Source organism: Butyricicoccus faecihominis (assembly GCF_024462775.1).
Classification (GTDB): domain Bacteria; phylum Bacillota; class Clostridia; order Oscillospirales; family Butyricicoccaceae; genus Agathobaculum; species Agathobaculum faecihominis_A.
This window is the reverse complement of record NZ_JANGCE010000004.1, coordinates 57,672-115,342: the sequence shown is the minus strand read 5'-3', so window position 1 is coordinate 115,342 and position 57,671 is coordinate 57,672. Positions and strand designations below refer to the sequence as shown.

General features: G+C 52.2%; 57 protein-coding genes (2 of these 57 cut by a window edge). 12 read left to right on the top strand and 45 right to left on the bottom strand.

Annotated elements, in window-relative coordinates; genetic code table 11:
* The 23 genes from NE562_RS04165 to NE562_RS04055 all read right to left on the bottom strand — a co-directional run.
* Positions 1-560, bottom strand: partial view of a fumarate hydratase gene (locus NE562_RS04165; RefSeq protein ID WP_280961175.1) — the 5' portion only. The gene continues 286 nt to the left of window position 1, outside the view; the window shows 560 of its 846 coding nt (coding positions 1-560); its start codon is at positions 558-560; its stop codon lies off the left edge, out of view.
* Positions 560-1,744 carry an amidohydrolase gene (locus NE562_RS04160; RefSeq protein ID WP_280961144.1) on the bottom strand — a complete coding sequence of 395 codons (1,185 nt, stop codon included), beginning with the start codon at positions 1,742-1,744 and terminating at the stop codon, positions 560-562. Before NE562_RS04160 ends, NE562_RS04165 begins: the two co-directional genes overlap by 1 nt.
* Before the next feature lie 245 nt (positions 1,745-1,989).
* Positions 1,990-2,439, bottom strand: a complete 450-nt coding sequence (locus NE562_RS04155) for a S1 RNA-binding domain-containing protein (RefSeq protein WP_280961143.1) — start codon at positions 2,437-2,439, stop codon at positions 1,990-1,992.
* 36 nt (positions 2,440-2,475) lie between these two features.
* Positions 2,476-2,736 carry an FtsB family cell division protein gene (locus NE562_RS04150; protein ID WP_280961142.1) on the bottom strand — a complete coding sequence of 87 codons (261 nt, stop codon included), beginning with the start codon at positions 2,734-2,736 and terminating at the stop codon, positions 2,476-2,478.
* A gap of 70 nt (positions 2,737-2,806) precedes the next feature.
* Positions 2,807-3,262, bottom strand: coding sequence for a spore cortex biosynthesis protein YabQ (gene yabQ / locus NE562_RS04145; protein WP_280961141.1), 456 nt, complete (start codon positions 3,260-3,262; stop codon positions 2,807-2,809).
* Positions 3,263-3,269: 7 nt separating this feature from the next.
* On the bottom strand, positions 3,270-3,554 hold the full coding sequence (gene yabP / locus NE562_RS04140) for a sporulation protein YabP (protein WP_280961140.1): 285 nt from the start codon (positions 3,552-3,554) through the stop codon (positions 3,270-3,272).
* Between the two features lie 120 nt (positions 3,555-3,674).
* On the bottom strand, positions 3,675-3,917 hold the full coding sequence (locus NE562_RS04135; RefSeq protein ID WP_280961139.1) for an RNA-binding S4 domain-containing protein: 243 nt from the start codon (positions 3,915-3,917) through the stop codon (positions 3,675-3,677).
* Complete coding sequence (locus NE562_RS04130; RefSeq protein ID WP_280961138.1) at positions 3,914-4,192, bottom strand: HU family DNA-binding protein; 279 nt, start codon at positions 4,190-4,192, stop codon at positions 3,914-3,916. Before NE562_RS04130 ends, NE562_RS04135 begins: the two co-directional genes overlap by 4 nt.
* A gap of 13 nt (positions 4,193-4,205) precedes the next feature.
* A complete protein-coding gene (gene mazG, locus NE562_RS04125) occupies positions 4,206-4,997 on the bottom strand; it encodes a nucleoside triphosphate pyrophosphohydrolase (RefSeq protein WP_280961137.1) in 792 nt (263 codons plus the stop codon).
* 25 nt (positions 4,998-5,022) lie between these two features.
* Positions 5,023-6,651: a putative polysaccharide biosynthesis protein gene (locus NE562_RS04120; RefSeq protein WP_280961136.1), complete on the bottom strand. Its 1,629-nt coding sequence runs from the start codon at positions 6,649-6,651 to the stop codon at positions 5,023-5,025.
* A gap of 68 nt (positions 6,652-6,719) precedes the next feature.
* The gene (locus tag NE562_RS04115) at positions 6,720-7,112 is read right to left on the bottom strand and encodes a hypothetical protein (protein ID WP_280961135.1); all 393 of its coding nucleotides are present in this window, start codon (positions 7,110-7,112) and stop codon (positions 6,720-6,722) included.
* A 225-nt stretch (positions 7,113-7,337) separates the two neighbouring features.
* Positions 7,338-8,261, bottom strand: coding sequence for a uridine kinase family protein (locus tag NE562_RS04110; RefSeq protein ID WP_280961134.1), 924 nt, complete (start codon positions 8,259-8,261; stop codon positions 7,338-7,340).
* Positions 8,262-8,282: 21 nt separating this feature from the next.
* Positions 8,283-9,749 carry a coproporphyrinogen dehydrogenase HemZ gene (gene hemZ / locus NE562_RS04105; protein WP_280961133.1) on the bottom strand — a complete coding sequence of 489 codons (1,467 nt, stop codon included), beginning with the start codon at positions 9,747-9,749 and terminating at the stop codon, positions 8,283-8,285.
* Positions 9,746-10,378, bottom strand: a complete 633-nt coding sequence (locus NE562_RS04100) for an MBL fold metallo-hydrolase (RefSeq protein ID WP_280961132.1) — start codon at positions 10,376-10,378, stop codon at positions 9,746-9,748. Before NE562_RS04100 ends, hemZ begins: the two co-directional genes overlap by 4 nt.
* A 95-nt stretch (positions 10,379-10,473) precedes the next feature.
* On the bottom strand, positions 10,474-10,932 hold the full coding sequence (gene dtd / locus NE562_RS04095; protein ID WP_280961131.1) for a D-aminoacyl-tRNA deacylase: 459 nt from the start codon (positions 10,930-10,932) through the stop codon (positions 10,474-10,476).
* 131 nt (positions 10,933-11,063) lie between these two features.
* Positions 11,064-13,250: a RelA/SpoT family protein gene (locus tag NE562_RS04090; RefSeq protein WP_280961130.1), complete on the bottom strand. Its 2,187-nt coding sequence runs from the start codon at positions 13,248-13,250 to the stop codon at positions 11,064-11,066.
* Positions 13,251-13,273: 23 nt separating this feature from the next.
* The gene (gene recJ / locus NE562_RS04085) at positions 13,274-15,346 is read right to left on the bottom strand and encodes a single-stranded-DNA-specific exonuclease RecJ (protein ID WP_280961129.1); all 2,073 of its coding nucleotides are present in this window, start codon (positions 15,344-15,346) and stop codon (positions 13,274-13,276) included.
* 167 nt (positions 15,347-15,513) lie between these two features.
* Positions 15,514-18,345: an excinuclease ABC subunit UvrA gene (uvrA, locus tag NE562_RS04080; protein ID WP_280961128.1), complete on the bottom strand. Its 2,832-nt coding sequence runs from the start codon at positions 18,343-18,345 to the stop codon at positions 15,514-15,516.
* 2 nt (positions 18,346-18,347) lie between these two features.
* Entirely contained in the window at positions 18,348-19,148 is an 801-nt protein-coding gene (locus NE562_RS04075) for a PhzF family phenazine biosynthesis protein (RefSeq protein ID WP_280961127.1), read from the bottom strand.
* Positions 19,148-19,873, bottom strand: coding sequence for a 4Fe-4S double cluster binding domain-containing protein (locus NE562_RS04070; protein WP_280961126.1), 726 nt, complete (start codon positions 19,871-19,873; stop codon positions 19,148-19,150). The genes NE562_RS04075 and NE562_RS04070 overlap by 1 nt, the downstream gene beginning before the upstream one ends.
* Positions 19,873-21,828 (bottom strand): excinuclease ABC subunit UvrB, encoded by a 1,956-nt coding sequence (gene uvrB, locus NE562_RS04065; protein WP_280961125.1) that lies wholly within the window; start codon positions 21,826-21,828, stop codon positions 19,873-19,875. The genes NE562_RS04070 and uvrB overlap by 1 nt, the downstream gene beginning before the upstream one ends.
* A 2-nt stretch (positions 21,829-21,830) precedes the next feature.
* On the bottom strand, positions 21,831-22,541 hold the full coding sequence (locus NE562_RS04060) for a JAB domain-containing protein (protein ID WP_280961124.1): 711 nt from the start codon (positions 22,539-22,541) through the stop codon (positions 21,831-21,833).
* 25 nt (positions 22,542-22,566) lie between these two features.
* Entirely contained in the window at positions 22,567-23,169 is a 603-nt protein-coding gene (locus tag NE562_RS04055) for a GNAT family N-acetyltransferase (RefSeq protein ID WP_280961123.1), read from the bottom strand.
* Between the two features lie 182 nt (positions 23,170-23,351).
* Here NE562_RS04055 and NE562_RS04050 point away from each other — a divergent pair, with 182 nt between their 5' ends.
* Genes NE562_RS04050 through NE562_RS04040 form a run of 3 tightly spaced genes read left to right on the top strand, consistent with a single transcriptional unit; the run spans position 23,352 to position 24,962 of the window.
* Entirely contained in the window at positions 23,352-23,903 is a 552-nt protein-coding gene (locus tag NE562_RS04050; RefSeq protein WP_280961122.1) for a DUF4364 family protein, read from the top strand.
* Positions 23,900-24,277, top strand: coding sequence for a CidA/LrgA family protein (locus tag NE562_RS04045; protein WP_280961121.1), 378 nt, complete (start codon positions 23,900-23,902; stop codon positions 24,275-24,277). Before NE562_RS04050 ends, NE562_RS04045 begins: the two co-directional genes overlap by 4 nt.
* Complete coding sequence (locus NE562_RS04040; RefSeq protein WP_280961120.1) at positions 24,270-24,962, top strand: LrgB family protein; 693 nt, start codon at positions 24,270-24,272, stop codon at positions 24,960-24,962. The genes NE562_RS04045 and NE562_RS04040 overlap by 8 nt, the downstream gene beginning before the upstream one ends.
* A 285-nt stretch (positions 24,963-25,247) precedes the next feature.
* On the opposite strand, the gene NE562_RS04035 is transcribed toward NE562_RS04040, so the two are convergent.
* The 9 genes from NE562_RS04035 to NE562_RS03995 form a co-directional block, all read right to left on the bottom strand.
* A complete protein-coding gene (locus NE562_RS04035) occupies positions 25,248-26,441 on the bottom strand; it encodes a tyrosine-type recombinase/integrase (RefSeq protein ID WP_280961119.1) in 1,194 nt (397 codons plus the stop codon).
* 256 nt (positions 26,442-26,697) lie between these two features.
* On the bottom strand, positions 26,698-27,282 hold the full coding sequence (locus tag NE562_RS04030) for a tyrosine-type recombinase/integrase (protein ID WP_280961118.1): 585 nt from the start codon (positions 27,280-27,282) through the stop codon (positions 26,698-26,700).
* 129 nt (positions 27,283-27,411) lie between these two features.
* Positions 27,412-27,852, bottom strand: coding sequence for a hypothetical protein (locus NE562_RS04025; protein ID WP_280961117.1), 441 nt, complete (start codon positions 27,850-27,852; stop codon positions 27,412-27,414).
* Between the two features lie 16 nt (positions 27,853-27,868).
* Positions 27,869-28,282: a helix-turn-helix domain-containing protein gene (locus NE562_RS17775; protein WP_280961116.1), complete on the bottom strand. Its 414-nt coding sequence runs from the start codon at positions 28,280-28,282 to the stop codon at positions 27,869-27,871.
* A gap of 482 nt (positions 28,283-28,764) precedes the next feature.
* Entirely contained in the window at positions 28,765-29,088 is a 324-nt protein-coding gene (locus NE562_RS04015) for a hypothetical protein (RefSeq protein ID WP_280961115.1), read from the bottom strand.
* Between the two features lie 312 nt (positions 29,089-29,400).
* A complete protein-coding gene (locus tag NE562_RS04010; RefSeq protein ID WP_280961114.1) occupies positions 29,401-32,274 on the bottom strand; it encodes a phage/plasmid primase, P4 family in 2,874 nt (957 codons plus the stop codon).
* A gap of 572 nt (positions 32,275-32,846) precedes the next feature.
* The gene (locus NE562_RS04005; RefSeq protein WP_280961113.1) at positions 32,847-33,464 is read right to left on the bottom strand and encodes a hypothetical protein; all 618 of its coding nucleotides are present in this window, start codon (positions 33,462-33,464) and stop codon (positions 32,847-32,849) included.
* A 20-nt stretch (positions 33,465-33,484) separates the two neighbouring features.
* Positions 33,485-33,745: a hypothetical protein gene (locus tag NE562_RS04000; protein ID WP_280961112.1), complete on the bottom strand. Its 261-nt coding sequence runs from the start codon at positions 33,743-33,745 to the stop codon at positions 33,485-33,487.
* 121 nt (positions 33,746-33,866) lie between these two features.
* On the bottom strand, positions 33,867-34,295 hold the full coding sequence (locus NE562_RS03995) for a hypothetical protein (RefSeq protein WP_280961111.1): 429 nt from the start codon (positions 34,293-34,295) through the stop codon (positions 33,867-33,869).
* A 470-nt stretch (positions 34,296-34,765) separates the two neighbouring features.
* On the opposite strand from NE562_RS03995, the gene NE562_RS03990 reads away from it, so the two are divergent.
* A complete protein-coding gene (locus tag NE562_RS03990; RefSeq protein ID WP_280961110.1) occupies positions 34,766-34,990 on the top strand; it encodes a hypothetical protein in 225 nt (74 codons plus the stop codon).
* Between the two features lie 255 nt (positions 34,991-35,245).
* Here NE562_RS03990 and NE562_RS03985 read toward each other — a convergent pair whose 3' ends face one another.
* The 4 genes from NE562_RS03985 to NE562_RS03970 form a co-directional block, all read right to left on the bottom strand.
* The gene (locus NE562_RS03985) at positions 35,246-36,937 is read right to left on the bottom strand and encodes a DNA cytosine methyltransferase (RefSeq protein WP_280961109.1); all 1,692 of its coding nucleotides are present in this window, start codon (positions 36,935-36,937) and stop codon (positions 35,246-35,248) included.
* A 357-nt stretch (positions 36,938-37,294) separates the two neighbouring features.
* A complete protein-coding gene (locus NE562_RS03980; protein WP_280961108.1) occupies positions 37,295-37,909 on the bottom strand; it encodes a SprT-like domain-containing protein in 615 nt (204 codons plus the stop codon).
* A gap of 125 nt (positions 37,910-38,034) precedes the next feature.
* Positions 38,035-38,988, bottom strand: coding sequence for a copper amine oxidase N-terminal domain-containing protein (locus tag NE562_RS03975; protein ID WP_280961107.1), 954 nt, complete (start codon positions 38,986-38,988; stop codon positions 38,035-38,037).
* 56 nt (positions 38,989-39,044) lie between these two features.
* Entirely contained in the window at positions 39,045-40,832 is a 1,788-nt protein-coding gene (locus tag NE562_RS03970; protein ID WP_280961106.1) for a leucine-rich repeat protein, read from the bottom strand.
* Between the two features lie 119 nt (positions 40,833-40,951).
* Between NE562_RS03970 and NE562_RS03965 the strand changes: the two genes are divergently transcribed.
* Complete coding sequence (locus tag NE562_RS03965) at positions 40,952-41,191, top strand: helix-turn-helix domain-containing protein (protein WP_280961105.1); 240 nt, start codon at positions 40,952-40,954, stop codon at positions 41,189-41,191.
* A 396-nt stretch (positions 41,192-41,587) separates the two neighbouring features.
* Here NE562_RS03965 and NE562_RS03960 read toward each other — a convergent pair whose 3' ends face one another.
* The 3 genes from NE562_RS03960 to NE562_RS03950 all read right to left on the bottom strand — a co-directional run bounded on the left by NE562_RS03960 (position 41,588) and on the right by NE562_RS03950 (position 43,659).
* Positions 41,588-42,130, bottom strand: coding sequence for an NADH peroxidase (locus NE562_RS03960; protein ID WP_280961104.1), 543 nt, complete (start codon positions 42,128-42,130; stop codon positions 41,588-41,590).
* 40 nt (positions 42,131-42,170) lie between these two features.
* Positions 42,171-42,581 (bottom strand): RrF2 family transcriptional regulator, encoded by a 411-nt coding sequence (locus NE562_RS03955; protein ID WP_280961103.1) that lies wholly within the window; start codon positions 42,579-42,581, stop codon positions 42,171-42,173.
* 241 nt (positions 42,582-42,822) lie between these two features.
* Positions 42,823-43,659, bottom strand: a complete 837-nt coding sequence (locus NE562_RS03950; protein WP_280961102.1) for a MerR family transcriptional regulator — start codon at positions 43,657-43,659, stop codon at positions 42,823-42,825.
* Positions 43,660-43,745: 86 nt separating this feature from the next.
* On the opposite strand from NE562_RS03950, the gene NE562_RS03945 reads away from it, so the two are divergent.
* Positions 43,746-45,095, top strand: coding sequence for an MATE family efflux transporter (locus tag NE562_RS03945; RefSeq protein ID WP_280961101.1), 1,350 nt, complete (start codon positions 43,746-43,748; stop codon positions 45,093-45,095).
* 66 nt (positions 45,096-45,161) lie between these two features.
* Here NE562_RS03945 and NE562_RS03940 read toward each other — a convergent pair whose 3' ends face one another.
* Positions 45,162-46,349, bottom strand: a complete 1,188-nt coding sequence (locus NE562_RS03940) for a phosphodiester glycosidase family protein (RefSeq protein ID WP_280961100.1) — start codon at positions 46,347-46,349, stop codon at positions 45,162-45,164.
* 69 nt (positions 46,350-46,418) lie between these two features.
* Positions 46,419-48,053 (bottom strand): DEAD/DEAH box helicase, encoded by a 1,635-nt coding sequence (locus NE562_RS03935; RefSeq protein WP_280961099.1) that lies wholly within the window; start codon positions 48,051-48,053, stop codon positions 46,419-46,421.
* A 136-nt stretch (positions 48,054-48,189) separates the two neighbouring features.
* Between NE562_RS03935 and NE562_RS03930 the strand changes: the two genes are divergently transcribed.
* Complete coding sequence (locus tag NE562_RS03930) at positions 48,190-49,026, top strand: putative manganese transporter (RefSeq protein ID WP_280961098.1); 837 nt, start codon at positions 48,190-48,192, stop codon at positions 49,024-49,026.
* A 97-nt stretch (positions 49,027-49,123) separates the two neighbouring features.
* Here the strand turns inward: NE562_RS03930 and NE562_RS03925 are convergent, their stop codons facing one another.
* The 3 genes from NE562_RS03925 to NE562_RS03915 all read right to left on the bottom strand — a co-directional run bounded on the left by NE562_RS03925 (position 49,124) and on the right by NE562_RS03915 (position 51,883).
* Positions 49,124-49,759: a CpXC domain-containing protein gene (locus NE562_RS03925; protein ID WP_280961097.1), complete on the bottom strand. Its 636-nt coding sequence runs from the start codon at positions 49,757-49,759 to the stop codon at positions 49,124-49,126.
* Between the two features lie 163 nt (positions 49,760-49,922).
* Positions 49,923-50,279: a DUF2752 domain-containing protein gene (locus NE562_RS03920; protein ID WP_280961096.1), complete on the bottom strand. Its 357-nt coding sequence runs from the start codon at positions 50,277-50,279 to the stop codon at positions 49,923-49,925.
* Positions 50,279-51,883 (bottom strand): ABC-F family ATP-binding cassette domain-containing protein, encoded by a 1,605-nt coding sequence (locus NE562_RS03915; protein WP_280961095.1) that lies wholly within the window; start codon positions 51,881-51,883, stop codon positions 50,279-50,281. The genes NE562_RS03920 and NE562_RS03915 overlap by 1 nt, the downstream gene beginning before the upstream one ends.
* A 239-nt stretch (positions 51,884-52,122) precedes the next feature.
* Between NE562_RS03915 and NE562_RS03910 the strand changes: the two genes are divergently transcribed.
* Positions 52,123-53,895, top strand: a complete 1,773-nt coding sequence (locus tag NE562_RS03910; protein ID WP_280961094.1) for an MSCRAMM family protein — start codon at positions 52,123-52,125, stop codon at positions 53,893-53,895.
* Positions 53,896-54,213: 318 nt separating this feature from the next.
* Here the strand turns inward: NE562_RS03910 and NE562_RS03905 are convergent, their stop codons facing one another.
* Positions 54,214-54,993 carry a 4Fe-4S dicluster domain-containing protein gene (locus tag NE562_RS03905; protein WP_280961093.1) on the bottom strand — a complete coding sequence of 260 codons (780 nt, stop codon included), beginning with the start codon at positions 54,991-54,993 and terminating at the stop codon, positions 54,214-54,216.
* A gap of 169 nt (positions 54,994-55,162) precedes the next feature.
* On the opposite strand from NE562_RS03905, the gene NE562_RS03900 reads away from it, so the two are divergent.
* The 4 genes in view from NE562_RS03900 to NE562_RS03885 are tightly spaced (at most 51 nt apart) and all read left to right on the top strand, a layout consistent with a single transcriptional unit that may run on beyond the window.
* Positions 55,163-55,591 carry a rhodanese-like domain-containing protein gene (locus tag NE562_RS03900; RefSeq protein ID WP_280961092.1) on the top strand — a complete coding sequence of 143 codons (429 nt, stop codon included), beginning with the start codon at positions 55,163-55,165 and terminating at the stop codon, positions 55,589-55,591.
* Positions 55,592-55,605: 14 nt separating this feature from the next.
* Positions 55,606-56,043: an RrF2 family transcriptional regulator gene (locus NE562_RS03895; RefSeq protein ID WP_280961091.1), complete on the top strand. Its 438-nt coding sequence runs from the start codon at positions 55,606-55,608 to the stop codon at positions 56,041-56,043.
* A gap of 13 nt (positions 56,044-56,056) precedes the next feature.
* Complete coding sequence (locus NE562_RS03890; RefSeq protein ID WP_280961090.1) at positions 56,057-57,427, top strand: FAD-dependent oxidoreductase; 1,371 nt, start codon at positions 56,057-56,059, stop codon at positions 57,425-57,427.
* 51 nt (positions 57,428-57,478) lie between these two features.
* Positions 57,479-57,671: the 5' end (the start) of a cytochrome c biogenesis protein/redoxin gene (locus tag NE562_RS03885; protein ID WP_280961089.1), read on the top strand. The gene runs 1,124 nt beyond the window's last position; the window shows 193 of its 1,317 coding nt (coding positions 1-193); the start codon lies at positions 57,479-57,481; its stop codon lies beyond the right edge, outside the window.

The following is a 57,671-nucleotide window of genomic DNA, read 5'->3' as shown; positions in this document are numbered from 1 at the left end:
ATCGGCGGGCAGGGATTGGAACCCGCGTTCACGCAGGCGTCCGTGACAAAGTCGATGATATCCTGCTTGGAGGCCGCCGGCGTGAACATTTTCATCGCGCTCATATTCTCGCTGCCGAAGCCCTTGGGCGCGACCGTGATCTTGATCTGGTCGCCCGGCACGAGCGAGGTGTACAAAATGCAGGGGGTGTTATCGTTCGTGTTCTCGCGGCGGAGCGGGTCGCCAACGACCGAAAGGCGCAGATAGCCGTCCGTGTAGCCCTGCCGCACGCCTTCGTTCACGGCGTCCTCCAGCGAGCCCTCGCCCGAAAGGTGCACATCCTGTCCGACCTCCGCGAATACCACAGCCATGCCGGTATCCTGACAGACCGGCATATCGTTTTCCCGCGCCAGATCGCAGTTAGCGATCATTTCCTCAAAAATCTGGCGGCCGAGGGGCGACTGCTCCTGCTCCTCCCCGCGCCGGAAAGCCTGCCGCAGATCATCCGGCAGATAATAGTTCGCTTCCATGCAAAGCCGCCGCACCAGTGCGGCGATCTCGCGCATCTCGATCGTTTTCATCATTCGTCCCTCCTGTATTGCTGTGCGCCGTCGATCCAGACGACGCTTACACGCGATTCAAAGCGCATGGGGTGTCCGTCCATCAGCACCGCGTCCGCGTCCATACCGGGCGCGAGCGAGCCGATACGCGCCCCCAGCCCCGCGATAAGCGCGGGCGCCGCCGTGACCGCGCGCAACGCCGCGTCTGCCGAAAGCCCCGCCTTTACCGCGATCTGCGCCGCCATCGGCAGCAGCCGCAGCGGCAGCTCCGGGTGATCTACCGTGATCGCGGTCTCGATGCCCGCCTGATGCAGCAGCAGAGGCGAGCGCTCGGTCAGCGCCCGCAACTCGGGTTTGGAGCGGTCGGTCAGATAGGGGCCGCTGATCACAGGCACGTTTTCCCCCGCCAGCAGGTCGGCGACAAGGTGGGCCTCCGTGCCGTGCACGATCACGGGCTTTAGCCCGAATTCCCGCGCAATACGCAGCGCGGTAAAGATGTCATCCGCCCGATGCGCGTGGAAATGCGCATCGATCTCGCCGCGCAGCAAAGGCACCAGCGCTTCGAGCTTGATGTCGAAATCGGGCGCGTCCTCATCCGGATCGCCCTCGGCGCGATCCTTGCGGGCCAGATATTCGCGCGCTTTATAAAGCTGCTCACGGATCAGCGCAGCGGTCGCCATGCGGGTAACCGGCGTTTCGTCCTTCTCATGATAAACCGATTTGGGGTTTTCGCCCAGCGCGAACTTGATCGCAAGCGGCGCGCGCAGCACCATATCGTCCAGCCGGCGGCCGGCGGTCTTGATCGCGGCAATCTGTCCGCCGATCGGGTTGGCGCTGCCCGGGCTGACCGCCACCGTGGTCACGCCCGCCTCGATCGTTTCGCGAAACGACCGATCCATCGGATTGACGCCGTCGATGGCGCGCAGGTGCGGCGTAACGGGATCGGTATCCTCGTTCCCGTCCGCGCCTTCAAAGCCAAGGCTGTCCTCGTAAAGGCCCAAATGGGAATGCACGTCGATCATGCCGGGCAGCAGATAGCCCTCCCGCCCGTCTATCACTTCGTCAAATTCCTTTTCCGCCGGTGTTTTTTCCGCTGGACCCAGCGTTTCTATTTTGCCGTCCGCAAACGCGGCGAAGCCGAAAAACTGCTCGTCCGTTTGGTTCACAGTCAGTACATGCACATTTTTAATCAGCGTTTTTTTCATGCGATTCCTCTTTTTTGAAAAATATAGTTGACATTATTTGTAATTCATGGTATATTAATGACGGTGGCAGGAATGCTGCCATGCACCGTTCATATCTTTATCCCCACAATCCTATTTTTTGGCGTTCGGCCGCATTTGCGGCTGAGCGCCCCTTTTTTTATTACATGAGGATAAAACGAAAACCGAGGCTTCCCCCGGTTTTTGTCATGCGGTAAATAAGCGCGATCGGCCAAAACGCCCGGCCTTTACTTCCGGCGGCGCGAACCGTTCTTGCGGTCGGTCGCGTGGCGCACATCGGCCTGACGGGTTTCGCTGTCGGTCATAAACGCTTTGAGCTTATCTTCAAAGGTCATGCTCGCGGGATCCTTTGGTGCGGCCGCGCGGCCGCGCGGCGCCGCAGCGCGCTGAAAACGCGGCTGCCGGGGCGCAAAATTGCCCGCGCCCGGTTGAGGGTTCTGCTGTGCCTGCGCCTTTTTAATGGACAGATTGATGCGGCCCGCTTGGTCGATGCCAATGATCTTGACCTGAACCTGCTGGCCTTCCTGCAAAAAATCCTTGATATCGTTGACGAAACTAGACGCGACCTCAGAAATGTGCACCATGCCCGATTTCCCTTCGGGCAGGGCGACAAACGCGCCGAACTTGGTAATTCCCGTTACTTTGCCGTCTACGATCGATCCCACTGCCAAATCCATATAAATTTTTTTGCCTCCGTTAACAATTTGCCCGGCTTATCTGCTTGATGTGTCTACAAAGACACGCTCGCCGGGTTCCGCATAGCCAAGCTCCGTGCGGGCGATCTCACTGATATCCTCGTCTGAAATGCCGCTTTTAAGGTCTTCCTTCATCGCTTCGTTGGAAGCCTCGTATTCCTCCACGCGCATGTTCAGAGAGTTCAGCTGATCTTTTTTTTCAGCAATCTGCGATTGCAGACCAACGATCTTGACCGCTGCATAAAGCAGGAAAATGAGCGCCGCGATTTTGACCAACATAGGGATCTGCCGTTTTGTCATTTCGCGCCGCCTTTCCTCTTTTCTGTGCACTGCTTGACTGATACGAGTTTTATTTTAAACCCTTTCCACGAAAAATGGAAGGGGTTTTGTTAAACTTTTTTGCGCATTCCTTTATTTTTTTGGAAAGACCAAACCGTTCGGCAAGTCCTTTTACAAGGCGCGCCGCCTGCACGGCCCTGTCCCTTACAAATGCAAACGATGAAAAGAACAAGTGTAAAAGTGCTAACACCGGACCGCTGATCAGCGAAAAATAGATTCCCGCGCCAATGCCCGCGCCCGCGAGCACAAAATACCGCCCCTGCCCCGCGGCCAGCGTGATGCCGTATTCAAACATGGCAAAGAGCACGCCCGCCCAGAACACGGCGTCCAGCAGCGCCGTGAGCCCCCGTCCGGCGCGGCACTGCCGCCGCAGCGCGCGCAGCACATCGTAAAACACACCGATGCCCGCGCCCAAAAGAATGCTCTGTATCAGGATCAGTCCCTGCGCTTCCATCGGAAAAAACATAGCGGCCTCACCTGCCGAACAGGCGCGACAGCATGCCGCCGCGCGGCTGGACGCTGTCATCGTATTCGATCGAGCCGATTTCCCCTAAAACGATCAGCTCGCCCGCCTCCAGCTGCAAACGCTCCACATGCAGCCCCTCGCCGCGCACGGCGAGCATGCCGCGCACGGTCTCCAATAATATCTGTTCCTCATCAAAGCTCTGCACATCCGTCACACCCGAAACGGAGAGTTTCTGTCTTCCCTCCAGAATAATTGTGTGCGGCATTTCCCGACCGCGTTCCTCGGCTGCCATGGTACCGCCCTCCCAGCAAACAAAAATAAAACATCCCGCTCATCATCATACGTGAGGGCGGGATGCTTTATACGAATTTCCGGTAAAAACACGGCATGTTTTTACCGAGGGATGGTATGATTACAAAAGCTCGCGGTAAAGCGCGGCGGCGTCCGCCTTAAGGGCGTGCTCGGCAATATCGAGCACCTCTACCTTCAGCGTACGCTGGCCGAAAGCGATCTCGATGATATCGCCCACTTTTACCTGATAGGAGGCTTTGGCCGGCTTATCGTTCACCGTGATGCGCGCGGCGTCGCAGGCGTCGTTCGCGACCGTGCGCCGTTTGATCAGACGGGATACCTTTAGGTATTTATCCAGTCTCACTGTTCGTTCAGCTTGTCCTTCAGAGCCTTGCCGGGCTTGAATACGGGCATGGTAGCAGCGGCAATCTCAATGGCTTCGCCGGTGCGGGGATTATGGCCCGTGCGCGCGGCGCGCTCCTTGGTTTCAAATGTGCCGAAGCCGCTGATCTGCAGCTTGTCGTTCTGCGCCAGTACGTCGCCCAGCGCGGCAAACACAACGTCTATCACCTTTTCAGTATCCTTCTTAGAAAGCTCGGCCTGCTCCGCTACCATCGTCACGAAATCGCTTTTTTTCATTTTGTTACCTCCGTTATACCTTTTCTTTCGATTTATTCCAAAGCGTGTCCAGCTCGTCCTCCGACAAATCAGACAGCACCTTGTCCTGATCAAACGCGGTCTGCTCCACTCGGGCAAACCGGGCGACAAACTTATCCGTCGCCTTTTCCAGCGCGCGTTCCGGGTCTACCTTTGCAAACCGCGCCACATTGACCGCCGCGAACAGCAGGTCGCCGATCTCCTCTTCCACATCGCCGCTGCCGGCAAACGCGTCGTTCACCTCGCGCAGCTCCTCGGTCACCTTATCGGCCGCGCCGGAAACATCCTTCCAGTCAAAACCGGCCTTAGAAGCTTTTTTCTGTACCTTTTCAGCGCGGATCAGCGCAGGCAGGCTGCGCGCCACGCTGGAAAGCGCGTCGGTCACGGTCTCCTGCTTTTTTTCCTTGCGCTTGAGATCGTCCCAGTTGTTTAGTATCTCAGCCGAGGAGGCGACCACGGTGTCGGCAAAAATGTGGGGATGGCGGTAAATCAGCTTCTTGCACACGCCGTCCGCCACGTCGCCGATATCGAAAACACCCTTTTCCCGCTCCATTTCGGTATGGAACACTACCTGCAACAGCACGTCGCCCAGTTCTTCTTTGAGATGCTCGGCGTCCTCTTCATCAATAGCCTCGCACACCTCGTACGTCTCCTCGATAAAGTTGCGGCGGATGCTGTGGTGATCCTGCTCCCGGTCCCACATGCAGCCGTCCGGCGCGCGCAGAATCTCGATAATACGAAGCAGGTCTTCAAATGTATATTGCTCTTTTTGCTTAAAATCTACCATACTTTTTTCTCTTTCTTGTTCGCGCCTATTTCAGGCGCAGCAAATTTGCTATTTTTTCGCCCTTTGGCAAAAGCAGCACGTCCTCGCGCTCGACCGCGTGCAAAAGCAGCAGCAGCACGCCGTATACCAACACGGCAACCATAATGGAAACGAGCGTGACCAGCTTGTCGACAACCGACCCCGGCGCGGCGGCCAGCGCACGCGACAACAGCGTGAAGCAGATCATGCTTGACGCGCCCATGCCGATTGTCGCGGCTATTGGCCGCACGACCGTTCTGCCGAATGGCGGCAGGCCGTGCGACAGGCGGCCGATCTGCACCAGATTGATCAGCGCGATCACCCAATAGCACAGCGTGGTGCTGACAGGCGCGCCCGCGATCTGCAGCCGCGGGTCGGCTACCATCACATAATCACCGCAAATTTTGATCAGCGCGCCGATAAACATGGAGATCAGCGGCAGATCGACCCGGCCAAACGCCTGCAGGATCGCGTTGGTGATGGCCACCAGCGCGACGGCCGGCACGGCAAAGCCGAGGATCTGCAGCAGCTGACCGCCCAGCACGGTGTCCTTGGAATAAACCAACCGCACGATCTGCTGACCGAACAGCAGAAAACCCGCGCCGGCAGGCAGGGTAATCAGCAGCGTCAGCCGAAATGCGGTGGACATGGTCTTGGATACCTTGGTAAAATTCTGCATCGCGCGCGCGCCCGCGATCACGGGCAGCACGCTCACCGAGATCGCGGTGATCAGCGTTTGCGGCAAATTAAAAAAGTTGACCGCATACCCCGTGTACACGCCGTAGATCGCCATCGCCTGATCCGAGGTCATCGCGATCGCGGGCGACTGCAGCCGCGCGGAGATGAGCGCCATATCGATCAAGTCGGTCAGGCTCATCACGGCCGAGGTGATGGTAATGGGAATGGACAGCGACAAGAGCTGCCCGCAAAGCTGGCTGAACGGACGCACGGCGTTGTTCAGGCCGTGGCTTAGGACAGAGGCTTTTTTTCTGGTCAGCGCCGCCCGGACCACCATATAGAACGCCGCGGCGACCTCGCCGATCGTGACGCCCAAAACCGCCATCGCCGCGACATGCGGCGCATCGTATCCCTGTCCGACCGCATAATAGGTCAGCCCAAGGCCGACGAACATTTTGCCGAGCGCCTCGATGACCTGCGAAACAGCGGTAGGCACCATATTGGCGCGTCCCTGATAGTAGCCGCGGAACACGGATAGGATGCACACCATCAAAACACTGGGCGCGATCGCCATAACGGCAAAGCGCGCGTCCGCGGATTTGATCAGGTCGGAAAAGACGCCCGCGCCCGCGTAAAGCGCCACCGAACAGACCGCGCCGAACGGAATAAAGATGACCGCCGCCACCTTGACAATGCGGCGCACCTCGTGTTCGCGGCCGCCCGCGGTGGCTTCGGCCACCATTTTGGAAAGCGCCGCGGGCAGGCCGACCGTGGATATGACCAGCATGGTCATATAAATGCGGTAGGCTGCCGTGAACAGGCCAAACGCCGGATTATCCTTGCCGCCGATCAGATTGACGAGCGGGATCTGGAAAACCGCGCCGATCACCTTGACGATCAGGCTTGCAACGACCAGAATCGCCGCGCCTTCGATAAAGTTCTGTTTTTTACGCTGCAAACGATACACGCCCTTTATGCAAATTCTTTTTCTTTAACCGTATGCCGGGCGTGACGGAATATGCGCTATTAAAGCGCCTTACCACAACCGGGACAAAAGGAATCCTCCCGGCTGCATTGCTTGCCGCAGCCGGGGCAGGTCACAAACGACCGCATGCCGGCCAGTTCCTCACGGAGCGCCGCGACCTTGGCCTGCTTTTCATCCAGCCGGTCGATGCGTTCGTCCATTTCTTCGCTCGCGGCCTCGATCCCGCGGTGCACATCGTACACCATCCGGCCAATCTCCTTGTAGAGGACCTCGCATTCGGTATTCAAATCGAAAATTTGCAGGTTGATCCTCGTTGCCGAAGCCAGCTCGCCGGCTTTTTTACCGGCGACGTCCGCCGCGCGGCCGGCAGCCTGCCCCGTCCTCGTGGCAACTACCCTGATTTTGTCCAGCAGCGTCTGCACTTTCGCATCCATTGCGATCCTCTCCTTCCGGCGGGCGGCGGGCCGCCCGGTATATTGGCGTTTTTCTGATGTGTTGAAAGCCGGGTATCGATCATTTAAAATGTTAAAAAATCGTCATTTTAAGTGATTGTGCGGCATTATTCCGCACAAATAAACCACTTTACGGTTTATTCAGTAGACATTATTATAAACCTACGATATCCAAAAAGCAAGATATAATGCGGTTTTGCTCATTTTTCAGCCGATAAATTCATGCAAAACCGAGTCCTCCGGGATAACTTTTTTATAGTCGATCGGCGCGATTCTGTCCAAAACCTTATAGATTGGGTACAGATCAGCCGCTTCAAGTTCGTTTTCCCGGTTTTTCAGCTCGTCGCTCAAATACTGCATGAAAATGCATAGTTCGTATGGCAAAAAGGTGTCGATGGTCAGATTGGCCTGACCCCGATAGGGGGCGATATAAAGCGTTTCGCCGCGCCGTACGGAGTTCCATTGGTGCAGCGTTTCCGCGACCGGCGAGGAGCGGAACAGGCTGTCCCGCATGGCGCGGCGCAGAAAGCGCAGCATATACGGTTCCAGCCTAGGACCTTCGCGCGGCACGACCGTGGACGCCACTGAGAGATACACGCTTGTCGCGGCATGCGCCAGATCGCCCATAATGACCGGATTAAACGAATGGATGCCCTCGATCAGCGCGACCTCGTCGGATGCGAGGCTTAGCGTGCGGTCGTTCGGGATCGAGGTGCGCGTCTCGAACTCAAACCGGGGAATGGAGATTTCCTCGCCCGCGATCAGCTGCGCCAAATGCTTGCTGAGCAGCGGCAGGTTCATGCACTCCGGCGATTCAAGATCGGGCACATTATTTTCCGTATCGCGCGGCACCTCATAGGTGCCGATCGTGCGGTAATAATCATCCATGGAAATGGTCTCCGCGTGGATGCCCAGCTTTAACAGCGCGCGGCCCAAGCGATCGTTGGTGGTCGTTTTGCCGCTGGAGGACGGGCCGTTGATTAAAACGATCGGCTTTTGCTTAATGTTTTTGGCGATCTCATTCGCCGCGCGTGAAACGCGCTCGCGGTAATAGGTCTCGCAGTCCATGACAAAATCCGCGGCGTCATACCGCGCGCGGTGGTTGATATAATTGACGGTGAATTCAGCCATTTGAGTGGCCTCCTCTCTGATTCAGACGCCGAGCCGCAGCAGTTTTCGCTTGCCGGCCGAAAGCCGGCCGGCCGCGCCGATATACTCCTGCGGATACTTTGGGTTATTCGTGCGTTCGATCCAGCCTGTGTCGCGCTCGACGCGCTTGGATACGCCGCCCGCGCCCAGAGACAAGATCGTTTGCAGCTCCTCCATCATCGCAACATTATAGAAGCACTCGGTTCCCGGCTTGCACCAGCCTACGTTTTCAAACCCTCCGGCCGAAAACTTCTGGCGGTACAGGTAGTATGGCCCGTATCCCGCCGCGCCAAGCGCCGTTTCCGCAAGATCGAGCATTTCCCCCACCTTACGCCGCTCGGCGGCGTTCGCCGCCTTATCGGACAGATCCGCGCCCCGCTTGATGGCCAGCGTATGCACCGTAATATTCTCCGGCGCAAGTCCGATGAGCGTATGAACAGACCGACCGAAGGATTCGGGCGTATCGCCGGCAAGACCGGCGATCAGATCCATATTAATCTCTCGGAACCCTGCCTGACGCGCCTCTTCATAAGCGCGCAGCACATCTGTTGCCGTGTGGCGCCGTCCGATCTGCCGCAGCACCTCGTCCTCCATGCTTTGCGGGTTGATGCTCACACGGGTGACGCCCGCGGTTTTCAGCGCCGCGAGCTTTTCCGGCGTGATCGTATCCGGCCGCCCGGCTTCTACAGTATATTCACGAAGGAACGAGAAATCGAACGCTTCTGCAAGCCGCGCGGTCAATCGCTTTAGCTGCTCCGCCGTGAGCGTGGTCGGCGTGCCGCCGCCGATATAAATACTCTGTACCCGCTTGCCCGCCTCGCGCACCATAGCGCCGGTCTCTTCGATCTCGCGGCACAGCGCGTCCAGATAGGGCTCGATCAAGTGGCCGGACTGCGCGGTCGCCGCCGAAACGAACGAGCAGTAATAGCAGCGGGACGGGCAGAACGGAATGCCGACATAGAGCGAAATATCATCCGGCCCGATCTCATTGCCAAAGAAGAGAGCGGTTTCCGCCGCGCGGATCGTGAGCGAAACACGCTTTTGAGAAACGAAAAAATGCCCGCGCAGGGCCTCGGCCGTCTCGGCGCGGCTTTTGCCGCGTTCGATCAGACCCCTCGCGAGCTTGGCCGGGCGCACGCCGGTAAGGCTCCCCCAAACGGGCGCCTCCGGCAGGCCGGGCGCGATGGCTTCGTATAAGGTGGTTTTGATCAGTTCGGTCACCGTGCGCTTGCGCGCCAGTTCGTCCATCCCGTCAATGGCCGCGTCGCGCTCGCACCGCAGACAACGCCCGTCCACCACGGCTTCCGCCAAGGCATACGCGCGGCCATCCTGCTCGCGCAGCATGGAGAGACAGCGGTCGCCCGTTTCCGGCAGTTTTTCCGCGCGGGTGAGCACAGCGGCCGGTAGCAGGTGCAGCAGCATTTCTTCGACCGCGTGCTTCATCTCATGTCCGATCAGAACGTAGGTCATTTCCCGATCGCCTGCTTCATATAGGGATTGCGCGCGCGCTCCTCCGCAAGGGTCGACAGGCCTTCGTGGCCGGGCAGCACCTGATAGTCGCCCTCCAGTTCATAAAGCCGCCGCAGCGACCGGAGCATCTGCGAAAAGTCGCCGCCCTCCAGATCGCAACGCCCGCACTCGTGACGAAACAGCGTATCGCCGGTAAACAGGCAATCCCCTATGCGGATCACGGATGAACCGGGCGTGTGGCCCGGCGTATTCATATATGCCGCCGTAAGCGAACCAAAGGTGACGGTCGTCCCCTCGGACGCGAGGATATCGGGTACGTCCTCGACATACGAGCGGACAAAGGGACGGAATTCTCCCATCGCTTCCTTTTTCAGCAACCACGTATCCGCTTCGGGCACGACATATTTTGCGCCGGTCTGCTGCAAAATCTCATGCGCCGCAAGGATATGATCAAAATGCGCATGCGTGAGCAGCACGTACCGAATGTGCAGACCTTCCTTATCCGCCGCAGCTAAAATAGACGGCGCGCTGTCGCCGGGATCGATCACCGCGGCGTCCAAGCTCTGTTCGTCATATACGATATAACAGTTCGTCGCGACCGGGCCGACACAAAACTGAAGAATTTTCATAAAAACAACCTTCCTTTTTTAATTAGTAATTAGTAATTAGGAGTTAGGAATTATTTTACTTCCGCTTTCCATTACTAATTACTAACTACTAATTTCTAATTATTATTGCGCATTTGCGCGGTATCCATGATGAGTGTGACGGGGCCGTCGTTTACAAGGCTTACCGCCATGTCCGCGCCAAACCTGCCGGTTGCGACCGGCAAGCCGGACGCGCGGCAGCGCGCGACGAACGCCTCATACAGCGGGATCGCTGTATCGGGCCGCGCCGCGCCGGTGAAGCTAGGCCGGTTGCCTTTTTTGCAGTCGCCGTAAAGCGTGAACTGCGAAACGATCAGCAAACCGCCGCCAATATCGGCCAGCGACAGATTCATCTTATCGTTTTCATCGGTGAACACACGTAGCTTTATCGTCTTATCCGCGAGATAGTGCGCGTCTTCCACCGTGTCCCCCTCGGTCACGCCCAGCAGGACCAAAAACCCCTGCCCGATCTTGCCGCAAACCGCCCCGCCGATCGAAACCGACGCTTTTTCAACCCTTTGAATCACAGCACGCATTTTCTTCATCCTTCATTGAGTTAGGAATTAGCAGTTGAATGTATCGGCCAAAGGCCGATATTTTGCATAACCGCGCTATGCGCGGCACCACAATTCCTAATTGCGAATTCCTAACTCCTAATTAACAAATGTTAGTTTGTGTCCACTGTTCTCGTCACATCCAGCACGCCCTTGATACTGCGCATGCGGCTGATCAGGTTGTCGAGCTGGTGCACGCCCGCAACGTCCACCATCGCGTTAATCACGCCAAAACCATCGTTTAGATCGCGGGCCGAAATTTCATGCACGTTGATCTTGCAGGCGGCGAGCACGGCCGTCACATCGCTCAGAACCCCAATGCGGCTGCGGGTCGATATTTGCAGACCGGTCGAAAAACGATTCTGCCGGTCCGCGACCGTGATATCCTCGTCCCACCAGGCCTTGACCCAGCGATCGGGCTCTTCCTCCTCGTGCACGTTGACACAGTCCCGCCGGTGAATGGAAACGCCATAGCCGCGCGTGACATAGCCCACGATCTCGTCGCCCGGGATCGGCGTGCAGCAGCGGGCGAACTTGACCAAACAGTTGGCGATCCCTTCCACCACAACGCCGCTTTTGCTGTGTGTGGCGCGGCGCTCGGGCTGGGTATTGTGCACCGGCTGTTCCGCCGCGCTCTCCGGCTCGTTTTGGCGGCGCAAACGGCCCACGTCGTCCTTGACCTTGTTGATGACCTTGGTCAGCGTGATGCCGCCGTAGCCGATTGCGGCGTACAGCTCGTCGAGCGAGCCGAACGAAAACTTGTTCAGCGTGTTCTTCTGGATCTCATCGTTGTCATAAAAGCCGTTATACAGCAGGTTGGCGCGCAGCTCGCGGTCCAGATCGTCACGGCCGCTAACAATGTTCTCTTCCCGGCATTCCTTTTTGAACCACTGCTTGATCTTGTTGCGGGCCTCGGTCGTTTTGACGATCTTGACCCAATCGCGGCTGGGGCCGCGCGCTTCCTTGGAAGTCAGTATTTCAACGATATCGCCGTTTTTGAGCAGGCTGTCGATCGGCGCGATTCGGCCGTTGAGCTTGCAGCCCGTCATGCGGTTGCCGACGGCGGAGTGGATCGCGTAAGCCAGATCGATCGGCGTTGCGCCCGCGGGCATATTGACCACATCGCCCTTGGGGGTGAACACGAACACCTCATCCGCAAACAGATCGACCTTGATGTTCTTAATGAAATCCTCGGCCTCGGTGTCCTGCTGCGCTTCGAGCAGCTGGCGGATCCACGCAAAGGCCTCTTCATTCCCGGCCTTATCCAGTCCCTGCTTATACTTCCAGTGCGCGGCAACGCCGTATTCCGCTGTTTTGTGCATTTCGGAGGTGCGGATCTGGATTTCAAACGGAATGCCCGCGCGGCCGATGACGGTCGTGTGCAGCGACTGATAGCCGTTGGGCTTGGGCGTTGAGATATAATCCTTAAAGCGGCCCGGTATGGGCTTATACAGATCGTGCACGTAGCCGAGGACATTGTAGCAGTCCGCCACGGTCTCAACGATCACGCGCACCGCGCAGATATCGTAGATCTCGTTAATGGTCTTGTGTTGGGCGTACATCTTGCGATAGATCGAATAGATGTGCTTGACGCGCGCCGAGATCGTGTTTTCGATCTTGGCTTCCTTTAATTTGCCGCCAATACGGTCGGTGATTCCCTTGAGGAATTCCTCATGCTGCTCGCTCTGCTCTCTCAGGCCGTCGACGATCTCCTTGTAGCCGATCGGGTCAAGGCACTTGAGCGACAGGTCCTCCAGTTCCCACTTGATGCGGCTCATGCCCAAGCGGTGTGCGATCGGCGCGTAGATTTCCATCGTTTCGAGCGCCTTGTCGCGCTGCTTGCGCTCCGGCAGGTGCTGGATGGTGCGCATGTTGTGCAGCCGGTCGGCCAGCTTGATCAGGATGACGCGGATATCGCGCGCCATGGCCAGAAACATTTTGCGCAGATCTTCAAACTGCTCCTGTTCCTTGGAATAACGCAGCATGCCAAGGCGTGTGACGCCGTCCACCAGTTCGGCCACCGTGGTGCCAAATTTGTTTTCGATCTCCCGGTAGCCAAACTGCGTATCCTCGATACAGTCATGCAGCAACCCGGCGCAGATCGAATCGGTATCCAGCCCCATCTCGACGATGATCTCCGCCACGGATACCGGGTGGATGATATAGGGTTCGCCGTTTTTGCGTTTTTGTCCTTCATGCGCTTTCGCGGCGCATTCATAGGCCGCGCGTATCTTCTTGGTATTGGCCTGCGGGTTCTGTTTCTTTACCCGTTCCAGCAAAAAATCCAATTTATCCTGCATAAGTTTCTCCCCCATTTTGAGGCTCAACCGGCCATACTCTGCAACGTGGCGAGCACGACCGAACCGGAAATATCCGCTTTGCCTTCATACGGTTTGAGGGTGATATTGATCAAACCCTCTTTAAAATGATAGCTGATCAGCTGCGATTCGGAGAATACATCAAGGCAGACCAGCAGCTTGCCGATGTTGATATCGCGGCGGCTTTCCCACGCGATGCGGCGGGACAGCGCGCCGTCCGGAACGGACAGGCGGCCGTCCTCCGCGCGGCAGGACACGTGCCGCCATACCGCGACCAGCTCGGCCCGGCTCGGCAGCAGCACGCGTGCTTCGGCCGCGGAGAGCGGCCCATCCTGCATATAGGTATTGTATAGATTCAAAAGCCTCTGGTCGGCCAGATGCTCGCATTCGCTCAGCTGTACGTCGCACAGGGTGAGCTGCACGGTGGCGCGGCCGCGAAACTCGTTCAGCTCCAAATGAAAAGCCGCGTCGACCGAATTGCCCTGCGCAAAGCCGCAGCCGCCCAGCCCGGTGCCGAACAGCATGGCGGAAAAGCGCTTGCCGTCCTTGGTCAGCGTCACGCGCACATGGCGGTCGCTCGAAATGGGCGTGATATCCTCCACCGTCATGCCGCGCATGCAAAACACCGGCTCGGCGTTCTGCTGTCCAAACGGTTCAAGGAGCGACAGCCCCTTGATCGCCTGCTCGCTGATCCACGAGGGATCGACCTCGCAATCGATCTGCAGCTGCGGCTGCAGGTCCGCGATGGTGACGTGCTCGCTGGCGTACTCGCTCAGCCGCGCGCGCAGCTCTTCAATCTTTTCGCGGTCCACGGTCAGTCCGGCTGCCAGCTCATGCCCGCCGTAGCGGCGCAGCAGATCCTCGCAGGAGGACAGCGCGTCGAACAGGTTGAAGCCCTTGACCGAACGGCCCGAACCCTTGCCCGTATCGCCGTCCAGCGCGATCAGGATGACCGGGCAGCCGTAACGGTCGCACAGGCGCGAACAGACGATGCCGATCACGCCATGGTGCCAGTTTTCGCCGGACAGCACAATCACGCGATCCTCCGCCGGATTATATTCCTTGCGCAGACGGGTGAGCGCCTGCTCCAAAATGTGGTTTTCCTCACTCTGGCGTTTTTTATTCTGCTCGCACAGCTCGGCGGCCAGCGCCTGCGCACGAACGGGGTCGTCCGTCAGGAACAATTCGGCGGCCAGCTCGGCCCGGCCCATACGTCCGGCGGCGTTGATTCGCGGCGCGAGCACAAAGCTGATCGTGGACGAGGTAAGCCGCTTGGTTTTCATGCCCGACTCGCGCAGCAGCATTTCAAGACCCAGATTCTTGGTCCGCGCCATCCGTTCCAGCCCGGTCGCAACGATGATGCGGTTTTCGCCCACAATGGGCATCACATCCGCCACGGTGCCGAGCGCGGCCAGATCGGCATAGCGCGCGAGCATTTCCTCCGCATCGCCTGATAGCGCGCTGATCAGCTTAAACGCCACGCCGACGCCGGCCAGATGGCGAAACGGATACTCGCTTCCCGGCCGTTTATAATCGACAATCGCCTCCGCGTCGGGCAGCGCGTCGTGACACTCGTGGTGGTCGGTCACGACCACGCGCATGCCAAGGGCGCGGGCCGCGGCTATTTCGTCAAGCGCGGTAATGCCCGCGTCCACCGTGATAATCAGGCGCGTGCCGTCCTGCCAAAGCTGCTCCAGCGCCGCGCGCGACAGGCCGTAACCCTCGCTCAGGCGGTTTGGGATGTAATAAGCGCAGTCGGCTCCCACCGAGCGCAGATAATGGGTCAACATACAGGTGGCGGTAACGCCGTCCACATCGTAATCGCCGAACACCGTGATGCGTTCGCCCCGGCTCACAGAGTCGCGTATGGTCTCCACCGCCACCGCCATATCGGGCAGGGCGAACGGGTCGTTCAAACCTTTGGGGTCGCAGGATAAGTACGTCTCCGCCTGCGCGCAGGAGGTGACGCCGCGGGCGGCCAATACGGCGGCGGCCAGCGGAGGAAAACCGCCGTCGCGCTGCAGCGTGCGTACGCACGCCTCGTCAGGTGCGGCGATCACCCATCGTTTTATTTTCATGGGAACTCCCTCATTTTTATTTTTAATTACAATTATTATACCAAATATCTCTCCATATCTCAACATATTTTATGCAAGCTGCAAAATGCACGGGTTCCTGCACTTGGTTTAAGACGATAGCCATAAGATATGGGGGCGTTGCTTTCTTCGGCAACGCCCCCATCGGTTCACTGTTTACTTTTTTCCAATATCTTTTTCAGGTACTGGCCGGTGTAGGAATCCTTGCAGGCCGCTACCTGCTCCGGCGTGCCCACGGTGACCAGACGGCCGCCCTCGTCGCCGCCCTCCGGGCCGAGATCGAGGATATGATCGGCCGTTTTGATCACATCGAGGTTGTGCTCGATGACGACCACGGAATTGCCCGCGTCCACCAGCTTTTGCAGCACGTCGACCAAACGGTGCACGTCCGCAACGTGCAGGCCGGTGGTCGGCTCGTCAAGGATATAGATGGTCTTACCGGTAGAGCGGCGCGACAGCTCTGTCGCGAGCTTGGCGCGCTGCGCCTCGCCGCCGGACAGCGTGGTGGAGGACTGTCCGAGCTTGACATAGCCCAAACCGACCTCCTGCATGGTCTGCATCCGACGGGCGATCTTGGGCACGTTCTCGAAGAACTCACAAGCCTCGTCCACGGTCATGTCGAGCACTTCATAGATGTTCTTGCCCTTATACCGCACCTCAAGCGTTTCCTTGTTGTAACGGCGGCCCTTGCACACATCACAGGGCACGTATACGTCGGGCAGAAAGTGCATTTCAATCTTGAGCAGGCCGTCGCCCGAGCATGCCTCGCACCGGCCGCCCTTGACATTGAAGGAAAACCGGCTCGCCCCGTAGCCGCGCGCCTTAGCGTCCGCCGTCTGGGCGAACAACTCGCGGATATCATTGAACACACCCGTGTAGGTCGCGGGGTTGGAGCGCGGCGTGCGGCCGATCGGCGACTGGTTAATGTCGATCACCTTGTCCAGATGCTCCAGACCGGTCATTTCATCATGCGCGCCCGCGCGCGTTTTTGCGCCGTTTAGCTCGGCGGCCAGCTTCTTGTAGAGGATCTCGTTGACAAACGAGGATTTGCCCGAACCGGACACGCCGGTCACGCAGGTAAACGTGCCGAGCGGAATGGTAAAATCGGTATGCTTGAGGTTATTGACCGTGCAGCCCTTTACCACTAAATTTTTGCCGTTTCCCTTCCGGCGTACCTCGGGGATCGGAATGGCCATGCGGCCCGACAGATATTTGCCGGTAACGGACCTTTCATCCTTCAGCAGCTCGTCGATCGTGCCTTCAAACACGACCTCCCCGCCGTGCCGCCCCGCGCCGGGGCCGATATCGACAATATGATCCGCCGCGTACATGGTGTCCTCATCGTGCTCTACGACGATCAGCGTGTTGCCCAGATCGCGCAGTCGGCCGAGCGTCGCCAGCAGCTTATCGTTATCGCGCTGGTGCAGGCCGATCGAAGGCTCGTCCAGAATATACAGCACGCCCATCAGCGACGAACCGATCTGGGTCGCCAGCCGGATACGCTGGCTCTCGCCGCCGGACAGCGTGCCCGACGCGCGGCTGAGCGTCAAATATTCCAAACCGACGGACTGTAAAAAGCCCAATCGGTCCATGATCTCCTTGATCACGCGGTCGCCGATCTTGTGCTGCATCTCGGTCAGCTGCAGGGTATGGATGAACTCCATCGCCTTGACGACCGAACGCTCGGCAAACTCCGCGACATTCAGGCCGCCGATCGTGACGGCCAGCACCTCCGGCCGAAGGCGGCGGCCGCCGCAATCCGGGCACGGGGTCTCGCTCATGCAGTCCTCGATCTCGGCGCGCGAGTACTCGCTCGAGGTCTCACGGTAGCGGCGCTCCAAATTATTGATCAGGCCCTCGAACGGCTGGCGCATCACGCCGCCGGAAACGCGGCTGACCGATATTTCAATGGATTCGCCCTTTGTGCCGTACAGCAGCTCGTCCAGCGCCTTTTCGCTGAATTCTTCAATCGGCGTATCGAGCGTGAAACCGTTGCGTTTGCCCAGCGCGGTGTAATACATATACGAAATAGTGCCGGGATCGGCATTGGCCCAGCCGGAAGCGCGGATCGCCCCCTGCTTGATGGAAAGCTTACGGTTCGGGATGATGCGGTTCGGATCCACCTTCATCTGCACGCCCAGACCGGTACAGGTCGGGCACGCGCCGTAGGGATTGTTAAAGGAGAACATGCGGGGCGTCAGCTCTTCGATCGAGATGCCGCAATCCTCGCACGCATAGTTCTGCGAGAACATGATCGGCTCGCCGCCGATCACATCCGCGATCACAATGCCGCCGGAAAGAGCCGAAGCGCTCTCAACGGAATCGGTCAGGCGCGCGCGGATATCAGGCTTGACCACCACGCGGTCCACCACGATCTCGATGTTGTGCTTATAGGTCTTTTTCAGCTTGATCTCTTCGGAAAGGTCGTAAACCTCGCCGTCCACCCGCACGCGGACATAGCCGGATTTGCGCGCGTCCTCCAGCACCTTGGTGTGTTCGCCTTTTTTGCCGCGAATGACCGGGGCCAGAATTTGCAGGCGCGTTTTTTCAGGCAGCGCCATCAGCCGGTCGATGATCTGGTCGATCGTCTGCTGGTGGATTTCCTTGCCGCATTTCGGGCAGTGCGGCGTGCCGATGCGCGCCCACAGCAGGCGCATGTAGTCGTAGATCTCGGTCACTGTGCCGACTGTCGAACGCGGGTTTTTGCTGGTCGTTTTTTGGTCGATCGAGATAGCGGGCGACAGGCCGTCAATATAATCGACATCCGGCTTGTCCATCTGCCCCAAGAACATCCGCGCATAGCTGGACAGCGATTCCACATAGCGGCGCTGCCCCTCGGCATAGATCGTGTCGAACGCCAGAGACGACTTGCCCGAACCGGACAGGCCGGTCAGCACGGTCAGCTTGTCGCGCGGGATCTTGATATCAATATTTTTTAAATTGTGCTCTCTGGCACCCTTCACATGAATATATTCGTGCATATTTATGATAATTCCTCACTTAAATAAGCCGTTGAAATTTCGCCGCTGAGATAGAGCCGCGCGCCGCCCGTGAGCAGCACTCGGTCGTCCGTGAGCGCACAGGCCAGCGCGCCGCCGCGGGCCGAGAGTTGTCTGGCAACAAGCCGCGTTTTGCCCAGTCGTTCCGCCCAGTACGGCGTTAGGTTGCAATGGGCGGAGCCGGTCACCGGGTCTTCGTTCACACCGCTTTTGGGATAAAAGCAGCGGGAAACAAAATCGCAGCTTTCGCCCCGCGCGGTCACGATCACGCCGTCCCCTTGCGGAATTTTTGCCATGGCCGCAAAGTCCGGTTGCAGACCGCGCACGGTCTGCTCGCTGTCCAAAACCACCAGCCAATCGCGCGCCAAATAGGTCTCCAGCGGTTTTGCGCCCAAAGCCGCCTCGATCCGCGGCAACGGCTCGGTCCGCCTCGCGGGCCGGGCCGGAAAATCCAGACGAAAACGTTCTTCAACCGTGTCCACATAGAGCGGCCCGCTCACGCTCTGGAAGGTCACGCGGTCGGCGTGCGGCTCCAGCACGTGTCTGATCACAAACGCGCTTGCCAGCGTCGCGTGTCCGCACAGGTCGACCTCGCCCGCCGGCGTAAACCAACGGATCTGGTAAGCGCCGCGCGCGCGAGTCACGAACGCCGTTTCCGGCAGGTTGTTTTCCGCCGCGATACGCTGCATCTGTCTTGTGGAGAGCGGCTGCTCCGGCAGGCACACGCCCGCCGGATTGCCCAAATAGGCGCCTTGCGCGAACGCGTCGACAATAAAATACCGCATCAGCTTTCCTCCGCCGATTCCGCGCCGCGCGACACCGCACGTTCCATATTTCCCGTTTCTGCATAGCGGTTGGTAAAAGGACAATGTACCATGCACTGCCCGCAAATCGTCGTGGCAACGCCGAAGCTCTCCCGCGTCATTTGCAGCATTTGGCGGCGGCACGCCGCGATATCCACCAGTTCATCGCGGTCGGTACCGTTTTCCCACGCGCGGCCGCGCACCGCGCCCGCGGGACAATATTGCTCGCAGCGGGCGCAGCCGCCGCAGCGCGGCAGCACGGGAACGTCGCAAACGAGCGGCGCGTCCGTCACCAGCGATGAGATACGGACAGCAGAGCCGTACGCTTCGGTCACGAGCAGCGCGCACTTACCGATCCACCCCAGCCCCGCCCGCACGGCTACCGTTTTATGCGGCAGCGCCGTGCGCGCGTCGCCCGACTGGGTGACGCGATCGGTGGACAATGCGCGCGCGCCAAAGCCGCGCTCCCGCAAAAAGCGCTCGCCAGCCAATACGATCCCGTTCAAGCGTTCGTTTAAAACTTGATAACAATCATAATACCGTTTTGTCGGCCCCTGCCGGATATCACGCAGCACCTCGCGCGGAATGCGCACGGCGACCGCGACGCCGTTGGGCAGCGGCGCGCCCGGCACGCCTTTCAGCGCCCCAAAGCCGATCAGATCCGCGCCCCGCGCGGTTAGGACTTCGCGCAGCTCTTCCTCCAGCATCAGCTTTCCTCCAGCGCCTTGATGCGGTCGCGCAGCTCGGCGGCGATCTCGAATTCCAGCATCTTGGCAGCCTCCCGCATCTGTTTGGACAGACGGTCGATCTCGTTTTGCTTTTCGCCCTTGGTGCGCATTTTGCGTTTGCTGTTCTCGGGCACGTTGGACGTGATCTCGATCACATCGGCCACCTTTTTGCGCACCGAGCGCGGCGTAATGCCATGCGCGATATTAAATTCGTTTTGTATTTTGCGGCGGCGTTCGGTCTCGCTCATCGCGCGGTGCATCGACGGCGTGATCTTATCCGCGTACAGCACGACCAAGCCGTGCTCGTTTCGCGCGGCGCGGCCAATGGTCTGGATCAGCGAGGTCTCCGAACGCAAAAAGCCTTCCTTGTCCGCGTCCAAGATCGCGACGAGCGATACCTCGGGCAGGTCCAGTCCCTCGCGCAGCAGGTTAATGCCGATCAGCACGTCGAACACCCCGAGACGCAGATCGCGGATCAGCTCCTGTCGCTCTATGGTCTTGACGTCGTGGTGCATATACCGCACCCGGATGCCCGCGGTCTCCAAATAATCGGTCAGATCCTCGGCCATCTTTTTGGTCAGCGTCGTCACCAGTACGCGCTCGCCGCGCGCGGCGCGGTCGTTGATCTCGCCGATTAGATCGTCGATCTGCCCCTCGACCGGGCGGATGACGACCTCCGGATCGAGCAGGCCGGTCGGCCGGATGACCTGTTCGACCACCTGCCCGGAACGGGACAGCTCGTATTCCGCCGGCGTGGCGGATACATAGACAATCTGGTTCAGGCGTTCGTTGAATTCGTCGAAATTCAGCGGGCGGTTATCGAAAGCCGACGGCAGGCGAAAGCCGTTTTCGACAAGACTTTCCTTGCGGGCGCGGTCGCCGTGGTACATGGCGCGCACCTGCGGCAAGGTGACGTGGCTTTCGTCCACGATGAGCAGAAAATCCTTTGGGAAATAATCGATCAGCGTATACGGCGACGAACCCGGCTCGCGGCGCGACAGCACGCGCGAATAGTTTTCGATGCCGCTGCAAAAGCCGATCTCCTGCAGCATCTCGATATCGTACCGCGTGCGCTGGCCAATGCGCTGCGCCTCGATCAGCTTGCCCTGCGCCTCAAAATTGGCGATACACGCGTTCATTTCGTTTTCAAGGTCGACGATAGCTTCTTGCAGCTTTTCCTTGGGCGTGACATAGTGACTGGCCGGGAAGATCGCCGTGTGCCCCAGCACGCCGAGGCTGACGCCGGTGAGCGGATTGATCCGGCTGATGCGTTCAACCTCGTCGCCGAAGAACTCGATGCGCACCACGTCCTCGTCCGAATAAACCGGCCAGATCTCCACCGTGTCGCCGCGCACCCGGAAACGGTTGCGCTCAAACGCGATATCGTTGCGCTCATACTGGATATCGATCAGGCGACGGATGAGCTGGTCGCGGCTGATCTCGGTGCCGGGACGCAGCGAAATGACCATGCTTTTATAGTCGATCGGGTCGCCGAGCGAATAGATACAGCTTACCGAGGAAACGATGATCACATCCCGCCGTTCGGACAGGGCCGAGGTGGCCGAGTGCCGCAGGCGGTCTATTTCGTCGTTGATCGCGGAATCCTTTTCGATATAGGTGTCGGTCGAAGCGATGTACGCCTCGGGCTGGTAATAGTCGTAATAAGACACAAAGTATTCGACCGCGTTGTTCGGGAAAAATTCACGCAGCTCGGTGCAGAGCTGCGCGGCGAGCGTTTTATTGTGCGCCAGAACCAGCGTGGGTCTTTGCGTTTGCTCGATGATATTGGCCATGGTGAACGTTTTACCCGAACCGGTCACACCCATCAGCGTTTGCTCGGTCAGGCCGTTTTGAATGCCCTCCACCAGCTTGCCGACCGCTTCGGGCTGGTCGCCCGCCATTTTGTATTCACTTACGATCTTAAAATCCGGCATGGTCAATGCAGCCCCTTTCCGCCGTTTATCCGCATTTTAGAACAGACCGATATATAACGGTCCCCCTGCACGACCAGATGGTCGACAAGGCTCACCTGCACGCTGCGCAGCAAATCCTCGATCTGGATGGTCACGGAGATATCCTCTTTCGATATGACCAGTTGTCCGTCCGGATGGTTGTGCGCGAGCGCCACGCCCGCCGCGTGCACGTTCACCGCGTTCGTCATCAACAGTCTGAGGTCGGCCCGCACCTGCGTGATGCTGCCCCGGCCGATCTCCTCGCAGCGCAGCACGCGGCCCTTGCCGTCCAGATAGGCGGCCAGCATGCGTTCGACCGTGTAGCCCTCGAACTGCGGCACGAAGTAAGCGGCCATCTTTTCCTCCGTGGTCAGCGCGCAGCCGTGCAGCTCCACCTTCACCGAATCGGCGCGGTAACGGCTGAACAGCTCGCGCAGAAACCGAAGATTGAGCGCGCTGACCGGGCCGATGCCCTCCACCTGCCGCAGCGCCTCCTCCGTCGCTTCAAACACGGCGTGCAGCGAGCCAAACGTGTTGATCAGCCGGTGTGCGATATCGTTGGTGTTGCCGCGCGGAATGGAGAGGTAGAGCGCCAGCTCCAGCGCTTCAACGTCGGTAAAGACGTCCATGCCGTACTTTTGGAATTTCTCCATCATGCGCTTACGGTGATGCGCGTGCAGGCTGCCGTCCGGCATGCGTCCGCCCTCCTTTTTCAAGCCGTTAACCGATGCGGATGCGCTGCGCGGCCTGCCGGAGCACGCGTTCGGCCACCGGCCCGTCCTTCACCGAGGGAAACGGCACGGTCGGCTGCGGTTCATCCTCGTGCGCGCGCAGCGTTTTTGCCATCCAGAGCACATCGCGCCATTTTCCAAACTTATACATACTGTCCTGATAGGCGCCCGAAATAACAAAGCCCATCGCGGTATGGAATTTGATCGAGGTCTCGTTCGGCGAGGTGATACCGACATAGATGTTATAGTATCCCTGCATTGCAAGCAATTCAAACAGCGCCGCGTAGATCGCGCCCGCCACGCCGCGCCGGTGATGCTCGCGCGCGACATAGATCGAGGTCTCGACCGACCACTGGTAGGCCGCCCGCGTGCGGTGCGGCGAAGCGTAGCCATAGCCGATCACCTCATCGCCCTGCGTGCAGACCAGCCACGGCAATTTTTCACCGTAGGCGCGCATGCGGCGAAGAAACTCTTCCAGCGAGGGCGGCTCGTATTCGGAGGAAACGGTCGTTTCGATCACATAAGGCGCGTACAGGGCGAGCATGGCGGGCGCGTCCGCTTCGTCCGCCACACGTAAGATCACATCGCTCATTCTATTCTTTTCCCCTTGTTTCGCTAAAAAATCTACCGTTTTATTATACTACCCGCGTCCGTAATCTTCAATAGCAATTTGCCTGTCAAAGACCAGAAAATCGTACGGATGTTCGACTTGTATTTTGTGCAATTTTGCGATATACTTTTTATACGCTTTTTTTGAAAGGAGATGCAGGAGCGATGGTTCGTTACGGATTTATCCACACCAAAGAAGAGATCAAGTTCCTCATCCTGTTTGCCATGGATCTGCTGCCGTTTCCCGTCAGCTTCAGCACCATTGTCGACCTAACGACTTGGTGCGACGACGGTTTTGGTTATTTCGAGCTGAGCGAGGCATTTTATGAAATGGTGCCTTCCGGCCATATCGACGAGCAGGCAGGCGAAAACGAGCCTGTTTATTCCATCACCGACAAGGGGCGGGAGGCTGTGCCCGTATTTGAAAAACAGATCCCCTACCCCGTGCGCGAAGCCGCGCAGCGCTCCGCCATCCGCGTGGTGCGGCAGATCCGCCGGGACGCCGCGGTATCCACGTCGGTCACCGAGCACGCGGCGAACGACCTGACCGTGCGCATGGAAATGGATCAGGTTTTTTCCATTGAAATGTGCGTGGTCAGCCGTGCGCAAGCCTCCATGCTCGAACGCGCGTTCAAGGGCAACGCCGAGCAGATCTACCAAACGCTTTTACGCGCGCTCACCGCAGATTATGAAACAAAGAAGGACGAGAAAGCTTGAACTATCTGAAACAACTGTGCGTTTTGCTCGCCTGCTGCGTCGCGGGCGACGCACTGTCCATCCTGCTGCAGCGCCGCCTGCCCGGCAACGTGCTAGGCATGGCGCTGCTGCTCCTGTTGCTCGCGCTTGGCCGGGTACGGCCCGCGCATATCGAGGATACCGCGGATTTTCTGTTGCAGAACATGGCCTTTTTCTTTTTGCCCGCCTGTCTGGGCGTGCTGGATATCTTTTCCCAGATCAAGGGAGAGATTCTCGGGATTGTCGCCGTATGCGTGCTGACCACGCTGTGCACCGCAGCAGCCACGGCGGTCACCGTGCATCTGGTGTTTCGCCTGCAGCACCGCGAGACCGAGGAGGCGTTCGACCATGACTGATCTGATTGCCGCTCCCGCGCTGTGGCTTTGCGTATCGATCGCGGCCTACGCGCTGGGCCAATGGTTACAGCGCAAATCAGGTTCCGCCCTGCTCAATCCCCTGCTGTTCGCATCGGTTTTGGTCGGCGCGCTACTCATCGCCGCCGGCGTTTCTCTGGAGCAGTACCAGAACGCGGGCGCGCTGATTTCCTTTTGCTTGACGCCCGCGACCGTCGCCCTAGCCCTGCCGATCTACCGCAAGCTGGAGGTGCTGAAGAAAAATCTGGCCCCCATTCTGGCGGGCGCGCTGGTGGGCTCCATCGTTTCCATCGGAAGCGTTCTGGGCTTTTGCCGCCTGTTTGGTTTGTCGGATGTGACCACCCGTTCGTTGGTGCCTAAGTCGGTCACCACGCCGATCGGCGTGGCGCTATCCGAAATGCTGGGCGGCCTTGCCCCGATCACCGCCGTGTGCATCGTTTTCACCGGCATTGTCGGCGCGATCCTGCTGCCTCCGTTCTTAAAACTGCTGCGCGTGCGCAATCCGGTGCAGATGGGCCTGTCGATCGGCACGGCGGCGCACTCGGTCGGCACGGCGCGCGCCATCGAGTTGGGCGAGACCGAAGGCGCAATGAGCGGCCTTGCCATCGGCGTGGCGGGACTGATCACTTCGCTGCTCGTTTCGATTGGTTCCCTGTTTCTGGGTTAAAAAAATCCTCCCATATCGGGAGGATTTTTTATTATCCGTTTGTCTATCGGTATTAGCCGAAGTAACGAGCCAGCAGACCTTCAAAAGCCTTGCCGTGACGGGCTTCGTCTTGTTACTTATAACACGGATGTTGAGTTTCTGCAACATATTTTTTCTAATACCCTGATTTCCCTTCAATTTCCCTTCAAAAACTGTATTTTCTGAAATGTTGATATGACAAGGAAAACTCACTTCCCTTGAGTATTCCCTTTAGAAGATCAGGGGGAGGGGGCGTAGCCCCCTCCATTAACCTGCCTTATCCTTTTCACTATCTCCATTCAACTTATCAAGAAGGTCAGTCCTCATACCCTGAGTGATATGTTGGTAGTATCTCAAAGTAGTCTCTTCTTTGGAATGTCCTAATCTTTTCTTAGTAACAATAGCTGGGACACTATGTTCTGCAAGCCAACTTGCGTGAGTGTGTCTTAAATTGTGATACTTAAAATGGATTTGACAATCATCCCTTGCAATCCTGAAAAGGACTTTTGCACTATCAGTAGAAAGATAATCACCATTTTCTTTTAAGTTAATCAAATCAGGGTTTTCCTCTATGGTCTTGGCTTTACTTCTACCATTATCTATTGCTATCCTTGTTTGGTGGTAGGCTACCCCTGCACTCACTTTCTGTTCTTCCTGTTTCTCTTTCAAGTCTTTTAAGTAGTAATAAATATCATCCTGTAAGTCTATTTCACGAATTGCAGCTTTTGTCTTTGTATTCCTCAGACACCACATCTGATCTTCCCACACCATTTGACGTTTCACCCAAATGGTGTGTTTCTTCCAATCCACATCTGACCATCTCAGTCCAAAACATTCAGCTACCCTTACCCCTAAAGCCCTGCCTATTTTAAAAGCTGTGATAAGATTAGTAGAAGAAAAGCGTTCTTCCATTTTATCTAATTCTTCCTCTGTATAAATCTTCTCTATAAAGTCATCAGAACTATCCTCTTTGGGAGTTTCAATTTCTCTAAAATTGTCGTGTTTCATATACTTATGTTTATAAGCATAGTCCCAAAGTACACCTATGAATTTATGGATACTCATAATGTAAGCATAGGAGTGTGTAGCTGTCATTGCAAAAAGGTACTCTGAAATTTCAGTAGCTTTAATAGTGCTTATTTGACGATTGCCCCACTTCATTCCAATGTGATTTCTAAAAAGACAACTGTATCTCTTGATTGTGGATTGTTCCCTATCATACTGAGCATATTTTTCAATAAACTCTTTGTAGACTTCTCCCAAAGTAATAGGCTTATCTTTTACCATAACACTATCAGGATTTTCTACTACTTCTAGTTTCTTAGCTGCCATAGCTGCTTTGGCTTCTGCTATGGTCTTAAAACCACTTTTTTCAATGGTTCTCCATTTCCCAGTTTCAGGGTCTTTTACATTGATACGATAGCTATAAGTGCTACCCTTTTTTCTAACATTCTCAGCCATTATATAAATCCTCACTATTCTTAGATTTGTAAGGCCATTCTGAATTTTGGTCACATCCTAACTCTTCACTTAGCTATAGTCAAGGGAAAAGTACACGAAACATTTCAAAACTTCCTTACATACCCTTATAGCTTCAACTGCCCTGATTTTAGTGTGTTTCAGGGCTTTTATGTCCATTGGGAAAAGATTTTAGTTGGGAAGATTTATAAAAGAGTGTTGGGAAAGAAAACAGGTGGCCGTCTCCGGCCACCTGTCCTTATGCTGGAATGACTATATGCTTTTGTAATGCTTGCTCTACCTTTTGACTACTGACACCTAGATACCTCTGTGTAATTGCTATACTGCTATGTTGTAGTAATTCCTGTATGAGTGCTATATCATAATTATTTTCCTCATACATAGATTGAGCAAAGAATTTCCTGAAACTATGGGTGGAAACACCTTTTATCTCCAAATACCCACATACCTTTTGTAGATGGTTTTGTACTGCTCTTACAGTTAAATCAAACAGTCTTTGGGTGGGCTTTAATCCTCTATTTAGAGCATAGCTTTGAATAAATATATAAACCTCAGATGGAACTGTGAAATTCCTTGCCTTTCCTGTCTTCTGCTCTATGATCTGAAGGTGGTATCTCCCATTCTCTAAGACAATATCTGATAGTTTCAACTTAACAATATCCCCAATTCTTAAACCCAAATTGGCTTGCAGCGTAAGGGCTACTGCTATCCTCTCATTTGCTCTAAACTTTTCACCAGTAGGCAAAACAAACCCTGTTCTAATTGTAATAATAATCTGCTCAAGCTCCTGTTTGCTGACTGCCCTTGTTTTTTTATTGGCCATCTCTCTTATCCTCCTAACTGAAAAATTGCGTTAAATAGAAACTCACTTTTCGTTCTTTGAGAGTAGCAGAAATTCACATCCTGCTACTCCTATACTTTTCTTTTTCTATCTATTTAACGAAACAAAATCTTAAATATCTATTTCTCCCTTTAACTCAAAGGATTTTCTACTTATGACCTTCTCATGAAGGAATTTCCCCTTGTTGAAAAAATAAGTACAATTTAGTTTTTCTATTTCATCTTGTGTTTTTTCTTGTCCTAAACAATGATAATAATTAGATAAACACACTGGTAAAGAGCTACCTATCTCGGAATAAATTTCTTCCCCTGTCTCTGAGTAGAAAATATATAGACTACAATCTACTTCATAATCCTCAATCTGTTCATAGTAAAGACAGATGATACCAGAGTAGATGCACAAGCCCAACTCTTGAATATATAAATAGTCTGGCTCTAGCCACAACTGTTTTTCCTTTTCTTCTTCCTCAACTAGCACTAGTGGTTTTGTACGAATTATCTTTTCTAAAACTTCTCCTAATTCACCCTGAAGGGCTTTTAATTTAAATTCCATGATATATCCTCCACAATCACTTTTTGTTCTTTTTTAAATGTTTATATAGTGCTGATTTGCTTACCCCTGTTAGATTTGATATTTCTATTACTTTGTATTTTCCACTTTCATAAAGTCTGATAGCCTTTTCTATCTTATCTGATTTTGATGGTCTTCCCACCTTTTGTTCTTTGACTGCCTTTTGATACTGAATTTTTCTTTTCTGTCTATTGTAGAAGTCCATTAAATTCACAATCCTATTCAATGTTTGCAGATAATCAAGGCCACATAGAAAAGACTCTTCAATACTATGTAACTCAACTTTTAGCTCAGATAGATAGGGAAGAATATCATGTTGCAAAACTTCTAAATCACTTTCCATATCTATAATTGATCTGACATAAAGTGTGTCATTAGATTTTAAAGTATCTAAAAGCTGTTCAAATTCCACTCTATGTTCAGGGGAAGTATCAGCAAAAACACAAGTATCAGGTAAATTCAGTTCTCTAATTAAAAGAAATATCTTTTGATTTTTTCCTGTTTCTTCATCCTTTTGAGTGTCTATAAAGTATGCGTACTTGATAAGCTATCCCCCCTGTCTTTTAATCTCTAGAGATTTATAGACTGTCTATTTATCTCTAGGATTTTTACACGTCCACAAATCTCTAGGATTTGTGGACGTTCTTTTTTCTCTAGAGATTTATGGACAGAAAAAAGTGTTGGTTTTCATGTACTCAAAAACTGACACCATATTTTTTTTGATAAATTCACTATATTTAATAGCACTTTTTATCCTTCAAAAAATATAAATCACTTTTTTCAAAAATATTTTTAATAAATTCAGAGTGTGTAAAAATCTCTAGGATATGTGGACGTGTATTTTTCTCTAGGATTTATAGACAGTCCATAAATCTCCTAAGATTTGTGGACACTCTAAAAGTTACTTCTTATGTATCTAACTTTAACTTTAAATTCTTGTGCCATAAGAGCTACAAAAGCCTGATACTCTACTGCATCCCTGCAAATCTGCGAAGGTGAATAAATCAGCAGACTATCAAATCTCTTTTTGGCATCCAACTTTGTCACTTCTCTAACTGCTGTTTTAGCAACATCTTTAACATCATATATGATAATTATATCCACTAACTTTATCTTGTTTTTAAATGCTCTTTCAACAATTTGGGTTAATTGAAAAGAAAAGCTCCTTATACTATCTTTGTCATTTTTTGTCTGTAACAGAATTACACCCTGTTCCATAGTGCTACCCCCCCCTCCATATTGATCTTTAGCGTGAGTAGTTGGACTGTACTACTCACCCCATATCAAGAGTAAATTTAGATGTCCTATTAAAATATAAATAGTTCCAAAAATTGCGTTTTAGTCAAAATTGTTTCTTCAACTGTCCAACCTGCTTTTTCCTTTTTCACCTATGAAAAATTGCATATTTTTTAAGGATAAGGAACAAAAGGTGTGCGTCTGGTAGGGGGCTGGCTGCTTAGTAGTCAATAAGATGAAAAAATAGAGGTGCGCCGAACACGGCGCACCTCTATTGAATATGTATATTCAATTTTAATATTTGATATCGCTCCATATATCCTTTGCACTCTCTATCAGGTCATTTGAGACAAAGCCTGTCTTACTATCCAGCTTGCTTTTTATAAAGTCTACCTTTGCAACAAAATCTTCTAGTGTCAGTGGGGCTAAAATGTGTGCAGCACACCATGAGCAATAATAAGGGTAGTAACTTTTGTCTGTGTCCTTGTCCACCTTATAAAACCACTCTTTCCCCTTAATAAATGTTGCACTTCTCAAAACAGAATAGGGCAAATCCAGTCTTGAACCCTCCAACAGTTTTCTCTTTTTCTTTGCAAAGTCCTGTGATGATATTTCACCCATTGTACTATACAAGTAGCCAAGGTCTGTGAATTTTATATTGATATAGTAATCAATCCCACTTTTCTTTTTTTCAAAAGTCTTGTTTACTTCTTCATAAAACCTGTTTCTAACACTATCCCTAAATCCATTATCCTTACACCAATTTTTATATGTAGTAAAGAGTACAGTAGTTGGTATTCGTATATACTGATCTTCTACACTCTCAACACAATCTTTCAAAAATTGTTCTGTCGTGTCCATTTCCTTTTGATACTGTTCTTTATACTCTAGCATAGATGGAGTTTCAAATATTTCTTTTTCTTCTAATACTAATTGCAAACCATGTAGCACCCAATTAAAAATACCTGACTTTTCAGCTACCAACTTACTTTTTAGGGTAGGGTCTTTATCTTTAATAACAGATACAAAAGGAAATAATCTTAGTCTACCCCATGTAGCTGTATCTCGTGGTGGTATGTATGGTTTGAAGTTACTATCAATAAAAATCAACCCTATCATTCTGAATTTATCCATCTTAGTGGAATAGTTATTTCTGACACTCTGCATTGTTTCACCAGTCAATGCCTTAACTCTACCAGTATCTAATTTATCATTCTCGTTTGACTCAGATGTTGTTATCATTAGAGTTTCACGAAAATCATACATTTCTGGCCCTCTACTCTTGTCTTTTGTGTTCTGCATTAAAACAGCATTATCAATGGAAGTCCCATACTCCCCAAGCACATCTAAAATTGCATTTAGTGCAGTAGTCTTTCCTGTATCTTTGGGGCCTACCAAAAGCATTAAAACCTTCTTTGCGGGTAGCTGCTCCTTTGCCAAGCATAGCCCAAAAGCCTTTTGTAGCTCTTTCCTGACTGCCTGATCTGGAACTAATCTTTCCATCATAGCTTCAAATTCTGGACAAGTGGCTAGTGGGTCAAAACTGCAATTTGTAATTTTGCTTTGATTATAAATAGGGTCATGGGGTAAAAGTTCCTTAGTGTCTAAATTCAAAACTCCATTTTCCATATTGATATATGGGCTATCGTAATAGCCTGTAATGTCATTTCCAATATTCATACCCTTATATTTTTTAAGAACATCCTGAGCAAGTTTTGAAGTAACATACTTTTTACTTTCTTCAAATAATCTAATAGATTTTTCTTCCAAAAAATCTTTGTTTTCAGCGTTTACTACATATGTCATAACCCAGTGGAAAACAGAGTGTTCCACCAACCCTAAAACCTCTGTTATGGGATGAATTAAAACTTCACTATCTCCATAGTTGACGTATCTTTTACCATCCCAAATGTAGTAACCACCAAACTTAAAACTATATTTTAAACTCTCTTGAAATGCTTGTTTTACTATATTGGTGCAACCATTTATATTTCTATCTTCTTTGAAAAGATAAGGGATATATCTTATATCTGTCCTACCAGAGAATTTAACAATATAATCTTTTAACATAGTAATTAAAGTAGAATTTTTGAATAGCTTGCTTTCTTCATCCTCAACAGATAAGAGTTTGTAAATCTCCTGAAAATTTGGTTTCCACTCTGCTGGAGGAGTTGGCTCCCCATCGACTACCTCAGTTTCACCACTACCAAGAGTCTTTACCAGAGGGGAATAGACTGCACTACAAGTAGTGCCTGCTTTTTGAATATCTTTTCTAATATCACTTTCAAATTTAGGCCATTTGCCATTCTTCCCATAAGCCTGATATGTTGGGCTACCCTTATATAATCTCTCTACCTGAGAAGGGCAATTACAGGTATAGAAAGTCAATTTTCTAATCAATGCGAAATCTGAATAATGTTGTTGTGTATATTTTTGTTTGCCCTCTTTGTCTATAACCTTATCCCAATGGTCATTCCACAATAATTCAAAATCTTTGTTTCTTAGTGCTACCTCTAACACTTCCTTATCTGAATATTTCTGGTCTGGTGAAATGGGAATATTGGATTTTCCCAATTCAAGAGAAGTATTTGTATTAGCTTTGGGGAAATGAATTTTATGTAGATTTTGAATTGCTCCAATTGTTCTATCGTTACTTTCTATATCAAAATCATTTAGCCTGTGGCCTGTTACTATTATAAATCTTTTATCATCATAAATTTCTATTGGAGATATAGGGGAACTACCTCTGGCCAGATCATCAGCTAGGCTACCCTCTGCCAGCAGGTGAACACCCTCACCAGATAGGCTTTTCTCCATATAGGTATCAAAATAACTGACTGTTTTACAAAGGCTTTTATAGAGCTTTTCCAACTTCTCTTTTTCTTCTGTTTCTACCCCATCAGTATGACAGTCCAAGTCTACAAAAATTAAACCATCCTCTTTGGTGAGAGCGTAGCCAACAGCCACACATAATCCCACTTCAACAGTCTTTATAGCATCCTCAAAGCTACCCCATGTGTCAGGGCCATTTATTTTAGCATACCCACCAAAAGAATTTGGCTTTGGGTCAATAGGAATTTTCTTTCCTTCATCTGATAGAGTGAAACCAACCCACTTTTTGTTCTTTTTTAATCTCTCTGGAATACAATCTATCTTTAAATTTAACATTAAAGCAACACCTTTCTATTTCTAATTTAAGTGTTGCTATGACAGCCTTAAAAGGCAATTACCCAAATTGATTTTACCTAAAAAATATATGCTACCATATCAACACTTTTCCTTTTTTCTAATTTCATTGTCCGAATCTCCAAAACTCACTAATATCAACAGAAAAAATACCAATTACCCAAAATCCAAAAACCTCCCAAGTGTTTTCCTTATCACCACACCATTAAACTGCATTTGGGAAGTTGGGTAATTACTTTTCTAAAGTCCCATGAAAAAAATTATTATATATAGATAATGACCTAAAATTTTATAACGTATAAATTAATACAGACTTTTTGAAAAGCAATTACCCAAATCCCCAACTCACTTTCTGCTTCTGGTAGCAACATTTTGAGAGATGGAATTTTGAATTTGGGTAATTGTCTTTTATTTCAGTAATGGCAAGGAAAAACAGACTTTTATAAAAACAATTACCCAACAACTTCCCAAATCCTGTTTTAGCCTAGAAACTCAATCTTCCTCTGTGGGGAGTAGATCGGCGTGACGCCGATCTACTCCACCATCAGTTTTGATTATACACTTTCAAGTGCTGCCTTCAGGTCTACCTGTGGAAAGAAGGCATACCTTGACCCCTCTGTACCCCTATCAAAAAATTCTCTATTCTCGTAGTACATGATAATAAGACCCTTCATGACTTCCTCGACAGTTTTAAATTCAAGTTTTTTCTTATCATTCATGGGGAGATAGCCACCCTGCAAAGCATTTATGTGTGAGTAGCGCCAGCTCATACTATCAGAAAATTCCTCAAAATCTCCTACTTTGGAGGGAATGCCCCAATTAAATCCAAGCCCACCATAAAGGCTTACACCAGCATACAGGGTAGAGTATTGAACCCCTCTTTCACATTTAAAGGTATCATAATAAGATTGAACCTTTTGAGTGAAAATGTTATATGCTTCTTTAAACTGGGTTACTGTGTAACCAGTGATAGCTGCAAATTCTGAAAAACCCATTACCTGAAAATACAAATCCCACTTTTTTATCCACATATCCTTTGTTCCTTGTACTTGCTCAGTCATAACAAGTAATAAGGATAGAAGTGCTGCATCAACTTTTTTAACCATAACTAACATTCTCCTTTTAATTTTTTCTTTGTCTGTTGTGAAGAACATCGTTCCGATGTTCTTCACAACAACCCCACTTTCTGTTCTTAATCCTCTAAACTTTCAGGCTCATACCCATCAGGTAGAACACCCTCATGTGTAGCAACAAGAACCAACAAGCCACTTTCCCTATCTAAATAAGCGTAATCAAATTCTTCTACATACCAATAATCCAATAAATCCTTTGCTTCATCTGATAGGACAGATAAAGGAATTTTTACACTAAATCTATCAGTCTGCAAATCCCCATCCACCACTCTACTATGAGTAACCTCACCAACTTTTTTAGTACCTAAACGAATCATCAAAATATATCCTCCTTTTATTTTCAGCCCTAGGGCTGTGTCCAGAGGGGGGAATCGAACCCCCTCCCTTGTAGTCGCTGGCTACAAGATCACTCCATGCTCTGGCTTTGCTGGGGAAAACAGATTAAAGAGGGAAATCAATATTGTCATTAAAGGTGCTGTGTTTTATTTTCAGCCATCCGCACCTCTTCATTTCTTTCACTTGATTATTTAAGTATTCTTCAGGACTCTCATAGCCCCTGAGAAGGTCAAAATCCCAAACTCTTACAATGGGCTTTTCAAGATTTTTATAAGCCTTTTCGTACATCTTGTACTCTTCCATTTTACCCTCTTTAATTGCCAATTCTTTAAATGATTCACCCTCTAACCAAATTTTAGACAAATCGTCTCTCCTCTCAGTAGTGCAGATGTTTTTAGCAATCACTCTTGCAGCAGGAGAAAGAGCATCCAAATCAATGTCAAAACTCATATTTACAAGTTTTGCATTTCCTGTATAACCATACTTTTTTGTTGCTACATGACCACTCATAACTAAAATAATACTTTTCTTCATTTTTAAATCTCCTTTTAAAATTTAATTTTTTCTACCTCTTATCAAAGAGGTGATTGCAAAGGTGGGACTCGAACCCACACCTTGTAGTAAAACTACAATCCAACCATCTGTCTTTGCTTTTCACTTTATAATAATTTTTATTGTGTACTTTTTACTTTGTCTGTCCAAAGAACTTCTTTTATGTTAAAAAACTTTTCTTATTTTTCTTGTGTCTGAATAATAACGCACTATCAAAAGTTCGTCAAGCAATTTAATTACTCGTAACGAAACTGTAACGTAGTTTTGTTTTTATATTTTCAATAAGTTTTTTATTTGTTTTTTGTTTGTGAATTTACATTAACGCAAACACATTTAGAAGTCAACGAATAAAATGAAGAAATATAAAAATATTTCTTGACTTTAGTTTTTGGTCATGGTATTGTCTCATTATCAAATGAAGTTCCCATTCTATATTATAAGGAGTGTTTAACATGGCAGAGAAGAAATCGAGAAGAACAAAAGAGGACATCGTAAAAGAGATTGATGACAAAATCGAATACCATGAAAGATGTATTGTAAACCTGAAACAGAAAAAAGAGGACATCCTTAGTCCAAAAGTGAGCAAGGCAGCTCAAGCAAAGTTGCTTTTGGAAAAGGCAGAGGAAAAGGGTCTCGACCTTGAAGAAGTGGCTAAAAAGCTGGGTATCACTCTTTAAGATAGATAGAGGGGGGCAACATTCGTGTTGCCCCCCTCTATCTATTATTTTTATAAAAAGAACAAAAAGTGTGTGCTTGCAAGTCTTAAAACATAAATTATAAAAGACCATCTCTATTTTATAAAAACTGGAACAGATTTTATAATAGAAGCCAGTATAAGAAAATCCCCTCCAGATCAGGGAGAGGGTAGCACATATAGAGGTAGCCCCGCCGATCACGGCGGGGCTACCTCTGTAAAAGAACAAAAAGTGTTCTTAATAGAAGGGGATAGGGTCTGTTATACAGTCCACTATGCTTTTCAAAATTGCTTTTATAACTGGTACTGTGATGGAGTTACCTACAAGGCTGCCTACTTCTTCTTCCGTGTAGCCATTATTCCTTAACAGTGTACCATATTCAGGAGGAAAGCCTTGAAACTTCATAAGTTCCTCACTACTCAATCTACGAAATCCTTTATTGTCTTTAACAATAGTTCTTCTAATACGAGTGTCACCCTGTCCTATTGTGGTAGTAATGCAAGAAATGTAGTTTTCCCTTAGATTTGGAATATAACTTTTCCTTTCTTTAATTTCTTCTTCCAGTTTTTCTGCATCATTAGCAGAAAAGTAGTATTCGTCTGCTACTTCTTTGAAAAACCAGTCTATGGCTTTTTCGCATTTATCACTATTTGTTTGGGTTATACCACTTTTTGCTTCTCGAATTGATATTAAAGGCTCAGGGAATATGTAGCTAAGTTTGAGATCATCCCTGACAAATACCATGAAGAGCCGACTTCTGTTTTGTGGCACATTAAATTCAAGACTATTGAATTTGTGGTAATAGACATTATAACCTGCACTCTGAATAATTGTGATAATTGAGTCAAAGCCTTCCTTAAATTTCTCTCCCATAAGGGATGATACATTTTCTACCACAACAAATTTTGGATTCTTCCACAGGATAATCTGTACTGCTCTGTATATCAGGCCACTTCTGGAAAGTATTTCAGCGTCAACTCTATCATAGTACAAATCCGCAAAATCATATAGTTCAGGTATCTTTATTTCCTCTGTTATCTGACCCTTTTTGTATTTAATCCCTTTTTTCTTAGCTTCATGTTTTGCCCTTAATTCTAAACATTCCCTTTTATGCTCAGGGTCAAAAAATCCTTTCCTCTTACCTTGAGAACTGAAATCTTGACAGGGTGAACCAAAAATCAATAAATCAAAATCTGGTACACATTGCTTGCAACTCTCAAAGTCAAGGTTTTCAACATCACAATAGTCACAGGACAAGTCTACATTATGAAGTAGGCTATAGGCATAAGATGCTTTGTCATCCCATTCACAGTAGCCTACCAGTTTATAGTCAAGTCCAATTTCCTCTTTAAGTTCTTTCAATGCCTGTTCTGGAGCACCAATTCCAGAAAACAAACTTAGAACTCTCAGTTTGTAAGGCTCTTTAGAAATGAACTGTGCAACAGGCCTAACACCAGAATTTAAATGCCTTGCAAATTTAAAAAATCTCTTTAGCATATTTCTAAAAGAAGTAATGTAACTTTGCTTTTTCCCCATTAAGGAAAGCCTAAGTAAAAGTATCTCTACTTCTCCATCTGTTATAGTAGTAATATCTCTTTCAGTCCATATTTTTAACTGGGCATCATAAAGAGATTGATACTTTTCTGCTGATTTAACACTTTTAAGGAATTCCATAAAATAGTCCTCAAAAGTCATACCCGTAAAATCTGATTTTTCATAACTGATTTTATCACCAGTCCAAGTGTCTATACCAACAGTTTCTATTTGTAGTCTTGTTTGTCTTGCTTGAAATGCTTCTCCCTGAGTAACAAAACCACCCTTTTCATAGTATTTAGGCTTTTCACCCTTTGAATGAACTTTCTTTATTCTATAATACCAAGTTCCATTTTCACTTTGGTATATACCTTTATATTTTCTTTCCTCAGCCATACTGCACCCACCTTTTGTTCTTTTCTATGTTTTCAGTATAACCTACCCTCCAGCTCCTGACAATATTGAATATACATATTCAAATAGGAGTAGCCCCCGCCGTGATCGGCGGGGGCTACTCCTATACTTTTATGAAAATTGTATTTCAGAACTCATTTTTTGACCAAATCCATTTTAAAGCTGTCAAACCACAAAGAACAAAAGGTGGGCATTTTTAGGTAGTGGCTGCACTCAATGAATCTATCTCACACAAGGATTTTTCTTTATTCTCCAAAGTGGATTTTTGCAGATTTTGAGCATTTAAAAAATCCTGCCCAACCATTTGATAGTTCAGGATTTATTAGATTAAAATTTACTCTATTTTTCTTCAAGCTCCATGACTGTATCACAGTCCAGACAACCTATGTGAACTTCCTTAGTAGCCCTTACACTACACCCACATTCAGGACACACATACTTTCTCACATTACTAGTCCTTCCTCCACCTTTGCCCCCTGCAAGCCCTACAAGCCCTTTTCTGGACAGATCAATACCTGTCCACCCTTGTTCCTCTATAAAGGCTACAAGGCTCTCTGAGGGGCTTGTAGGGCTATGGCCTATCCTTGTGTCATATCCTATGATTAGTCCTCTTAGCTCAGCTTCCCTTTTGAAATTTTTGTTGTGATAAGTTCCACCTCTTGAAGTATCTTTAATTCCACTCATAGCACAGTAATGATGTACCATCTCATGGATAAGGGTAGCAATAGTATTTTCTATTGGTCTGTCAAGAGTTTCAGCCCCTATGTTTATTTCTCTAAATCCTGCATCTTCCTTTTTCCAAGCATCCCAAGTTGTATAGTGTCCATAGGCTTTTGGGCTTGACTGTACTGTAATCACTACTGGGGGCAGCTCCCCATTGAAGTATTTTAAATTTAGAACCTGATAAGCATTTTCAAGAAAAGCTACTATCTCACTAATTTGCACTTGCTCCATCCTCCTTTGAATAATCACATTCAAAGGAAGATAAAATTTTCTGTCCACTCAGTAGGTACAAGTGTCCAAACAAAATAAAGGTGTGCACCGGAGATCGGCGCACACCTTAAAAGAAATTCAGTTGGTTAATCAGCAGTATAGCCCTCAGAGGTGTTCACGACAATGCAGTTATTAGCACCATCCCAAGACACATTGAAATTGAAAGCCTGACCCAAATCTCTCAACTTGAAATAATTGTTCCCATTAATAGTATAAGCAGTCAGTTCCACTACTGCACCATCCTTGTAGACAGTAGAAGTATTCAGGGTAGCACTCTTAGAAGTGCCATCCCCCTTTGCCATTTCACCACCAACTACTGTGTAGGGCTGGCCAGACACCATATCAATCGCTTTTTTCTCACTATTCCAAGTGACTTCAAATTGCTTTTCTGAACCAGAAACTACCTTTGCAACATCCCTCAGCTTGAAATAATTGTTTCCATTGATGGTATATGCGTCAAACTCCATTGCAGTACCATTTACAAGAACTTTGGAACTAGTGGGAGTTGCAGTAATGGCATTAGTTGCAGGAGGGGTAGTAGGTGTGGTGGGAGTAGTGGAAGAACCCTCAACAAGAATTACTTGTGTAACTCCACCTTCCAAAGCCCCATAGTTTCCATAGACATAATAAAGTCCAGGGGTAGTCAGAGTAAATTTAGTACCAGCAGGGATAGAAGAAACCTCTTCCTCAAACCAACTTTCAGTTTGGCCATCAGGTATCAGATATTCACCTTCGATATATGTATCCATCATAGGAACAAAGGTAGAAACACCAAATCCAGAAAGTTCATCAAGAGAAGTTACAACAGCAGGTGCTTGACAAACATAGACTTCACCTAAAGAAGCATGGATATTGCTATCCTTTCTTACCACATTAGAAATACTAACTTGAAACTCTGCTGTAATTCCTTCTTCACCAACCTTATTGTTGGGATAGCCATTTAGTTTGACTGTTTCAACTGCAAGTGCAGTTGTTCCCATTGCCAGTACTATTACCAGCACCAGACACATTGAAAGTGCTTTTCTTACTGTGTTCCTCATTTTTCCCTATCTCCTTTTGTTTTTTATATACACTGAAAGATCAGTTGTATATTAAATTAGGTATCAGCATTATAAGCATGACTCGTATCAATTACTACCGCATTTTGACCTGCATCCCAAGACACATCAAAATTAAACGCTTCACCCAAATCCCTCAGCTTGAAATAGTTATTTCCATTGATTGTATAAGCTGTTAGGCTTACCTGTACCCCATCCTTATAGATTGGAGAACTATTCAAAACACATTCCTTTGTTACACCATCACCTGTCTTTAACTCCCCACCTACTGTTGTATAAGCCTTGTTGGAAGTCATGTTAATGGCATTCTTACTTGAATCCCAAACTACCTCAAATTGCTTATCTGTTCCTCTTAATACCTGTGCAATATCTCTCAGCTTGAAATAATTATTGTTGTTGATATTGTAGGCATCAAAAGCAACTGTTTTACCATTTACCAAGACCTTTGAATTGTTTGGATTGGCTGTTGCTGATTGAGAGGGGGTAGAAGGAGTTACTGAGGTTTCTGTATTGGTAGAGTAAACTGGATTTTGGACTACCTTGATATAATAGTAATAAACATTTTTACCCTCATTAACTGTTACACGATATTTATTATAATCTACATATTCTGTATCAAAATCACCATACTGCCAAGTTAGACCCTTACTCCAAGTACCATTGCTATTCTTTGTGGAAGGATAAGGCGTAATGTTATGCATATCTAAAGTTTCTGTACGATAATCACCATTCCAAGCACCCTTATCTGTGTATACACCATACGTTTCTCCATTATAAGGATTAGAAGCACCCCAACTACCCGCAGACCAATAAATAAAATCTGTATTATCTACATCAGAACGCATACAACCATTTGGGCCAATCTCTACCACAAATACAGGAATATCTACACTATTTGTATCTTTAGCCACTATTTCTTTTTGTGATACAAAGTTTGAAAATGTTACGCCACCAACTTTTTGAGTGTGTTCCATTGTAGGAGCTGTTGTATTTTGAGATGGGTTGGTGGTTGGGGTGGTTGGAGGGGTGGTGGATGGTGTTGTAGAACCATCAACATAGGTATACTTTACATTATTATCCTTACACCACTGCTCACCATAAGAACCCTGATAGACCTTATAAGTCTTGTCTGTTCTCAGACCATTTGAACCAATATAAGTTACTGTTGAAGGGATGATAACATTATTATATCCATACCCTGAATCAAGAGCACTTTCACCAATATACTCCAAGCCCTCATTTAGTTCCAAAGTTGTAATTCTCAAACAGCCCTCAAAAGCATGAGCATCAATCCTCTTTAAAGTAGAAGGCGCTTTAAAAGTAGTCAGATTATTTGAATTACTAAATGCAGCATCACCAATCCTTACTACCTGAGTGTTTGTCAAATCCAAAGTAGAAATCTTTGTATAACCTACTGAAAGCCCATCAATAAACTTCAAGTTCACAAGGTCTTTCCAATTTATTGTTGTTACACTTTTACGATAATTCAAACAACCAAGACCAATTATTACTGTACTCTTTGGAAGAGTAATAGTAGTTGCACTACTATCATAATCTTCATTATCTCTAATATCCCCACCTTCATTTAAGATAGCATTTTTAACTACTGTTGCACCTTCAGGCCAAGCTACTGCTTTCTTATCTGTTGGACCACTAATATACTCCTTATAATCCTGATAACCAAAATCCTCTCTCAGATAATCTGCATCTGTGAAAGGCAATGGTGTCTTATTGACAGGAACAACCCAAGTAGAAGCATAAGCTGGAACTGTCAAGACTGACAACAACATGACTGTTGCCAAAATACTAGATAGGAATTTTTTCATTTTTTGTACCCCTTTTCTTTTTCATTTTGCTCTATTTTAACTTTACGTTAAAGTTACTTATATTTTAGAAGATACTACATAACTTGTCAATGGTGTAACCTTAAATAGAGGTGATAAGTTTGGTATCTGACTATGACTACAAAACCAAGATTTTACAAATGAGCCTGAAGATCAGTTATTATAGAAAATTGCGTGGTCTAAGCCAAGAGGATTTAGCAGAGAAGATTGGAAAGTCTGCTGGCTATGTAGGAATGATTGAAGCCCCCTCTGTTAGCAAAGGAATTTCTCTCAGGACACTATTTGATATTGCTGACGCATTGGAAATTGAGCCTGATACGTTACTAAAATTTGATAAATAGAAAGCTACTGCCACTATTCTACCATGCAAAGGTGGAATGTGGTAGTAGCATTTTTATTTTACTCTCAATGCACACACTTTTTGTTCTTTTTGAAATACATATTTCAAAATGACCTCTCAAATCCTTACTCATGGGAAAGGTCTAAAACCTTGTAGCCCTTGGGACGCAAGGGCTACAAGGCAGCTCAAGGGAAAAGCACTGAAGGGAAAGACTTTTTCAGGGGTAAAACAGAGGATTTTTCCCTTCAATTTCCCTTCAAATCCTCAAAAACGTATTGGGAGGACAGGTTGAGATAACAACAAATCAGTGTTTTAGTATCATGTTCAGAAATTAGAAAAACCCCTTGACAATAGGGTATTTCCCATTGTCAAGGGGCTTAAATGTTGTTATTTCAGCTTAGTTGAAGTATCTCTTCAGGAGGCCTTCAAATGCTTTCCCATGTCTCGCCTCGTCGCGCGCCATCTCATGAACGGTGTCATGGATCGCGTCGAGGTTGTGCTGCTTCGCCAGCTTGGCCAGCTCGAACTTGCCGGCGGTCGCGCCGTTCTCAGCGTCTACACGCATTTCGAGGTTCTTCTTGGTGGAGTCGGTCACTACTTCGCCAAGCAGTTCGGCAAACTTGGAAGCATGCTCGGCCTCTTCGTAAGCGGCCTTCTCCCAGTACAGGCCGATTTCCGGATAGCCCTCGCGGTGCGCGACGCGCGCCATCGCCAGATACATGCCGACCTCGGAGCACTCGCCCTCGAAGTTCATGCGAAGACCGTCGATGATCTCCTGCGGAGCGCCCTTGGCAACGCCTACAACGTGCTCGGCAGCCCAAGTCTTCTCGCCGGACTGCTCCTTGAACTTATCGGCCGGAGCGTGGCAGATCGGGCACTCAGACGGGGCGGAATCGCCCTCGTGAACATAACCGCAGACAGAACATACAAACTTTTTCATGGTTTTTTCCTCCTAAGTAAAATAATTTTTATAATATAGGTTAGCTGTGTAATGGAATAAACCGATCCAGCGTGATGGCGAACAGCTCTTTTCGCAGCGAGCGGTTGATCTCGCCAAACACACGGTGAAAATCGCATTCATTCCGGTCGCCTACGCGGGTGCACTGAAATTCATTGGACAGGCAGTGATTGATCGCAATCGGCCCGTCTATGCTTTCAATGATCTCGCCAAGGCTAATTTCGGAAGGGGCGCGGCCCAATTCGTAGCCACCGGATACACCTTTATAAGATCTGGTAATACCGGCCTGCGTGAGCTTGCGAAGGATCTTTAGGGCAAAGCGCAATGTTACGCCGGTAGATTCCGAAATATCCTTGGCGCATTGCTTACCCCCAGCCAAGCCGAGACAGTAGGCCACGCGAATCGCGTAATCCGCTTCATGCGTGATTCTCAAGTCGTCCCTTCCTTTCTCTAATTGGAACATCTTTAGTATAGTATTGACCCCCGATTTTGTCAAGGGGTTTGGCGAAAATTATTGATAATTTTTTTCATTAAGCATTTTCTATCGTTTGTGCCGTTTCAGGAGCGCACGGATAGCCCATGCCGGTTGTCTCTCATTTTCGTCTTTATTATCGTCAGTATATCACAAGTTCTCATAAAAGTCTATTTTTTTCACACAAGTTCACCCCCTCTTTTCATTGGGGGGCAGGGCTGATTTGAATGGAAATTTGATAGACAAAATTCTCTTCCGTGCCCGAAGCCAGATAGCTGACCAGATCATATACATAGCAGTTACCGCATACCACGCGGCCTTGTTCTTCGATATATCGCAGCAGAACGCGGTATGCGTCCCCAAAGGTCTCGCTTTTGCCTTTATGCAAAATGGTGGCATAGCTGCCCGCCGGTTTTTGATACAGGCCCTCGTGTTCAAAATCCGCAGGCACGCGGCTGAAGAAAAAGCTTTCCTCATCGCTGCCGCGCAGCACGTTTTCCCGGGGAATGATCGAACCGAGCGGAAATTTGTCCGCCAGCCTATATTGCTCGCAGCGCGCAAAATGTTCGGCCAGCCGCGCGACGATGCCCTCCGCCCGCTCTCCTTCGCCGGGCGCGAGCGGCACGGCGAGCAGCAGCTCCCTCTCCTGCCGCTCTATATACGGTTCGCCATATACCGCCCCAAGCGCCCGTTCAGTCATGGTTACCGTATGCGCGAGCATTTGCTCCATCTGCTCCAAGCGTCTGCGCTGTATGGCGATCTTTTCTTGTTTTTCGCGCAAAAGGGATAAAAAATGATGACTGTCGTAATGCTCCAAATACCATTTGATCTCTTTCAGGCTGCTGCCCGCTTGCCCCAGCACGCGAATCAAGTCATAATCGAGAAACTGCGTGCAGGAATAACAGCGGTAACCGTTCGGCGCCACCTTATCCGGTTTTAAAATGCCGATGCGGTCATAATAAAACAACGTTTCCTTTGTCGTGCCGCATAGGCGGGCGAATTCGCCGGTGTTAAAATAAAGCTTTTGCATCTCGCTCATTGAAAAAACCTCTTGACTATGGTGTTACCCTATAGTTTATCATATAGCTTATCGGCAATCAATCTTTGACACGGAGGAATCTTTCCATGGCACCCCAATTAGAACACGAGCGGCTCTTCGGCTCCCTGCCGCCGACACGGTTGTTTTTTCGCTGCGCGCTGCCCAGCATGGTCAGCATGGCGGTCACTTCACTCTATACGATCGCGGACGGCATCTTCGTCGGCCGCTTTATCGGCGCGGAAGCGCTGGCCGCCGTCAACCTTGTCATGCCGCTGATCATGATCAGCTTTGCGCTGGCGGACATGGTGGCGGTCGGCTCGTCCGTACAGATCGCCATTCGTCTGGGCGAACGTGACGAACACGAAGCCAACCGTATTTTTTCTTTCGCCTGCGGGCTGATCTTTGCCATTTCAGTCGCGGCCGGGGCGATCGGCTTCTTCTTTGCCGGCGATCTGATGCGCCTGCTCGGCGCGGAGGGGGCCGTGCTGCGATACGCGGTCGACTATATGCGGGTATACGCGCTGTTTTCACCCGCGATCATGATCTTTTTTGCAGTGGACAACTTTTTGCGCATTTGCGGCAAGGTGCGCTACAGCATGATCATGAACATCGTCATTTCGCTGGCCAACATCGCGCTGGACGCGCTGTTCATCGTCGGTTTCCGCAAGGGCGTCGCCGCTGCCGCGCTCGCCTCCTGCCTATGTCTCGCTGCGGGCACGGCGATTGGCTTTTGGCCCTTTCTGCGCGGCAGGCTGCCGCTTCGCTTTACCCGTTCTTCATTAAAGCCGCGAGCGGTTTTCAACATCGTTGCCAACGGCAGCTCGGAGTTTTTCTCCAACATCGCCAGTTCGGTCTGCATGGTGCTGTTTAACGCGGTGCTGATGGCGCAAGGCGGCTATTTGGCCGTGGCCGCGTTCAGCGTGATCATGTATATCGACAGCGTGGTAAAATCCATTCTGTTCGGCATGTCCGACGCGCTCCAGCCCGCGATCAGCTATAACTACGGCGCGCGCGACACGCGCCGCGTGTTCGCGCTTGAACGCCGGGTACAGCTTGCCGGGTTTTTGGTATCCATCGCCGTGCTTGCGTGGATGCTGACCGGCGCCCAAAGCATTCTCCCCTATTTCATGGAGTCAGGCAACACCGCGCTGCTTGAACTGAGCCGCCGCGCGCTGCATCTGTTCGCCCTTTCCTATTTGGTCAGTTGGTGCGGCATTGTATCGGGGTCTTTCTTCACGGCGCTCGGTCGTCCGCTCAGCTCGCTCCTGCTTTCCTTCAGCCAAACGCTGCTGCTGCCCGGGCTGAGCCTGCTCCTTCTGCCCCGCCTGTGGGGGCTGGACGGCGTTTGGCTCTCCCCGCTCGCCGCCGGTCTGCTTGCGGCGCTCTTGTCCGCCGTCCTGCTCCGGCGCATCGTGCGCCGCCTGCGGCAGGAATAAAATATGAACCGCCGTGCCAAAGGAAAATTTGGCACGGCGGTTCTTGTTATCCGGTCGTATCGACCGCTATTTTACCACAAAGCAATCGGGCAGGTAGCGTCCCTCCGGGTTTTGCGAAAGCGTGGTGGGGCTGGTAATCTCGCGGCCGTTATAGACCATGACCGAGGAGGATCCGCCGTCCAGCATAGCGGCCTGATACGCGCCGTAGCGCTCCATGATCTCGCCGCAGCCCGCATAGGTGATGCCGAACGAATGCGTCTTTCGTCCATCCACAACAAGGAACATCGCGGTTTTGTCCTTGGTCTGTCCGATCGCGGTGCGCGGCTGCGCATCGTTCAGCCCTGCGTTGCGTATGATATTCTCACCGTTTAAAATGAGCACCGGCCAGAACTCCACCGCGTCGCGCAGGCTGGAGGTATCGGAAAACGCGCCGATCTGCAAGCGATCTTCATTATCAAAACCGATGATCTTCCAATCGCCGCCCTCGGCCCCTTGTATCTCGCGGCCCTCGCTCTTGAGAAAGCCGTAAGGGATACCGCCCGTGCCGTTGCCCTCATAATCGGCAAAGCCGGAAGCGTTGACGGCGAGCATCGCGTCGTAATCGCGCGCCATATCGGATACGAACGAGCCGTAAGAAAACAGCCCTTCGCATAGGCCGACGGAGACGCGCTCCGGCTGGTGACAGAACGCGAGCTTGCCCGCATATTCCAGACCAAGCTCATCCTCGCCGGCGATTTGGGCAATCAAAATCCCATACTCCGCGTTGATGGCGACCACGGGATCGCCCTGCGTCGTCCATAAGCCGGTATCATACCGCTTTTTGGTCGGATCGTCGCCGACAAGGTCGATATCGATCTTATCGTAGCCATCCTCTATGTATTCAGGGTTTTGCTGAATGAAAGCATCGAAGCTTTCCGCGTCCAACTCGGAAAAGCGGCTCAAAAATTGACCGCGCGGAGTGGTTGGCGTTTCGTCGGCAGGATCCGTTTCCGGTTCCCACGTACTTTCCAAGCCGGCTTGGTTGCGGTTCATCAAATACCGTTTGAGCATGACGTCGTTGATGATGTCGTGCGGGATGAACCACGTCGCCAACCACTGGTGGGTCATGGTGCCCATGGCGGTCTCGATGTACCATTCCCGCCAGCGGGTGACGAAGTTGTTCGGTGTGTAAAGCAGAAAGGGATAGACTGCGGTGATACACACGAGTATAAAGCACGTAAAACCAAGTGCAAAGCGGTGTCGGGCGCCGTTCATGGCCGTATCTCTCCCCTTATCTCTCTGTGGCTTAGGCGGTCACTATCTTTATCTATTGATGCCGGCGGCTTAGCCCTTGCGGTGGCCGCGGAACGAACGCGAACGCGCCGGTCTTGCGGAGGAAGCCGCAGGCTGTCCGCCGGCTTGTTTAGCGGCGGGCGCCGCTTCCGTGCGGGCCGCCATAGCCGCCGCGACCTTCTGCCGGATGCGCGCGGCTGCCGCCTCGCTCAGTTCGCCGGTGCGGGCGGGGGTGTGCGCGTCGTACCGGGGTTCGTTCTGTTCATATTTTGCATAGGGGGCGCGTCCACGGCCCCGCGCGCCTGCCGAAGACGAACGCGAGCGGCGCGGCGCGGCCGCTTTGGCGCGCTGTTCCTCGCGCGCCTCCGCGGCGGGTGCGCGGCGGGCGGTCTGGCCCGCGGCGGGCGCTGCGGCCTTTGCGGCCGGCTGGCGGCGCGGCTTCTGCGCTTTTTGGCGCTGGACGTCCGCCGCGACCTCTTCCGCCGTGGCGTTTTCCGAAACCGGCTTGCGGGTCCTACCGCGGGGCGCGGGCGCGCGGCGCGCGGTCTCCTCGCCCTCCTTCGGCACATGCGGCACTTCGCCCTCGACCGGGATCGCCCGGCCGATCAGCTTTTCAATATCGGCCAGATAGGGCCGTTCGGTATGGTCGCAGAAGGAAATGGCGGTGCCTTCCTGCCCGGCGCGGCCCGTGCGGCCAATGCGGTGCACATAGGTTTCCGGAATATTGGGCAGTTCAAAATTGATAACAAGCGGCAATTCATTGATATCGATGCCGCGCGCGGCGATATCGGTCGCAACCAGAGCCGCGATCTTGCACGCCTTGAAGTCGCTCAGTGCGGTTTGGCGCTGGTTCTGCGATTTATCGCCGTGGATCGCCTTGGACTTGATGCCCGCGCGGTTCAAATCGCGCGCGACGCGGTCGGCCCCATGCTTGGTGCGGGTAAAGACCAGCGTCTGCGCAACGTTGCTTTGACGGATCACTTCCGCCAGCAGTTCCCTTTTTTCCGCTTTTTCCACAAAATACAGCTTCTGCTCGATCTTTTCAACCGGCTTGGCCGACGGGGTGATCGCAATGCGCACCGGGGTATGAAGCAAGCTGTCCGCCAGTGCTGCGATCTCCTTCGGGATGGTGGCGGAGAACAGCATGGTCTGCCGCTTTTCCGGCAGGAACTTGATGATGCGCTTGACATCCGGGAAAAAGCCCATATCCAGCATCCGGTCGGCCTCATCCAGCACGAAGCATTCGATCGAGCCAAGCGTTACGTGTCCCTGTCCCATCAGGTCCCAAAGGCGGCCCGGCGTGGCGATCAGAATATCCGCGCCGCGCTTAATCGCATCCACCTGCGGCACCTGCGACACGCCGCCGAAAATAACAGCGGCCGTGCGGCCCGTATAGCGCGCGTATTGGCAGATATTCTCGAAAATCTGCAAAGCCAGCTCGCGCGTCGGCGTAAGGATGAGCGCGCGCGGCGCGCGGCCCTTGGCGGTCTGCGCCTCCAGCCGCTGAATGATCGGCACGGCAAACGCGCAGGTCTTGCCCGTGCCCGTCTGGGCGCAGCCCATGATGTCGTGCCCGTCGATCAGCGGCGGGATCGCCTTTTGCTGGATCGGCGTCGGCTCGTCATAGCCCGCCTCGTTCAAGGCCTTTAAAATGTTCTTTTCGATTCCTAATTCACTGAATTTCATATTGGTCGTACGATTCCCTTTCTTGTATCCGCCCGGCGGCGCAGGCAAATCCTGCTTGCTCGCACGGGCAAACCTGTGTTATAATAATAAATAGCTGTTTTAACGTTTTCAATGCATTTTTATGAGGTGAACCCATTTGTTAGAGATCCTGTCCGATTCATTTTTCGACATCGTCAAGACCCTGCCGCTGCTTTTGCTGGTGTACGCGCTGCTTTACTACGTGGAAAACCGGCTGACGAACGCTCCCACCTTGCTGGCCCGCGCGGCGCGGTTCGGTCCGGTCGTCGGCGCGCTGGCGGGCACGGTACCCCAGTGCGGTTTTTCCGCCGCTGCCGCCGCGCTGTTTTCAGCGGGCTACCTCGCACCGGCCACGCTGGTCGCCGTGTTTTTGGCAACGTCGGACGAAGCGGTGCCCGTGCTGCTCGCGGGCGGCGTGGGCCTTCAAAAGGTACTTTTACTGCTCCTCGCCAAATTTGCGCTCGCGGTCGTGGGCGGTTATTTGCTGCGGCTGACCGTGTTCCGAGAAAAAAGGCGCGGGCATGAACCCATCGAGATCGAAGTGGAGGACTGCTCCTGCTGCGGCGAAGGTTCTCCGGTTGCCGTCGTTTTGTGGCGGACTCTCAAAACCGGGTTGTTCCTCTTCCTCATCCTGCTGGCGCTGAATGGGGCGATCGCATGGATCGGCGAGGACCGCCTTTCCACCCTGCTTCTGGCGGACAGCATTTGGCAGCCGCTGCTCTGCGCGGTGCTCGGCCTTGTGCCCAGCTGCGCGATGAGCGTGCTGCTTTCCCAGCTGTTTGTAAACGGCACGATCAGCTTCGGCGCGTTAATCGCCGGATTATCCACCGGCGCGGGCTTCGGCTATATCGTACTGTTTCAGGAAAAGGCCGGCCGCCGCCGCGCGCTTCCCATCATTGCCGCCACGCTTGTGCTCGCCGTACTGGGCGGCACGTTGCTGCAGCTTTTTGGCTAAGCTTTTTCCGCTATCGTTCATTTTCATCCTGAACGCAGCAAAAGCTCCCCGTGTATCCGCCGGGCGCTTTTGCTTCGCTCAGGATGTTTTTTTGTTTTTACTCCGCCTCGTGCAGCAGTTCGAGCGCTTGCGCGGCCCAATCCATATCAACGCGGGTAAAATTCTTTGCCGAGGTAAAAAGCCGTTCCTCCACATCCTGCTTCAGGCGCTGGTACAGCGCGCCCGGCATGGCGGCGTACTGTTCCACCCCATCGGACAAAACGGCGACAAAGCGAAAATCGCCGGTGCGCGCGTCAAGCTCGTGAAAGACCAGTTCCACCACGTCAAGATCGTGCCGGAGCCGCATCAGCAGCAACAGCTTCATAATCTCTACCGCGCGGTCGTCCAGTCCAAGTTCCAAAACCGCGATCTTTTCGCGGAACGCGTTCATGGTTTCTACCTCGCGCAGCTTATAACCGGCCAGCGGGTCAAAATCAGCCGTGGGCACGGGCTCCTCTTCGTTCCAAAGCCAAACCATAAAGCCGTTTGACATATCGTGGTATAGGCAGGGGTGCACCGCCAGCACGGTTTCACCGCAGTTTGGGCACTTCACTCGGAATAGCGAAAGATCGCGCACCTTTTCTCTCATTTCAGGCGTGCGGTCGATATTGATATGGTCAATCACCTTATGCTCGCTCTCTTCATGGCAATGCGGGCACTGTACGGTCATGCGGAACAATCCTTTCTTTCTCACGCGGCGGATATCACAAAGTGTACCCGGTATTCCGCAGCGGCAAACGCGTTTAATTCCGCCGAGCCGCCGGGAGGCTTGATTGCGATAACTGTGCAAAAAAGCTGCTTTCCGCTATTCTAACACAAAATGTAGTTCTATTGCAAGCGCCGGGGCACAATCGCCGTCAGAGAAACAACACCGGATCGCGCACCGCCAGCCGAACGAGCCAAAGGACGATCCACAGCGCGATCACGCCCCAAAGCAGAGCCCGTTCCCTCTTTTTACTGCCCAGAAGCGGCTTTTTCCCAAATAAGACGTAAAGGAATACCGGCGGCAGCACAAAGATCATCGGGTGCATGCGAAGGGCCCCCGCCAGATCGCCGCGCAGCACGCTTGCCGCCGCGCGGGACAGCCCGCACCCCGGGCAGGGCACGCCGGTAAGGCGCTGCGCCGGACAGCCAAAGCCGAGCACGCCCGCCGTGCCGTACGCGAGCACGGCGACGGCGAGCAGCAGCAAAAGGCCCTTCACGCCCTTGCTCATCAGCTCTGATAGCTCTCGCGGAATTCCAAAAACTCGTCGTAGCTGCATTCCTTATCCAGCACGCCGTGCTCGCGCAGCTCGATCACACGGGTCGCGATCGTCTGCACGAACTCATGGTCATGGCTGGCGAACAGCACGGTGCCCTTAAAGTCGCGCACGCCGTTGTTGACCGCGGTGATGCTTTCCAGATCAAGGTGGTTGGTCGGCTGATCGATCACCAGCACGTTGGAACCGAACAGCATCATGCGGGAAAGCATCATGCGCACCTTTTCGCCGCCGGAAAGCACGTTGACCGGCTTATACACATCGTCGCCCGAGAAGAGCATGCGGCCCAAAAATCCGCGCAGCGTCGATTCCAGCGTGTCGGTGCGGGAATATGGCGCGAGCCAGTCGAGCATGTTTTCCTTGTGGCCGTTGAAATATTCGGAGTTGTCCTTGGGGAAATAGCTCTGCGAGGTGGTTGTGCCCCATTTGAAGGTGCCCTCGTCCGGCTGCATCTCCCCCATCAGGATCTGAAACAGCACGGTCATCGCCTGTTCGTTGTCGGAGATGAAGGCGATCTTGTCGTCGCGCCGCACGATGAAGGAAACATTGTCGAGAATCTTTTCGCCGTCCACCGTTTTGGAGATGCCGCGCACCTCGAGGATATCCTTGCCCGCTTCGCGGTCAGCGGTAAAGGCGACCCACGGATAGCGGCGGGAGGAAGCGGGCAGTTCCTCTACCGTCAGCTTATCGATCAGCTTTTTGCGGCTGGTCGCCTGACGGGACTTGGACTTGTTGGCCGAGAAGCGCTGGATAAAGCCTTGCAGCTCCTTGATCTTATCCTCGTTCTTCTTGTTCTGATCCTTGATCATGCGCTGCATCATCTGCGAGGATTCATACCAGAATTCGTAGTTGCCCACGTATACCTTGATCTTGCCAAAATCGATATCGACAATGTGCGTACACACGTTATTGAGGAAATGGCGGTCATGTGAAACCACCAGCACGGTGCCTTCAAAATCCATCAGGAAATCCTCGAGCCAATGCACGGCAGCCACGTCCAAGTGGTTGGTCGGTTCGTCCATCAGCAGGATATCGGGCTTGCCGAACAGCGCGCGCGCCAGCAGCACCTTTACCTTTTCGGTGTCGCCCAGCGTTTTCATTTCGCTGTACAGGATCGCGTCCGCGTCAAGGCCCAGACCGTTCAGCAGCTGGGACGCTTCGGTCTCGGAATCCCAACCGTTCATTTCGGCGAATTCGGCTTCCAGATCGGCTGCCTTGTTGCCGTCCTCCTCGGTGAAGGGGTCCTTCATGTACAGCTCGTCCTTCTCGCGCATCACGGCGAGCAGGCGCGGGTTGCCGCCCAATACGGTGTTCAAAACGGTTTCCTCGTTAAACTCGAAGTGATCCTGTTTGAGCACGGACATACGCGCTTTGGAAGCGATGGATACCGTGCCGGAAGAGGAATCAAGATCGCCCGAGAGGATGCGCAAAAAAGTAGATTTACCCGCGCCGTTCGCGCCGATAATACCGTAGCAGTTGCCCTCGGTAAATTTCATGTTGACGTTTTTAAACAGCGGCTCGCCGCTGAAGTTCAGGCTTAATTCAGATACAGTGATCATGGATAGGATATCCTCCGTTTGTCATATATTCAATCTGTATCAGTATACCACATTCCCGCGCGGTTTCACAGCTAATTCGGGAACAAAAACCGATTTTTGTACAAGATGTAGCGAATTTGCCCACGCTCTACCCGCCTTTTGGAGATTCTACGCCCGCAGGGCAAAAAAGCGGCCGGCGGGGGGGGGGGGGCGCGGGCGGCCCCCACGGCGGCACGGCCGCCGAACGCAAAAGCCTGACATTGACCAAGGTTTCTTCCCAAAACACCGCGCTAAAGCTTGCGGGCGCGAAATTTGACGCCGCCTATTCCGCGGACGGTCAAACCTATACCACGTTCGCGGCGGGCTTAAAAACCAAGGCGGACGGCACGCTGAAGATCAGCGGCTTGCCGAAGGATACCCAGTTTGTCAAGCTAACGGAGACACAGGCGCCGGACGGCTATCAACTTCCGGAGAACGCGGAACACGTATTTGCATTCGACGGCGAAAAGACGCTTACCGCAACGATTAAAAACGATCCGGTCGGTTCGCTGACCGTGGAAAAACAGGATGCGGAAAACGGCGCGGTCCTTGCGGGCGCAAAGTTTACGCTGACCGACGCGCACGGCAAGTATTACGATGCCACCGGCGCGGTATCGGCGGATAAAAAGGAGCTTGAGACCGACGCTGCCGGCCGTATCGCCTTCGGCAAGCTGCCGGTGGGTACATACACGCTGACCGAGACCGCCGCCCCGGAAGGATACCAGCTTGGCATGGCGAATGGACAAACGCCGCGCAAGACCAGCTGGAAACTGACGGTGGAGCAAAACGCAAACGGCGATACGATAGTTTCCAGCGAAGACATGCAGCTTACGGACGGCAAGCTGGTCATTACGAACGAGCGCTACGGCTCGATCACCGTCGTGAAGCGCGATGCGGAAACGGCTGGCGCTCTGGCTGGCGCGAAATTTACGCTTGCGGACGACGAGGGGAACTATTACGGCGCTTCCGGCAAGCTCGGCGAAGGCGAAACGCGCGAACTGGAAACGCAGGCGGACGGCAAGCTTGTTTTCAGAAACCTGCCCATGGGCGGCTATACGCTGACCGAGACCGTCGCTCCCGCGGGCTATCACCTCGGTGAACAGGTGGAGGGGCAGACCGCGCGCAAGACCGTTTGGAAGCTGAATGTAAAGCGCGATGAGAACGGCGCGCCCATTGTCGAGCGGGCGGACAGCGAAGGCGCGACCGCGGTGGAAAACGGCGCGATCACGATTACAAACGTTCGCTTTGGCGCGCTTTCCATTGTCAAGCGTGATGCGGAGCAGGAGAACAGCCAGTTGGGCAATACGCTCGCGGGCGCGGTGTTTACCCTGAAAGACGCCGCGGGCGCGTATTACGACGTAACGGGCGCGAAATACACAGAGGAAAAGCCGCTCACGACCGATGAAAACGGGCGCATCGTCTTTCAGAACCTGCCGACAGGCGCGTATACGCTGACCGAGACCAAGGCGCCGGACGGTTACTATTTGGGCGAATCGATCGCCGGACAGAGCGAGCGAAAGGCCGTTTGGCCCATCGAGCTTTTTGAGCAAAACGGTTCTATATCCGTGCGCCGTCTGGATACGGAAGGTACGGCGCATGCCGATGGCGCAGCGCTGACCGTCATGAATGAACGCGAGCCCAGCCGTAACGACGGCGGCCATAACAACCATAAGCCGGGCCAACCCGACGGCGGGATCGATATCCCGGATGGTGAAATACCGCTCTCGCCCGGCGATACAACCGAGATCCCGGACGGCGAGGCGCCGCTTTCCCCCGGCGATACCACGGAGATTCCGGAAGGGGAGACGCCTCTCGCGCCCGGCGCGGAGGAAGAGGACGGCAAAACCGTCGAGCTTCCCGACGAAGAGGTACCGAAAGCGGCGGCAAAGCTGCCGCAGACCGGCGGCCTTACCCCGGGCCTGCTGTTCCCGCTCGGCCTGCTCACCGCCGCTGTCGGCGCGCTGCTCGGCCACCGCAAGGACGGCGAGGAATAACAAACCAAAAAAGCAGATGGAAGAGAACAAGTTTCTCTTCCATCTGCTCAGACTGTCAAAAATATTTTTGACAGTCTGTCGATCGAAACAAAGCCCCATTTCGATCGAGAATTCCGGCTCTGGCGCGCGCCCTTTGGGCACACTTCGCCGCCGGTTTGTTCAAAAACCGAGATACATGCTCCCGGTTTTTGGTCAAATTGAAGCAAAGCTTCAATTTTCAATTTTATTACGCGCTGCGGCGCGAGGGGGTCTTTGACAAGTTGAGCAGATGGAAGAGAACAAGTTTCTCTTCCATCTGCTTTTTGGCTATGTAAGGGGTTAGACGAACCATGCGGGAGCCTTGGGCTTTTTACAGGTCAGTTCCAGCATTTTGGTGATGGCGGTCACGCGCGCGTCTTTAAAGGACTTCGCGCCGAGCGGACATACCTTGACGCAGGCGCAGCACTTAATGCAGCCCGGCGCGATTTTCGCGGGATCGTCCTTATCAATCACGCCCATTGGGCAGCCGGTGACGCATAGGCCGCATTTGGTGCAGGTATCCGCCGTGACCGGCGCGCCGGGGGATGCGGGCGCGCGATCCTTATAGGGCCGGTTGCCGGGCACCGCCACGGGAGACCGGTCGCCGCGCCCCAGCTTTTCCGCGATCGCCGCGCCAAAGGCGGCGGCCTGCGAAAGGTCGCTTTCATCGGGCCGGGCGTGTCCCACCTTGGCGGTATACGAATGCTCTCCAATGAACGAGCCCGCCGCGATTACCGTCATCTGCCGCGCTTCGAGCCAGTCCGCCGCCTCGGCGAGGGCGTCCTCCACCGCGCGGTTGCCGTATACCGCCACTGGCACGGCGGCCGCGCCGTTTCCCTCGATCAGCGAGAGCGTATCCTCCAAAAGCGCGGGGATTCGGCCGCCGTATACCGGGAAACCGAACACGACGATATCCGCCGCGGAAAAGGGATAAGCCTTGCCGCGCGCGGCTGGCGGCGTCAGATCGATCTCTTCAAAGGGCAGGTTCAGCGCTTCCGCCAGAGATTGGGCCGCGCGGCGCGAAACCGCGCGGGAGGTATGCGTCGGACTAAAATATAAGGCGTAAACCGTTCCGTTCATAATAGCAGCCTCCGTTTCGGGTTTATATAAGCTTCATTATAAGCGCGGTTCGGCGCAGCGTCAATGTAAAGGTAAAAATTTTCACCAAACGCTTGACAGTCTTATCTGTATATGTTATAGTTACAGTACGAAATGTAACAGAGAAAATTACAGTTAAGGAGATGACCCCATGAAACGACTTTTCAGCGGCGTAGCTGCGCTGACACTGCTGTTGCTCGCCGCTTGCGGCGCACCGGCGCAGCAGGATACCGCCACGGCGGATCAAACGAAACCCGGAGCGAGCGAAGCGTACCACAAGATCGACGCGGAGCAAGCCAAAAAGATGATCGACGAGGGCGGCGTGACCATTGTCGACGTACGCACCGAGGAGGAGTATAACGCCGAACACATACCGGATTCCATCCTTGTACCGAATGAGTCGATCGGAGACGAAGCGCCCGAGGCCCTGCCGGATAAGGACGCGGTGCTGCTGGTGCATTGCCGCACGGGCGTGCGGAGCAAGCAGGCCTCCGACAAGCTGGTCGAGCTGGGGTATCAAAACGTTTACGATTTCGGCGGGATCGCCGATTGGCCGTACGATACGGTCAGTGAAGAATAATTGGGGGGAACGATATGACGAGTGATTTTTGCGTGGCGGTGCACGCGCTGGTCTATTTGAATCATAAGGCGTGTGTTTTATCCAGCGAGGAGCTGGCGCAAAACATCTGCACCAACCCGGCGCGCGTGCGCAAGGTGATGGCAAAGCTGAAAAAGAGCGGCTTTTTGGAAACCCGGGAGGGCTCTTCCGGCGGGTACCGTTTTGAGCGCGACCCGGCGGGCGTAACGCTCGCGGCGCTGGCCGAGGCGCTCGATATCCGGTTTGTCGATACCGCGTGGAAAAGCGGCGACAAGGAGCTCGAGTGCCTGATCGCGAGCGGTATGGGCGATCTGATGGCGGATGTGTTCGACGATCTGAACACGCGCTGCATGGAGCGGCTGGGGCAGATCACGATCGCGGATTTGGACGAAAAGATATTCATAAAGCCGGTTTCCGGCGCGGACAACAAGTGAGGAGCGATTTTGCATGAAACAGTTTGATACCGTAGTGATCGGTTTTGGCAAGGGCGGCAAGACGATGGCGGGCGCGCTCGCCGGAGCGGGACAAAAGGTGGCCCTTGTGGAGCAGAGCGATCAAATGTTCGGCGGCACCTGCATCAACGTGGCCTGCATCCCGACTAAGTCGCTCGAGCACGCGGCGCGCCTAAGCGCGGCGCAGGGCGGCGATTTTGCGGCCAAGGCGGCCCGTTACCGCGCCGCGATCGAGGAAAAGCGCAGATTGACCGCCATGCTGCGCCAAAAGAACTATGATAAGGCGGCTGGCGCGGGCGTGTCCGTCATCGTCGGCACGGCTTCGTTCGTCGACGCGCACACGATTTCGGTAAAGCTTGCGGATGGCGGCGAAGAGCGGCTAAACGCGGATAAGGTATTGATCAACACCGGCGCGCGTCCGTTCGTGCCGCCGATCGAAGGGCTAGTCGAAAGCCGCTTCGCCCGTGTGAGCGAAGCCATGATGGAGCTGGAAGAATTGCCCCGCCGCCTGTTTATCGTCGGCGGCGGCTACATCGGCCTTGAGTTTGCTTCCTACTACCTGAACTTTGGCTCCGAAGTGACCATCGCGCAGGACGGCGAGACGTTTATTCCGCGCGAGGACGCCGAGGTAGCCGCCAAGGTACTGGAAAGTCTGGAAGCGCGCGGCGCCAAGGTGCTGCGCGGCGTTAAGGTAGCGGGCGTGCGGGATGAAACGGGTCACGCCGTCGTCACGGTTTTGCGCGACGGCGCGCCGGACGAATACCCGGCGGAAGCCGTGCTGATCGCGACCGGCCGTCGGCCTAACGTGGGCGGTCTGAATCTGGAAGCGGCGGGCGTGCAGCTTACCCCGCGCGGCGCGGTGCAGGTGGATGAAACGTTACGCACCACGGCGGACAACATTTGGGCCATGGGCGACGTGGTAGGCGGCTTGCAGTTCACCTATATTTCGCTGGATGATTCCCGCATCGTCAAATCCCAGCTCATGGGCGACGGAACGCGCACCACGGAGAACCGCGGCGCGGTTCCTTACAGCGTGTTCCTCGATCCGCCGCTGTCCCGCGTCGGCATGACCGAGGACGAAGCGAAAAAGCAGGGCCATGCGATCAAGGTCGCCCGTCTGCCCGCCGCCGCGATCCCGAAGGCGCAGGTGCTGCGTCAGCCCACCGGCTTTTTAAAGGCGATCGTGGACGCGGACACCGGCCTGATTCTCGGCGCGCATCTGTTTTGCGCGGAATCGCATGAGATGATCAACCTGATTAAGCTGGCAATGGACGCAAAGCTGCCGTACACCGTGCTGCGCGACGCGATCTACACCCACCCGACGATGAGTGAGGCGCTGAACGACCTGTTTGCCGCTCTTTCCTGAGCAGCAGCGCACCGCTTTCCACCCGAAACGATGGAATAAGGAGTTAACCCTATGGGCTTTACCGTATCCGCCGGCGTGCCGGCGCTGACCGTATTCTTGCAGGGCATTTTAAGCTTTTTCTCGCCCTGTGTGCTGCCGCTGGTGCCGCTTTATGTCGGCTACCTCGCGGGCGGCGCAAAAACTGTGGACGAGGACGGTACCGTGCATTACCCGCGCCGCCGGGTGCTGCTTAATACGCTGTTTT

Coding starts and splice junctions, on each gene's coding strand:
- NE562_RS04015 (WP_280961115.1), bottom strand. CDS start 29,088: ATGGAACAGGGTGTAATTCTGTTACAGACAAAAAATGACAAAGATAGT.
- mazG (WP_280961137.1), bottom strand. CDS start 4,997: ATGGTAGATTTTAAGCAAAAAGAGCAATATACATTTGAAGACCTGCTT.
- NE562_RS03990 (WP_280961110.1), top strand. CDS start 34,766: ATGGCAGAGAAGAAATCGAGAAGAACAAAAGAGGACATCGTAAAAGAG.
- NE562_RS04110 (WP_280961134.1), bottom strand. CDS start 8,261: ATGGCTGAATTCACCGTCAATTATATCAACCACCGCGCGCGGTATGAC.
- NE562_RS03970 (WP_280961106.1), bottom strand. CDS start 40,832: ATGAAAAAATTCCTATCTAGTATTTTGGCAACAGTCATGTTGTTGTCA.
- NE562_RS04150 (WP_280961142.1), bottom strand. CDS start 2,736: ATGTTGGTCAAAATCGCGGCGCTCATTTTCCTGCTTTATGCAGCGGTC.
- NE562_RS03960 (WP_280961104.1), bottom strand. CDS start 42,130: ATGAAAAAGTTTGTATGTTCTGTCTGCGGTTATGTTCACGAGGGCGAT.
- NE562_RS03935 (WP_280961099.1), bottom strand. CDS start 48,053: ATGAAATTCAGTGAATTAGGAATCGAAAAGAACATTTTAAAGGCCTTG.
- NE562_RS03940 (WP_280961100.1), bottom strand. CDS start 46,349: ATGAACGGCGCCCGACACCGCTTTGCACTTGGTTTTACGTGCTTTATA.
- yabP (WP_280961140.1), bottom strand. CDS start 3,554: ATGGCAGCCGAGGAACGCGGTCGGGAAATGCCGCACACAATTATTCTG.
- NE562_RS04030 (WP_280961118.1), bottom strand. CDS start 27,282: ATGGCCAATAAAAAAACAAGGGCAGTCAGCAAACAGGAGCTTGAGCAG.
- NE562_RS04010 (WP_280961114.1), bottom strand. CDS start 32,274: ATGTTAAATTTAAAGATAGATTGTATTCCAGAGAGATTAAAAAAGAAC.
- NE562_RS04160 (WP_280961144.1), bottom strand. CDS start 1,744: ATGAAAAAAACGCTGATTAAAAATGTGCATGTACTGACTGTGAACCAA.
- NE562_RS03905 (WP_280961093.1), bottom strand. CDS start 54,993: ATGAACGGAACGGTTTACGCCTTATATTTTAGTCCGACGCATACCTCC.
- NE562_RS03975 (WP_280961107.1), bottom strand. CDS start 38,988: ATGAGGAACACAGTAAGAAAAGCACTTTCAATGTGTCTGGTGCTGGTA.
- NE562_RS03980 (WP_280961108.1), bottom strand. CDS start 37,909: ATGGAGCAAGTGCAAATTAGTGAGATAGTAGCTTTTCTTGAAAATGCT.
- NE562_RS04075 (WP_280961127.1), bottom strand. CDS start 19,148: ATGCGGTATTTTATTGTCGACGCGTTCGCGCAAGGCGCCTATTTGGGC.
- NE562_RS04060 (WP_280961124.1), bottom strand. CDS start 22,541: ATGCCGGACGGCAGCCTGCACGCGCATCACCGTAAGCGCATGATGGAG.
- NE562_RS03920 (WP_280961096.1), bottom strand. CDS start 50,279: ATGAGCAAGGGCGTGAAGGGCCTTTTGCTGCTGCTCGCCGTCGCCGTG.
- NE562_RS04070 (WP_280961126.1), bottom strand. CDS start 19,873: ATGCTGGAGGAAGAGCTGCGCGAAGTCCTAACCGCGCGGGGCGCGGAT.
- NE562_RS03950 (WP_280961102.1), bottom strand. CDS start 43,659: ATGAGCGAGATGCAAAAGCTTTATTTTAACACCGGCGAATTCGCCCGC.
- NE562_RS04100 (WP_280961132.1), bottom strand. CDS start 10,378: ATGAAAATTCTTCAGTTTTGTGTCGGCCCGGTCGCGACGAACTGTTAT.
- yabQ (WP_280961141.1), bottom strand. CDS start 3,262: ATGTTTTTTCCGATGGAAGCGCAGGGACTGATCCTGATACAGAGCATT.
- NE562_RS04025 (WP_280961117.1), bottom strand. CDS start 27,852: ATGGAATTTAAATTAAAAGCCCTTCAGGGTGAATTAGGAGAAGTTTTA.
- NE562_RS03900 (WP_280961092.1), top strand. CDS start 55,163: ATGAAACGACTTTTCAGCGGCGTAGCTGCGCTGACACTGCTGTTGCTC.
- NE562_RS04055 (WP_280961123.1), bottom strand. CDS start 23,169: ATGAGCGATGTGATCTTACGTGTGGCGGACGAAGCGGACGCGCCCGCC.
- uvrB (WP_280961125.1), bottom strand. CDS start 21,828: ATGCCGGATTTTAAGATCGTAAGTGAATACAAAATGGCGGGCGACCAG.
- NE562_RS04155 (WP_280961143.1), bottom strand. CDS start 2,439: ATGGATTTGGCAGTGGGATCGATCGTAGACGGCAAAGTAACGGGAATT.
- NE562_RS03945 (WP_280961101.1), top strand. CDS start 43,746: ATGGCACCCCAATTAGAACACGAGCGGCTCTTCGGCTCCCTGCCGCCG.
- NE562_RS04115 (WP_280961135.1), bottom strand. CDS start 7,112: ATGGATGCGAAAGTGCAGACGCTGCTGGACAAAATCAGGGTAGTTGCC.
- uvrA (WP_280961128.1), bottom strand. CDS start 18,345: ATGCACGAATATATTCATGTGAAGGGTGCCAGAGAGCACAATTTAAAA.
- NE562_RS04040 (WP_280961120.1), top strand. CDS start 24,270: ATGACTGATCTGATTGCCGCTCCCGCGCTGTGGCTTTGCGTATCGATC.
- NE562_RS04035 (WP_280961119.1), bottom strand. CDS start 26,441: ATGGCTGAGAATGTTAGAAAAAAGGGTAGCACTTATAGCTATCGTATC.
- NE562_RS03915 (WP_280961095.1), bottom strand. CDS start 51,883: ATGATCACTGTATCTGAATTAAGCCTGAACTTCAGCGGCGAGCCGCTG.
- NE562_RS04090 (WP_280961130.1), bottom strand. CDS start 13,250: ATGCAGGATAAATTGGATTTTTTGCTGGAACGGGTAAAGAAACAGAAC.
- NE562_RS04050 (WP_280961122.1), top strand. CDS start 23,352: ATGGTTCGTTACGGATTTATCCACACCAAAGAAGAGATCAAGTTCCTC.
- NE562_RS03985 (WP_280961109.1), bottom strand. CDS start 36,937: ATGGCTGAGGAAAGAAAATATAAAGGTATATACCAAAGTGAAAATGGA.
- recJ (WP_280961129.1), bottom strand. CDS start 15,346: ATGAAAATAAAACGATGGGTGATCGCCGCACCTGACGAGGCGTGCGTA.
- NE562_RS04130 (WP_280961138.1), bottom strand. CDS start 4,192: ATGAAAAAAAGCGATTTCGTGACGATGGTAGCGGAGCAGGCCGAGCTT.
- NE562_RS03890 (WP_280961090.1), top strand. CDS start 56,057: ATGAAACAGTTTGATACCGTAGTGATCGGTTTTGGCAAGGGCGGCAAG.
- NE562_RS03895 (WP_280961091.1), top strand. CDS start 55,606: ATGACGAGTGATTTTTGCGTGGCGGTGCACGCGCTGGTCTATTTGAAT.
- hemZ (WP_280961133.1), bottom strand. CDS start 9,749: ATGACCTACGTTCTGATCGGACATGAGATGAAGCACGCGGTCGAAGAA.
- NE562_RS03995 (WP_280961111.1), bottom strand. CDS start 34,295: ATGAAGAAAAGTATTATTTTAGTTATGAGTGGTCATGTAGCAACAAAA.
- dtd (WP_280961131.1), bottom strand. CDS start 10,932: ATGCGTGCTGTGATTCAAAGGGTTGAAAAAGCGTCGGTTTCGATCGGC.